Genomic DNA, 57,671 nt, shown 5'->3' with positions numbered 1-57,671 from the left:
AAGGGTATCAAGGGTTCGAATCCCTTAGTCTCCGCAATTTTGTTTCTGATAATGCAATCCCTACTGTAGCTCTGGGCTAATTTTGCCAATTCAGGGGCAAAAAGAGGAACAATTTCTGCTCTTTTAGGTTTTAAACACAATGAATTAATTTGCAAAGTCACAGCTTTTGCTTTTTCCGAGATGATAAAAGGTTTGGACCTGCCCCTCTAACTCCTGAATACCTTTTGCTGTACAAAAACCTCTTAAAAAACAACCGCATTTAATAGTACCGCAAAAGAAAAAGCATGAAAATGGTGTAAATAGTTCTGTATGGGCAGCGGCGCCATATAAAACATCAGATATCTTCCATAACAACTTTCGTTTGAATACCAAGCTGGAATACACCTTCCTTAATACCCTTTTTGAATGATATGGATGAATTGCCTGGTGAACTTTTCACTTATTGCAGATTGAATTTTTCCTTCCGGCTCGGGATAGTAATAATTCAATTCCTGATAAAACATTCGTCGCCTTGTATTCTCTCTCAAACGCAGTGTACCGTGTATCAAGTAAAAATGAAACAACCTTTTAATCTGCAGCCAGTTCTTCCAGCAGTTGTTATTGTTGTGCATAATGAAGAGGTGAAGGCTCTTCAAACAATTCCTCTTTGTTTTTAAAGTGTTTATAAACCGTTTTGGTAGAAATGCCAAGCGGTGCAACGAGCCTTTGAATAGAAATTACTCGAGTGCTGTTTGCAGAATGTCATCTTTTATACCGGCAAGTAGAAAAAAACATTAATATTATAATATTTCCCAATAAAATATACCAGATGTAACGATGTTGTATTCCTAAGTAATACAAGGCTTTGCAAGCTTTGCCGTTTTAAAAAGTAAGCTTTATTTTATCCGGTATCGAATTATTCCAACTCCTTTATTGCTATATGCCGAAAACGATGTGCCCCGCCCGGGCGCCAGGAGCCGGACATATCAAATTCTGCAACGTTTGGCTGGTAGGTAGCAGACCAATGTGCCTGTAAGCCAATCATGCCTTCCGTAGCACCGGCAATAAAGTCATTAACCGGCTCGGTCACTTCCCACATCTGCACACCGTTTATCCATAACGTAATATGGGGTGTATCACCTGTCATCCTGATACGGAAGCTATTCCAGTCATTTGGCTTCCATACTTTGGCTTTCCCGGTAGCTTCAGCTCCCTTACTAACGCGGAGCATTTCGCCCAGCAGCGCACCTGTTCCGCCCGGCTCTGCCAGTTCAATCTGGTAAGCTTGTCCGCTTTCAGTAGAACGAAGAAAGATACCACCATTGCAGAAGGAATCTATTTTAGCTTCGAGGTATAATTCAAAGTTTTTGTATTTCTTATTACTTAAAAGTATCCCACCTTGCCCATACGGATGCTCCTTGAGAACAATCATCCCGTTTTCTGCACGGCAATCGGGTGTAGTTCCCTGGTGGGAGGTACGGCTGATATGCCAGCCGCTAAGGTCTTTCTCATTGAATAACGGGGTAAATCCTTTTGGTACGCTGTCTTGAGCACCACACTGTAAAGCAGTACCGGTAAGCAGTATAATAGCAAATATTCTAATGAGCATAGATGAATGTTTTAATAACTGAAATCAAATTATTTTGTTGCTTCCATTACAACGCGGAATCCTACATCCCAGCCATTGCCGGGACCTGCAGCATGTGTCATATACGTGGCATTCTTTACATCTCCCACAAAAGAGGCACCCTTTAAAACATGCACGTTGCCCGTTGCAGGAGGAACAGCATCTGCAAATATTTTTTCATTGTAAAAATCCTGTACCCACTCCCATACATTACCCAGCATATCGTATAACCCCCAGGCATTTGCTTCCTTTTGGCCTATTTTGTTGGTAGTACGCGTGCCTAATTGTGCTGTTTTACGAATTTGCGACCAGGGTATATCACTGGTTGCTCCGGCGCGGGCTGCATATTCCCATTCAAACTCTGTGGGCAGGCGGTAGGTTCTTCCTTTTTCCATGCCAGTCAGCTTGTTCAAAAACTGCTGCGCATCCTCCCAGGTCACATTCTCTACAGGGTGATTATTAGCACTATCCAGAACTTTATCTCCCTGAAAAACGGAAGGATTTGAACCCATTACTTTTTTCCACTGGGCCTGGGTTACTTCAAATTTGCCTATATAAAATGGCTTTTTAATATTAACGGTAAAACCCGGTAGTGCATCCTGTTTTGCCAGTTTCTCAGCCAGCTTATATTCTTCGGCATTATACCCTCTTTCGGCACCTGATTGAGCACCTGCCTTTACTGTGTCGCTGGGTGGCTTTGGATAGGGAGGTTGAAACCTTCCCATTACAAAACTGCCCGGCTTTATCAGTGTAAACTCCATTCCAATGCTGTTGGTAAAAGTAGAGTCTTGTGCATGCAGTGCACTCGCAGAAAATAAAATGGAGCAAGCTGCAATAATGCTGGTAGGTTTTAATTTCATAAACAGGTATATCATTGAAATTTTTATTCTAAAAAACTATTGAAAGAGTAATAGAGTTGATGTGTGTTTCTTTTTGTCTGTTATTCTATTGCTGATGAACTAAGTACACTATTACATAAGCTTATTTCATTTTTTAGCGGGTACTGAATACCATGATTTTAAAAGTTTGATTTCTTACAATCAATTGTTGTCTTACTTTTTTCTCTTGAAAGAAAAAAGTAACAAAAAAGTATGAATGCATTGATGTTTTTTCAAGAGTATTCATGAAATCGCTTCGCTAGTTCAAGGAAAACATGATCGCTCCGCGCATTTTTCCGGGCCAGCGCCGCCGCTTACTCTGAGCTGCATCTTTGTTTTAAGTTGGTTGTTTGGCTGCAAAAAACCAACGAACACGTATAGTAATCCATTCCGCTCGTATCTTAATGCTTGTAGCCTGAAACTTGCAGCTTAGTCGGGTAACCGGCTCATTTCTTTCCGTTTTCCGCTTCTCCCCAATTCTTTTTTTCTGCTCGTCCCAGCTTGAATATTTCCAGCAACTGAAGGGTAAAAGCCTCCTTCATTTTGGGGGTTGTAGCCCGTACTTGTTTTACTTCCTCCGGAGTAACAACCGATACATTATTTCCAAATTCACCACTGTTGCGTATATAACTGAGTACCGAGGCAATCCATTCATCATTTTGACTATTCATTGCTGGCATCATATCAGGATAGGTTTTACCATCCACGGGCCCTTTTAACCCATATAGCACTAATTGTATCAGTGATGTTTTATCACCCTTTACACGCGGCGAGCCAACCAACGGCGGAGCTGGCATAGGTTTCCCACCCATGATTATTCCCTTGCCATCTGCACCGTGACAATTAGCACATAACTGTTTAAAAATAGTAGCTCCTGCAGTAACCAGCTTTTGGTCGGCAGGACTTAGGTTTTTAGTTTGTTCCTGCTCTGCCAGTAATCTTTGTTGTGCTTCTGTAAAAGCAGTGTAGGAATATTGCATCAACTGATTATCCAGGTTAGCAGCCAGCAGGTCTTTTACAATAGATTGTGCCTCCCTGGTGGTATTGGTTCTTAGTGAAAGAGATAACTGAATGCGCACATCGGGGCTGGGATCATTTTTAAGGGATGCCAGTTTGGTAATCACTTCTTCATCATTCTTTTTAATATACATTTCACTGATCCATACTGCTGCTTTTCTTACCTGCGGATCCGCATCTTTAAAGGCACCAAATAAAGTATTCTTATCAATAGCATTTAACCCTTCCAGCGTCCATAGCGCATGAATACGTGCCAGCGATCCCGGAGCTTTTGCTAAAGAAGCTTTTTCGCCCAATGCAATCTGTTTTAATGCCGGTACAACCGATTGGTCGTTGCGTACAATTATTTCTTTTTGTGCATTATCGCGCCACCAGCCGTTAGGGTGATTGAGATAGGTAACCAGTTTGCTGGCAGGTGCGGTGAGCATATCCGGACGTGTGGTATCCCGCTTATATCCGTCGTGCACAATCCGGTAAATACGTCCCATACCCCTGTTTTTATACAAGCCCTTTTGGGCAATGATCTTACCCAAATACGAGTCAGGTGTTGTCCATTCGCTCTCCTGTATAATACCGTGATACATATCTACAATGTAAAAACAACCATCCGGACCGGTATAGGTATTAATGGGTCGGAAATTCATATCGGCAGAAGCCAGCCAGTCTTGTTGTTTATACACATCTTCGATATATAATTTTCCGTTCTTATTAATTACCCTGCCTCTTTTTATAATTCTGCCTACCGGTTCGGGTATAAAATAATCGCCCTGCATATCAGCAGGTAAACGGTCACCGCGAAAGATGGATTGCCCACAACCGGAGGTAAATGAATGGAGTGTATTATCCTCCGGCCTTAGGGCTTCTCTACCACCCTGGGCATCTATGGTGCCGATGATTGGCCAAGGCTTGGTAAAATCTTCCGTGTACTGGTCATTGAAATTCAAAGCGCCATAGGCTGGCATTTGTTCAAACTGAACTGCCGGTAAACCCGGTCCTGCTTCTGAGTAAAATAATCGCCCATAATTGTCGGTAGTAAGCCCCCATTGACCAATCATATTGTCAACAAGGGTATCTGCTATCAACACGCCATTTTTGTATTTGTACCGCAGGTTATCGCGGGTGGGATATATCCAGTTATCCATATTCCATACTAAACCGCCGTTCTGGTGCTCTACATTTCGTACATCCAGCACATCGTTTCTAAACACTATTTTTTTCTCATCGGCTTTTCCATCTCCATTCGTATCCTTGTAACTCCAGACGTGTTGTATGTTGGTAATGCCCACCAATAGCTGATCACCAACAGGCAGAATGGTACGGGGCAAAAGGAGGCTATCTATAAACACGGTTGCTTTATCCATTTTTCCATCGCCATTCGTATCTTCCAGAAGCTTTATCCGGCTTGTTGGTTCATATTCGCCCGTGGCATTCGCATCTTTCATAAAAGTGTTCATCTCGGCAACATACATTCGTCCGTTACCATCCCAGGCAATGGCAACCGGCTCCTGTACCATTGGTTCGCTGGCTACCAATTCTACATGAAAACCCGGTGGTAGTTGGATCTTTTTTATACTCTCTTCCGGCGATAATGGCGTAACAGGTGGATTGGTATCTACGACTACTCTTTCGAAGCCGGTTGGCGGTATAGTTTTATTGGGCTGGCTACAACTATAAATAAACAACAGGAAAGTAATGATACCCGAAAGAATCAGTACGTTTTTTCGTTTCATTAGCGAAGAAAGCAGAGACATGGCAAGCCTTTATTTTAAAATGCAATGGTAATTTAATTTTTATTCAGGTTAATAATAATGACGAATTGAAAATGATTGAAGAAAGATAAACCTGCATAAATAACCAGGCAAATCTGAATTAATGAAAACAAACAGGAAGGGGCATTTAAGGGGCTATCTTTTATAACTGCTGGTGTATTACCAATTAATAAGTATGTTCTGCTATCAACGGATAATATCCTGTTTAAACCTATTAATAGTCAATACTTACCATTCGGCAGGCGTATAATCATGTAATCAATTTCACTTGGTAAGCACCGGACGATAAAGGAAATTTAGCAGCTTTGTGAAGGCGGAATCTTAGCCTTGAAAAAGAAAAAAGGCTCTTTGGGAAGAGCCTTTGCAAAGCGAAATCACTTAAGGTAAAAGATAACAATAAAATGTAAGTATTCAAATTCCTTCAAGAAGTTAAGGTTGTGCTGCCCACGCAAGCCCGTCGGGGCCGCCACCAACATCAATGCGATTAGTGATTTCTAACGTTTTAAGATCAATAACAGCCACATAATTATCAGGCGTACAAGCAACAAAAACACGTGTGCCATCGGGATCCATAAGAATACCGGCCGCACCATGACCAATGTTCAAGCGTTTTATCTCTTTACGCGATTGAACATCATAAATGGTTAAATCGCCCGATCGAAGGCTCGAAATGAAGGCCTGCCTGCCATCTGGTGTAAACTTCAGCCGGTTAGCGCCAAACACCTTTGCATCTATTTTCGCTGCCGGTTTCTTTGCTTCAGGATCAATAATGTAAATGGCTCCATCCTCACTTGAAGCGGTCCATAATACACTTCCATCGGGCGATACATCAAACCCTTCCGACCCTCTTGCAGTTGGTACAATTGTTTGCGTCCAATTTTCCCGTGGCTTAGCATTAGACGGTGCAGATTTTCCCGGCTGGGCCGGCGTATCTGTAAGAATGCTCACCGTACCAGAAGCCATATTTGTAGTATAAATCTTTTTCTCATCGGCAGTAACGTAAATCATGTGTGTTCCGTCCTGCCCCGTTCCCATGCTCCAGTCCAGCTTGCCCGTTGCAGGGTCGTAGCGGCCAACAGATTTTGAACCTTCTGCAGAAAACCATGCCTTACCATTAATGAACGTCAGTCCATGCGGGCCAAAAAGCGGTCTTGTGTCAACGTTGGTTAATGGCTTTTGTGCAACGAGGTCAATTATGTTTAATTCGTGTAAGCTGCCGCCGCCATAAATGGAAACGTAAGCTGTTTTTCCATCGGCAGAGGCAATTACTTCGTGGGGATCGCTGCCTACAGGAATACGAGCAATAACCTTTAAGGTAACCGGATCTACGATCGCCAGCGTATGGTCGGTTTTTGAAAGCGCAAGCAAGGACCGGCGCGGTGTAGATTGTGCATTACACGCAGTTGCAGAGTAAAGGAACATTACCAGGAAAAGATGTACTCCAATGAGTTGTAATGTATGGCTTTGTAAGTGTTTCATAGCCTGCATATTTTATTGTAATAATACGCTTTCTTATGAGCAATTCAGCGTTGGTTACGAATCTATTTCTCAGAAAGTACATTTTAAAGTCGTATAAACTGTGAAAAGTACGCTATGAACAGGAACGTTTACAAACAAAAAAGTAGCTGAATGATCAGGGCCGAATAATTTTAAAATTAAAAACCATACTGGTATATACCTGTTGCTTCTTCATCAAATTAGCTACCTTTATTCTATTAAAGTATTTGAATGAATAAAGCAGTTTCTGATATTATTCAAATTGATTCTTCACTTGTTACTCCAGTATATAAACAAATTGTTCAATCTATCATTCGCAACATAGAGAGCGGCGCTCTTACCAGAGACGATACTTTACCATCGGTAAATAAAATAGCAGAAGAATTTTCATTGGCACGTGGTTCTGTCTTTACGGCTTATAACGACTTACGTGCTTCGGGCATTATTGATTCTGTGCCGGGAAAAGGATATTATATTTCAAGCACAGAAACCAAACAAAACAAACGGATTTTTGTACTGTTCAACTCCTTTTCATTTTATAAAGAAACACTTTACCAGGCGCTGGTGAGCAACCTGCCAAAGGCATATACTATTGATGTCTTTTTTTACAACAATAGCCTACAACTATTCGAAACGCAAATAAGGCAACATGCAGGACATTACAACCTTTTTATTATTACGCCACTGGTGAATGAAAACACACCCGTTATTCTTTCGCATCTTGATCCAAAATCAGTACTAATGCTGGAAACAGGCTATAAAGAATACAAAAAATATTTTGCCGGTGTATTTCAAAATTCTGAAAAGGATATCTACTCCCTGTTAGTTTCCAGCGGGGAAGCACTTTCCAAATACAAGCGCCTCATTTTGATAGTTCCAAACAATCCATTCGCAAAAGATATTATTGCTGGTTTTAATAAATTCTCCAAAAAAGCAACTAGTACAGCAGGCATAAGAACGACGGTGAACACAGGAGATATAAAAGAAGGAGATGCTTATATTGTAACGGAGGATAATGATCTGGTAACTATTGTTAAGTACTGCAATTTGCAAAAATGGAAATTAGGAAAAGAAATTGGTGTAATTTCTTATAACGAAAGCAATCTCAAAAGTATTATTGCCGATGGCATTACTACCTTTTCCATAGATTATGAGGCGATGGGAAAAGCTATTGCAGAAATGATAACATCGCGCAGGCGGGGAACAATGGAGAATACATGTATAATGATAGACAGAAAATCCTTCTGAAGCAGCAGCAAAAATTTTTGAATACATATCATTATCAACCGTACCCGCATAGCCATTATTCGCAATATTCATGGCTGAATGGCATTCAAAGTAAAAAGCTATTAAAAAAGCAAAATATCAATACTAAACTTTCATTTTAAAATATGACGAATACAAAAAAAGCTATTCTGGAAGTCTGTGCATTTCATGTAGATTCCTGCATTATTGCAGAGCGGGCAGGAGCAGCAAGAGTAGAGCTGTGCGATAATCCAATTGAAGGTGGAACTACACCAAGCTTTGGGACCATCAAGACCGCAAGAGAAAAAATATCTATTTTATTATATCCCATTTTACGGCCAAGATCGGGCAACTATTTTTACAACGATCATGAATTTGCTATTCTGAAAGAAGATATTGCCATGTGCAAGCAACTGGGTTGCAATGGCATATCGGTAGGCGCACAAAAGAGAGATGCTACTATTGATACAGAACGGCTAAAGCGTATTGTGGAATGGGCCGGACCTATGGGTGTTACCTGCAACCGTGTGTTTGATTGTGCACCCGATCCGTTTGAAGCGCTGGAAGCCATTATTAGCTGTGGCTGCGAACGCATACTTACTTCCGGGCAAAAATCTGCAGCGCCCGATGCAGCAGTACTGCTGGCGCAATTGGTGAAACAAGCCGGTGACCGCATTATCATTATGCCTGGCGCAGGCGTTAAGTCTTCTAATATAAAAGCATTAAAAGCCATTAGCGGAGCCCATGAATTTCATTCTTCTGCACGTACCATAGCGCCTAATCCTGTTACTTATATAAACAAAGAAGTAAGCGATTACGGCAATGTATATCTAGCAGATGAAAGTGAAGTAAAAGCAATGGTAGCAGCATTGCAATAAATCAAATTAAGATGCAAAGAAACAGGAACCACGAAGACTCGAAGAGCATAAGTTAAATGAAAGATGCATTAATATTCTTTATGAAACTTTGCATTGTTTGCAGCTTCGTGATTCAAATGATGTAAACAACTTCTTTTAATAAAATTATTCCTTTTTTGGTATAATAGTCAAAAATGATTGGTAAAATCCTTTGAACGCTTGTCCTGATAAGGACTTGAAGGAAGTTTACTGAAAACTATTTCAGTAAACTTTTTGTTTTATAGCAATCCTAAATAGGAAGCCCAAAAATGAGTTTTTTGAGACATAAGGCTTACCAAAAAAAGTAAGTTATAAGCATAAATTTTGAAATAATCACAACCATTTTTGACCACATTATTCCCTTTTTCAATAAACAAAAACAGCCCGGCTATTGAGGTGACCGGGCTGTTTTATCATCAGCGGATGCTTAATTTCCTTCTCCAAAATCAGGCGCTGGTTTATCGTACCATACGCGCTGGCTGCTTAGTGTTGGCAGGTCCTGCGCATTAGGCGTAAAGCCTTGCTCCTGCATGGCTGCTTCCCAATTTTGCCGGTTGGTTTCACCGGGGTCGAGCGTCCAGAACCTTCTTGGAATAATCTCGTTCATTGGCTCTCGTGGATAATAATCAGAGTTCTTTTTAGGATAACCTGTTCTTCTGCAAAAAACAAAGGCCTCGTTAGGATTGCGGAAGAAATTAAGATGCTCCTGTATGTAAATTCTTTCAAGGTCGTTAGTCCCGTTCAGCTTTATATCTTCATCCTGTAAATAGGCATTTATTTCGTCGTCTCCGCTGCCGCTAAATGCAGTGGTAGAGCCTGCCACTTCTGCTATGTCGTTCATCGTTTGTATAGAAGCAGTGATGCCTTTGTTATACCAATCTGCAGCAGTACCATTGGTATTTACACTACCAGCATATCCTTTTTGTATAAACTCTGCAATGGTAAGGTCTATCTCGGCTGCGGTTACAGCTACTTCTTTATACAAGCCGGTGCGTATATTGTTATAATTCGGCGAGAAGAATCTTGTATTTACAGGCGAAATCAAAAAATAATTGGTTACTGTATTGCCAGCATTGTTATTGCCTACCGGAAATGGATTTTTAAGATATGCGGCAACAGTTGGTTGTGTTGTAAAATCGCAAGGACCGCCCTGGTACATGATTAAAGGATCATCAGGCTCTATAAACGATGGCAGGCTGGTATTGTATTTTGCAAGCGTATCCTTATAACTACCCTGCAGCCCATTTGCATCAAAATAAATAAACAGTCTGGGGTCCACCGCTTTCTTCATAAAGTCAACCATAGGAATGGTTGCAAAACGCTGGCTGCGGTAGGTAATTTCGCCGCCTGTTCCGAACGGAAAATAATCTTCATTTACATACGTCAACTGATCGCCAACCGATGTAATCGGTCCAATCGGATCCTGCATTACCTCTTGAAATAACTGCTTTGTTTTATCATTTTCCTGCAGCTCCAGGCGGGCAGCAATTCTTAATTTTAATGAATTTGCCAGCTTTACCCATTTTGTCCAGTCACTTTTATAATACACATCCTGCGCGTCATAACTCACCTGTGCAGTAGCATTGTCCGATAGCACAGCTATAGCATTGTCCAACTGACCAATCCATATATCAAACAATTGCTGCTGTGTATTGTATTGAGGGCTAAAAAAGTTATCCGATCTGCCTTTGATAGCCTCTTCGTAGGGAATAGAGCCGTTCATGTCGGTAACTTTTATGCCGTGTAATACCTGCAATACATACGTTACCGCACTCATCTTTTGATAGCTGGCACTATCCGGTCTGGCAGCTATTTGTTTCCGTATTTCAAACAGGTTGGGTAAAATTTGCTGATAGTACGTGTTGTATCTCAGGTTTACATTGCTCGTAAGTTCATACGGATCGGTAGTAAGGTGTTGTGTAAAGCGTAGTAATTGCTCCATGCTTTCCCATATCCACTCGGTGTATTGATACTTCATTATCTGGTCTTCTGTATAAGTAAGCAGGAATCCTACATCGGGTTTGATAACTACGCTCGGGTCGGTATTTATTTCGCCAAAGTTCTTTTTGCAGGAGCTTATGATAGTAATAATACAAAGCAGTAAAGCTCCGGTTTTATATAATTTATGATAAGTCATAATAGATTGGTTGTACTGTTAAAAAAATTGCTTTAGAATGAAGCCCTCAGGGTAAAATTGATGTTTCTTGTTTTAGGCAAAAAACCTACTTCGCCGGAGAACGCTGTATTATTGGAATTATTGGAAGCCGGATTAAAATTATGAGGCAGCGTCTGATACAGATACAACAGGTCACGTCCTATAACTGAAAGCGATAAATTATTCAGCTTTAATTTTTCAACAATTCCCTTTGGAAAACTATAACTAAGCGCTACCTGACGCAACGAAATCCAGGAATTTTCCAATACCCAAAAATCTGCTACGCCTGTTGAGGAAGAACCATAGCGATAGAAAAATTGTGGCGTATGCGTAGGCTCTACATAACCTTTTTCATACGCTTCTTCAAATGTCATTCCGCTAACATCCACCTGTGTACCATCGGGCTGCGTAACCACTATCCCCGGTTGAAACACGCCTTCTACTATTCTTCCGTCATCATACGTTTTGCCATCGTAAGCACTGGTCCAGGTGATACCGCCGGTGGCTTCATCACGACCAAAAACAGTATTAGGGAATACGCCGGAGTGCGTGCCTTGCCGGTAACTCATCAGCGCAAAGTCGCCGCCTATTTTAGCATCTATCAATACATTCAGGCTAAAGCCTTTATAGTTGAAAGTATTTTCCCAGCCGCCTCTGAACTTTGCATTCATATCTCCTACATCCTGCCATACATTGCTGCGTGCAGGAAAAGCTGCGCGCGCATCGGAGCGCCAGGTAAGCAGCGGAAGTCCATTCTTTGGGTCAGCAATATTGTTTCCGTTGGCATCCTTAGCCTGGTAAGGCGTAGAGTGAATAGTGGTTCTTAGCACACCATACGAGCCACCTACGACGGCCCACGAACTAATTTCGCCCACATCGGTATTTGGCAATTTGTATTCTGTTCTGCCCGGATATAATTCAACAATTTTATTGCGGTTGCGCGAATAGTTCAAAGCAGTGTTCCAGCTAAAGTTGGCAGTGCGTACCGGTGTTGCATCAATAGCTATCTCGATGCCTTTGTTTTGAATGTTACCTGCATTAATCAATATAGAGCTTACGCCCGATTCTACCGGTGCGGGTATTTCCAATATCTGGTCTTTTGTATTATCCTGATATAAAGTAACGTCGAAGCCGGCGCGACTCTTCAGGAAACGCATTTCCAAACCTGCTTCTCTTGCAAACTTGCGGGATGGCCGTATGTTGGGTTGGAGTACCGAGTTGCTGCTATAGGTAGAAGTGGGCACCGTAACGCCATTTGCCCTGCTAAACCCATTGAAAGCAAAGCCCGGATTTAGTGTAAATGGATCGGTATCGGAGCCAAGCCATGCAACATTGCCTCTTAATTTTCCGTAGCTGATAAAAGAAGGCAGATTTTTGAAAGCTTCTGTAAAAATCCAGGACAAGCTTACGGCAGGATAATTATAAAAATTATTGCCTGTTCCATTGGTATAAGTTAAAGCCGATGACCAGTCGCCGCGCCAGGTGGTTTGTAAAAACAACTGGTTTCTATAAGATAAGTCTAAGCTGGCGTATAAAGAATTGAACTTTTTAGAACTGCTGATTCCACCATCTACAATAGGCGGATTTTTGGAGTTGGTAATAAAATAGTTGCCCGGATAGTTGAGTCCGCCGCTCGTTTCGGAATAGGAGAAAGAGTTTTCAAACCGTTGCATTTCGGCACCTATGTAGCCAGATGCGCTAAAGTCAGAAGTAAAATCTTTGTTCAACATTAGCATTGCTTTCAAAAATTTACTTTGCTTTTGCTCATACCCTAACCCATACAAACCGCCGGCAAAATTTTTACTTTCGCCCAACTCTTTATTTTCTCTTTTGATGTAAATATTGTTGATGTTGCCTTCCAACGTAAGCTTTGCCCACGAAGTAAGATCGGCATTGATGGCTATCCTGCCACGCACCAGTTGCTCATTTTGCAAATACTTATTATTGAAAAGAGCAAACCAAAACCGCGATTCCGGTGCCTTGTTTGGCTCATTCGGATCGTTCAAATCCGGTGCGCCGCCAAAAATGCTGGTGTAATGCTCCGGCTGCATCCAGTATTTCGTATCATAATTCCTGGGCAACATCCAGGTAAACAACTTACCAAAATTGTACGATGCAAAAGCATCCAAACCGCCTAACCGTGGCGGATTCTGCCCTCTGAAGCTGCTGTAAGCCACACTGGCATCTATGCTTATCTGCTTTGTAAGCTGGTGCGTAGCCCTGAGGTCAAATGCATCTTTCTTTAATTCGTTGGTTCTTACGATGCCATTGCCTTCATTGTGGTTGTAAGAAAGCCGGAAAGTAGATTTTTCGGTGCCGCCTTCCAGTGCAATATTGGTATTGGTGCCAAAGCCTTTTTGAAAGGCATCTAAGAAATTGTTGGGCTGCGGAAGATAGCGGGTGGGCGTGCCGTCGTAGTTTATTACTTCCTGCCCCAACATTCTCGGCCCCCAGTTCTCCAGCTCGCGATAAATCTGCTGGTCTATGTATTCTTTACCGGTAGCAGGATCCACCGGAAATACTTTTGTAGTCCATGCTTCATCGGGCTTATAATTGGGGTCGCGCCTATCGGTAAAGAAAGCGCCAACAGTACCGCCGCCAAAGATATTCTGGAAGTCGGGCCCTGCATAAGGGTCGGATATATCAATCGTTTGATTAAGTGTAACACCAATGCCTTTGTGGATAGAGCCTTTTTTGGTAGTAATTAAAATAACGCCATTGATAGCCCGGCTACCATACAATGCGGCGGCAGCGGAGCCTTTTAATATAGAAACAGATTCAAAATTCTCTGGATTGAGATTTTTTAAATCGTTACCAAAATCGCGCCCGGTACCATTAAAGGTGCCGTTATCCATAATCACGCCGTCTATTACAAAAATGGGCTGATTGTTGGTGCCTAGCGTAGAATTACCGCGAATAACTATTTTTGAATTTCCAAACAATCCACCAGCACCCTGGTCTATTTGCACGCCTGCTACCTTGCCCTGCAAAGCATTAATAGGATTGATTTCGTTGGTACGGGCCACTTCAGAACCTTTCACTTCGGTAACTGAGAAGCCAAGCTGCCGTTTTTGTTTGGAGATACCCAATGCCGTTACTACTACGCCGCCTAAATCTGCAGTAGCGGGTGTTAATTGTATGGTAAGCGAGGCAGAACTACCAACAGCTACTTCTTTTGTTTCAAAGCCAACAGCCGAAATTTCGAGCACATCATTTGACGATGCGAGGATAGAAAAATTACCGGTTGCATCGGTAATGGTACCCCTGGTAGTTCCTTTAACCGTAACAGATGCGCCTGCTACAGCAACGTTTTTATCGTCTGTGAGTACGCCCCGGATTGTTTTTTGCTGGCTATAACCTACCAGCGCCGGGCACACTAACAGGCATAAAAGCAATAAGCGAATCAATTTTGATCTCATAAATAGTAAATTTGGGATTTGGAAAGGAATAAAATAATATAGCAAACGTTAGCCAAGATGTACACTAGTACACACTGGTACATGAAAATAAGGCAATAATTATTATCTTATTCTTTTTGAGATAATTATTATTTAAGAGGTGAAAAAAGTTTTGGTCTTTGATATATAACGCAAAGAACAACGACCAATAGGAATAAGGTATGGTTACACAATAAAATAAGGATAATCAAAATAAAGTTTACCACCACATTCAACCAATTATCTTCTGAAACGATTCCGGTATTCATTGGAAGCAACGCCCATTAATTTTTTAAATAATCTGGAAAAGTAATAACTATCTTCTATACCTAAATCACCTGCAATGACTTTCACACCAAGCATTTGTAAACTATAAACATTGACCAGCTTTTTGAACCTTTAAATGAATAAAAATATTCTATTGAGCGAAGCCTTTTTGTGAAAGATGGACAGAAAGTGTACTCCAGATAGATAGATATGCACGTAATGTAAGAGAACTGCGTATATTACCATGCATGGAATAGATAGCTTTACCAATAATATCGTTGTTTTTCAGGGTATATTTAGTTGTGAAGGCCTTACCTTATTTTTAACCGCAGTATCAGCTGTTGCAAAGTGTTTAACCACAATACAGACGCACCTAAATAACAGCAACTTACTTATAAAGAATTGTACAGCATATACAGCTGAAAATGACTTTAAATTTAAATACCTTTTCCATCAATCATCATCTGTCGACTACCAAAACTCGCATACTCCTTTGTTAATGATGGATGCAGCCGCACCACTTCCCCAACAACAATAATCGCCGGGTTGCTCAAACCTTCATATTGCGCTTTGAAATAAATATCACTTACTTTACCAATCACATATTTTTCTTTGCTGGTTGTACCGTTTTGGATAATAGCAACCGGCGTATCTTTTTTCCCGTTAGCTTTAAAAACATCCATAATGGATTCCAGCTTACTCATTGCCATTAATATCACTACAGTTGCAGAAGATTGAGCTGCCAGTTGTATATCCGGCGATAGCTCGCCCGATTGCAAGGTACCGGTGGTTACCCAGAAGCTTTCGCTAATGCCCCGACAGGTAAGCGGTATCATTTGGGAGGCAGGTACAGCAATAGCACTGGAAACGCCGGGTATCACTTCCACTTCAACGCCAGCAGCACAGGCAGCAGCTATTTCCTCCTGTGCCCTGCCAAATACAAACGGGTCGCCACCTTTTAGCCGTACTACATGGCCATATTTATAAGCATGATCCACAATTAGTGTGTTGATTTCCTGCTGCGAGAGCGCATGACAGCCAAATCGCTTTCCAACAAATTGTCTGATGGCTTTTGCCGGAGTATAGTTCAGCAATTCTTCATTGGCAAGCGCATCATATAATATGACGTTTGCCCTCTGTAAAACTTTTATTGCTTTTAAAGTAATCAGTTCGGGATCTCCGGGACCAGCGCCAACGAGTGATAAAAGGGGTTTTATCATGTGAATTTATTGTATTATTATAAATTATATATTTATTTTCAAAGTAAAATTCTTGGAAATAATAAGCATATTTCTATAAATTTACAAAATTAATTTTAGAAAATGCAATTTAATATAGAACAATTCAAAAAAACAAGTATATATTATTTTACATAATATATTTAATTGGATGCTAAGCAAATCAAGACACACATAAATACATCCTTATGAAAGTGGTAGTTATTGGAAACGGCATGGTAGGCTACAAATTTTGCGAAAAATTGCTGGCAAAAGAAAATGCTACAAATCTTGAAATTACTGTTTTTGGTGAAGAAATAAGACCAGCCTACGACCGCGTCCATTTAAGTGAATACTTCTCCGGCAAAACTGCGAACGACCTTACCCTTGCGCCAATTAACTGGTACGCAGCTAATAATATAATACTTTACTTAGGCGACCCGGTGCAAAGCATTGACCGGATAAACAAAACAGTACATTCCTTTCACGGTATTACTACAACATATGATTACCTGATTATAGCTACCGGCTCTGCAGCTTTTGTGCCGCCGGTGGCCGGTGTAGAAAAAGAAGGCGTATTTGTATATCGCACCATCGAAGATTTGGAGATGATGACGGCGTATGCTAAAAAAGCAAGGCGCGGTGCGGTTATCGGCGGCGGCTTGCTGGGCTTGGAGGCGGCTAAAGCCTTGCTGGACTTAGGAATAAAAGATACGCATGTAATAGAGTTTGCACCCCGCCTTATGCCGCGCCAGATAGATGATGCCGGCTCCAATATATTAAAGGCGAAACTGGAAAATTTAGGTTTAAAAATTCACACCAATAAAAACACATCACAGATTCTGGGCGATAACCGCATTGCCGGGATGCAGTTCGCTGATGATACAAGTATCGATGTGGATATGCTGGTGATTTCAGCAGGTATTAAACCGCGTGATGAGTTAGCAAAATTGTGCGGGCTGGAGGTAGGACAGCGCGGCGGTATTGTAGTAAATGAGCTTTTGCAAACGACCGATAAGAGCATTTTTGCCATTGGCGAATGTGCTCTGTTTGAGGGCATGATTTACGGTTTAGTGGCACCCGGTTACGAAATGGCAGATGTGGTAGCTACCAATATTACCGGCGGCAGCAAACATTTTACGCCTTTTGATATGAGCACCAAGCTCAAGCTGATTGGCGTGGATGTAGCATCCTTTGGAAATCCTTTTATACCTCAATCCGAATGCCGGACGGTAGTGTTTGAAGACACGATGAAAGGCATTTATAAACGCATCAATATTACTCCGGATGGCAAGTATTTATTAGGCGGCATTTTAATTGGCGAAGCCGAAGCTTACAATATGCTACTGCAGACTACCAAAAACAAAGTAGTACTGCCGCCCAACCCCGAAGACGTGATTTTAGGCGCACGCGGGGGTACAGAAGGCGATGCCGGCGCAGGGGTAGCTTCTTTGCCCGATGATGCTTTAATATGCAGTTGTGAAAACGTAACTAAAGGACAAATTTGTAATGCGGTGACCGAAGGTTGCGAAACGGTAGACAGCATAAAAAAATGTACAAAAGGGGGCACCGGTTGCGGTGGTTGCGTGCCCATGCTGAAAGACCTGATGGTACATACCATGAAGGCACAAGGTAAATACATCCGCAATGTAGTATGCGAGCATTTTAATTATTCAAGACAGGAGTTGTATGATTTAGTGAAACTGAAAGAATTGAAATCGTTTGATGCAGTACTGGATACATTGGGCAAAGGCGATGGCTGCGAAATATGCAAACCTGCTGTAAGCTCTATCCTTGCAAGTTTATGGAATGAAATGATTTTGAAAAAAGGCAACGATACGGCGCAGGATTCCAACGACCGTTATTTGGCCAACATTCAAAAAGGCGGTACTTATTCTGTGGTGCCACGCATTCCCGGCGGAGAAATTACGCCCGATAAACTGATTGTGATTGGTCAGGTAGCAAAAAAGTATCATTTATACACCAAAATAACCGGTGGCCAGCGCATAGACCTGTTTGGTGCACACTTAAACGACTTACCAGACATCTGGAAAGAACTCATTGAAGCCGGCTTTGAAAGTGGCCATGCTTACGGCAAAGCTTTGCGTACGGTGAAAAGCTGCGTGGGCTCTACCTGGTGCCGCTTTGGATTGCATGATAGTGTGAGCTATGCCATTCGCATAGAAGAAAGGTACCGCGGTTTGCGTGCACCGCATAAAATAAAATCGGCGGTATCGGGTTGCATTCGTGAATGTGCCGAAGCAAAATCAAAAGACTTTGGCATAATCGCAACCGAAAAAGGCTGGAATTTATATGTATGCGGCAACGGCGGCAGCAAGCCACAACATGCCTTGCTCTTAGCTTCTGACCTTGATTCCGACACCTGCATTAAATATATTGACCGCTTCTTAATGTTTTATATCAAAACGGCCGACCCGCTTACACGCACAGCTACCTGGCTCAACAAAATGGAAGGTGGCATAGATTATCTGCGCAATGTAGTAGTAAATGATAGCCTCGGCATTGCTGCGCAGTTAGAAGCCGAAATGCAGTTGCTGGTAGATAATTATCAATGCGAATGGAAAGAAGTAGTAGAGAATCCGGAACTCCAAAAGCGATTTACCTATTTTGTAAATGCGCCGGAAGAGAAAGATCCTACTGTGCAGTTTGAACCTTTGAGAGAGCAGAAGCGGGCTATGGAGTGGAAATAGGTTTTGGGATAAAGATATTTCCTGATGAAGTCCTTTGGATGAAGATGTTACCGGGTTTTCTGATAAAGCTGATAAAACATTTGGGTTTGGATTTTTGAAAGAAATGTAATCAATGAAATGAATGCTGATACTCAACAAAGAACAAAACGTTGAAGTGAGTGACACACCAAATGCTTCATAGCAGCACATCAGCCCGTTACCAAAATAAAAACAAAACACCAACGGTGTTTTTCTATACTGTTTAACAAAATATGCCACTAACCTATCACTGACGGAAGTTGGTGGCTACACTTCGATTTGCTTGCTCATATTAATGAAAATGAATAATTCATCATTTAAAACCATTGTATATGAGCGAAACACTTACCGAAAAAATCAACTGGTTTGTTGCCTGCACCACAGCCGATGTGCCCGAGAATGGCGGCGTATGTGTAAAGTACAAAAATGAGCAGATTGCGCTGTTCAATTTTACGCGCCGTGGCGAATGGTATGCTACGCAAAACGTTTGCCCGCACCGCATGCAAATGGCGCTGAGCCGTGGCATGATTGGCTCACAAGATGGCGAGCCCAAAGTGGCATGTCCGTTTCACAAAAAGACCTTCTCGTTGATAGATGGTCATTGTATGAATGGTGATGATTGCAGCAGCATTAAAACCTATCCTGTAAAAATTGAAAACGGCAAAGTGTACATCGGTGTACTTGCCCAAGAATATGCTCGTTTTTACTATTAAATAACACCCGGCGAGGTAACAACCTCAGCCGGGCGCTTGTTGTAAATCATTCATCAAATTGTATCAGAACCATTTTAATAAACGAACTTTTATTCATGCAACCATCATCTGTACAAGCGCTACATACATTAAAAATCTTTAGCCTTAAAGGTGTGCAAATGCGCACGTTTCATACCACCTGGTTTATGTTTTTTGTATGCTTTTTTGGCTGGTTTGGCCTGGCTCCTTTAATGCCTGCCATCCGCGAAGAATTGCATTTGACCAAAGAACAGGTTGGCAACCTCATCATTGCTTCTGTTTCTTCCACCATCATTGCCCGCTTAGTAATTGGGAAGTTGTGCGATACGTGGGGGCCGCGTAAAACAGCTATAAGACTTCTTTTAGCAGGTGCATTACCAGTAATGTTGGTAGGCCTGGCAAAAGACTATACCACATTCTTATTGTTCCGTGCTGCCATTGGTATCATCGGCGCTGCATTTGTGATTACCCAATTTCACACATCCATAATGTTTGCTGCTAACGTAAAAGGCACGGCTAATGCAGTTGCCGGCGGTTGGGGCAATTTGGGTGGCGGTGTTACCAATATGGTGATGCCATTGATATTTGCAGCCATTGTTGGGATGGGTTTTACCCAAGGCGAAGCATGGCGCTATGCAATGATTGTACCCGGTGTAATGATGCTGATTGCTGCATTCTTATATTATAAGTTCACGAAAGACACACCCGCAGGTAACTACAGCGAAATTTGCAAAGCAAAAACCACCCGCACAAAAACCGACTATACTGTATTAAAAGACCCGCGCATTTGGGCATTAACACTTGCTTATGCCATGTGCTTCGGTATGGAAATCACGTTTGATAATATAGCTTCTTTATACTTTACCGATACCTTCAAATTATCACAATTATCAGCAGGTTTTTGGGCAGGCGTGTTTGGTTTTATGAACTTGTTTGCCCGTGCGTTAGGTGGTATTATTTCAGATAAAACCGGTAAGCAATGGGGTATGCAGGGCAAAGGTATTTTCTTAGCTATAGCATTATTTTTAGAAGGTATCGGACTCCTTTTATTTGCACACGCAGACACATTGGCTTTTGCAATTATTATGATGCTTTCTTTTGCGCTGTTTCTTAAAATGGCGAATGGTGCCACGTATGGTATTGTGCCTTTTGTAAATGAAAAAAATGTAGGCTTAATCAGTGGTATTGTAGGCGCCGGCGGTAACCTCGGTGGTATGTTGATCGGCTTTTTATTTAAGTCAAACGGCATTACTTATGCAGAAGCATTTACTTACATCGGCTATGCAATTATTACCACCTCTGTTATTGTTTTTGTTACCCGTTTTTATAAAATAAAAGTAGTAAAAACCGAACTGGTTGCAGAACCGGAAATGGTATTGGCGTAGGTGGGTTGCCGGATACTGGTTACAGGTTTCCGGTTATTAAAATAGAACGCGCCATTTATTAATCACCGGATACTGGTAACTGGCGACCGGCATCCGGTAATCAGTAACAAATAAAACGCTGCTTATGTCATCATCCTTTAAAACTACCTGTTGTTATTGTGGCGTAGGCTGTGGCGTGATCGTACACAAAGAGCGCAATGGTAGCCTGCGTGTGGAAGGTGATAAAGATCATCCGGTAAATAAAGGCCTGTTGTGCAGTAAAGGCATGAACCTGCACTACACCGTGATGAATACTACCGATCGTTTGTTATACCCTGAAATGCGGTACAGTAAAACGATGCAGCGCCAGCGTGTATCATGGAATGTAGCACTGCAAAGAACGGCGGCTGTTTTTAAGACATTTATTCAAAAATATGGTCCCGATTCTGTGGCATTTTATGCTTCCGGGCAATGCCTTACCGAGGAGTATTATGTGGTGAATAAACTCATTAAAGGTTTTATTGGCAGCAATAATATTGATACCAATTCCCGCCTCTGCATGAGTAGCGCGGTAACGGCTTATAAGATGAGTTTGGGTGATGACAGCGTACCCGTTTGTTATGATGATATCGAACTGGCAGATTGCCTGTTTGTTGCCGGTGCTAACCCTGCCTGGTGCCACCCTATCATCTGGCGAAGAGTAGAAGCGGCCAGAGCTTCCAACCCCGATTTAAAAATTATTGTAAGTGACCCGCGCAACACACAAACCTGCGCGTATGCCAATGTGCATTTGCAACTAAAGCCGGGTACCGATGTAGTATTGCATCATGCCATTGGCAGATTGTTGTTGGAAGAAGGAGCAATAGATATTCATTTTATAAAAAATCACACAGAAGGCTTTGAAAGATATAAGCAAAAGGTAATGCAGCGCACTGTAGCAGAAGCGGCAGCAATATGCGATGTTCCCGAAGAAAAATTACGCGAAGCGGCTGGTTATATCGCGAGGTCAAAAGGCTTTATTACAATGTGGACGATGGGCTTAAATCAAAGTGTAATCGGGGTAAATAAGAACTTAAGTCTCATCAACTTAAATCTCATTACAGGTCATATTGGTAAGCCGGGCAGTGGCCCATTTTCATTAACGGGTCAACCCAATGCAATGGGCGGCAGAGAAGTGGGTGGCATGGCCACCATGTTATCGGCACATCGCAATTTAGCCAGTGAAGCAGACCGTACTTTTATGCAACAATTTTGGGGCGGTACTACTATTAATTCAAACCCTGGCTTAACGGCTACTGAAATGTTTGATGCGCTGAACGATGGTAGATTAAAGGCTATTTGGATAATGGGTTCCAACCCGCTCGTAAGCCTGCCTGATGTTCATAAAGTGGAAGCGGGTTTGAAAAGAGCTAAATTTGTAGTGGTACAGGAAGTAAGCAATAAGCCTGAAACCTTACAATATGCCGATGTGGTATTACCGGCTGCTGCATGGGCCGAGAAAGAAGGCACCATGACCAATGCCGAGCGCCGCATTACTTATTTGTACAAAATGGTAGATGCACCAGGGGAAGCATTGCCCGACGCTGAAATTATTTGCCGCTTTGCAAAAGCAATGGGTTACCACGGATTTGATTATAACAGCTTTGCTGAAATTTACGACGAGCATTGTCGCGCCACAAAAGGTACCAATATTGACATCAGTGGACTGAGTTATGAAATATTAAAAGATGCCCGCAGTATTCAATATCCATATAAAGAAAATGGCAAGGAAACACCACGCTTATTTACCAATAAGCAGTTTTATACACCTTCTAAAAAGGCCATTATTCATGCAGTAGATGATGAGAATGAATCGGAGCCAACAACGGCTGATCTACCACTTATTTTAACCACCGGGCGCATTCGCGACCAATGGCATACGATGACCAAAACGGGTAAGGTAAGTAAGCTCAAAAAGCATATCGCTCAATCATTCTTAGAGATACATCCGGATGATGCGGCGGAGCGAGGTATTGCAGAGAATGACTTGGTAGAAATCAGCAACAATCGTGGTCAGGTACGGGTAAAAGCAAAGCTTACTCCTGATATAAAAAGCGGTGTTGTTTTCCTGCCAATGCATTGGGGTAAAATATTGAACTCCGATTTAAACCGGGCAAATAATTTGACTAATAACTTATTGGATTCCAAAAGCAAACAACCCGATTTTAAATATGCTGCAGTAGCTGTAAAACTTTACAACAAAAAGAAACAAAAGATCGTGGTCATTGGTGCCGGTGCTGGTGCTTATGGTTTTGTAAAAAGCTACCGCACATTGAATACAATAGATGAAATTGAAATCTTCAGCAAAGAATATTTTCCCTTTTACAACCGCGTGATGTTGCCTGATTATATCAGTGGTGCACAGCATTGGCTGCAATTGGTAAAAATGAAAGATGAAGAAGAAAATAGCTTTGGCATTACCCTGCATCGCGGCATCAGTATTAAACACATTGACAGAGTAAACAAGCTACTGACAGATAGCAAAGGTAAATTGCATCATTATGATATATTGATAATAGCAACCGGCAGCCATCCAGCCGTATTGAAAGACTTGCCCAACATGCGCGGTGTATTTACGATGCGCAGCCGTGTAGATGCTGATAACTTTAAAGCGCATGTACAGCCTTCCAATGAAAAAGTAGTCATTATTGGTGCAGGTTTATTGGGTATCGAAATGGCTGCTTCGCTGCGCGAGATAGGTGTAGAAGTATGTATTATTCAGCGAAGCTCTAAACTGATGGACCGACAATTAGATGCTATTGGCAGCCAACTGCTGCAGGAAGAATTAACGGAAAAAGGAATTGACATTTTTTATAATGATGAAATTGAGCGGTTGCTGGGCTCTGATTGTGTAAAAGGTATAAGGTTGAAAAGTGGCCGCGAGATAGACTGCCAGGCAATTATTATGGCAATTGGCACCGTGCCAAATATTGAATTAGCAAAAACATGTGGGCTTGAATACAAGCGCGGCGTAGTAGTAGATGAGTACTTAATGACGAACGATTCATCCATTTATGCCATAGGTGAAGCGGCCGAATTTAAGGGCGCTATTTATGGCATCACCGCAGCGGCAGAGCAACAGGCAGAGATCGTAGCCAGACATATCAGCGGTGATATTAGTCAATATTACGAAGGTTCTTTGATAATGAATATATTGAAGATGCACGGCACCGAATTATGCTCTCTGGGCATAGCAGAAGCTCCGGCAAATGATGCTACTTATGAAGAAGTAATTTTTATAGATAAAGCCAGGCGATATTACAAAAAATGTATCATCCGTAAAGATGTAATGGTAGGCGCTATTTTGATTGGTGATAAGACCGAATTTTTAGAATTTAAAGAGCTCATTCAAAATAAAACAGAGCTATCAGAAAAGCGGTTAGAGTTATTGCGTTCGGGTAAAAAAGCAGCGTCGGTGTTGGGCAAATTAGTTTGCTCCTGTGGCAATGTAGGCGAAGGGAATATTGTAAATAAAATAAAGGAAGGTTGCACCGATTTAAAAGCATTATGTCAGGCTTCCGGTGCCGGCTTGGGTTGTGGCAGTTGCCGCCCGGAGGTGCAAAAATTATTGGAGCAAATGGAAATTATAAGCGAATTGTTGGTTGAATAGTTATGATCGCTAAGGCGCTAAGTGAAGCAACAAATCATTAAACAATAAATTTCTTTAAGTTCCGCTTCGCGCCTTCGCGGTAAAAACATTAAAAATTATGGCACTAACAAAAAGCATTGTTATCAATTTTAGAGGTGGCATTGTATCACCGGGATACCTAAAAGAAGTGCTGCTGTTAGCGGCTGATGCAAGAGTGGAAAGTGTACGTTTTGGCTTGCGCCAGCAATTGATATTGGATGTGCCGGTAAACCGCATGGATGCTTTTGCAGAAAGGTGCATAACAAACAATATCAACTTTGAATATACAAAGCAGGCACAGCCCAACATCGTAAGCTCATACCCTGCTGCAGAAATATTTTCTACTGATAGCTGGCTGCGCGAAGGTGTATATAAAGATGTGTTTGATTTATTCGATTATACGCCAAAACTACAGATCAATATTTGCGACAACACGCAACATTTTGTACCGCTTTTTACTGGTCATATCAACTGGATTGCTTCGCCTGCACCGCACTTTTGGTATTTATATATACGCCTGCCCAATATGCAATCCGCTTTTCGCTGGAGAGAGCTGATTTATACCAATGATATTGCTGCGGTGTCTAAACAATTGGAGCAGCTTATTTCAAAGGGTGTAATTAAGGAGCAGGATTTGCATACACAACTTCAACTATCATTGGTATATCATGCAAAGCCAGTTGAACATAAGTTACAACTCACCAACTTTTCATTGCCGTATTATGAAGGATTCAATAAGAGCGGCAATACCTGGTGGCTGGGCATTTACCGGCGTGGGGAAGCCTTTGCCGTAAAGTTCTTATTGGATGTTTGTGATGTATGTATGCAAACAAAAATTGGCGAGCTTTATACAACACCCTGGAAGAGCCTAATTATCAAAAGCATTGATGGTAAACACCGCGCTTTGTGGGATAAGATATTAGGCAAACACCGTATTAATGTACGCCATGCTGCCAACGAACTGAACTGGCAGGTAGAAAGCGAAGAAGGATTGATGCTTAAGCGACTGATTATCCGGCATTTTGATAAAGAAGATGTACGCACTTACGGACTTTGCTTTGCAGTGCAAACAAACACAACCAGTCATTTATTTGGCTCTATCATCATTCGAAAAGAAGAAAGAAAAAATCCAAACCGTTTACAATCGTATAACCGTTACAACATTTTATACAAAGAAGATTTTAATCCGAATGCCACAGAAGAAATTTTGTTCAGAGAGCAAATAGCGAAAGAATATTTAGGAACTTATTTGGTATCGCTTTGCAAGTTGTTTTACGAGCAGGATGATGAACATACAATAGTACAGCCTGCTGTTAGCGATTCATCTATAGAGGAAGTAAAAGTGAATGTTGTTTATCAATGTAAGTATTGCTTTACAATATATGATGAAGCAGCGGGCGATGAAGAACAAAATATTGCTGCAGGTACCCCTTTTATTGCATTGCCATTCAGTTATCATTGTTCAACATGCGAAGCTGAAAAAAAGGATTTAATACCGGTCAATACAAAAAGCTTACTATTGATTGATTAAACGCTGTACGCAATATTGCAACCATGTCAATGGGTATTTTGCAGAAAATAAACCAATCTATGACATCTGTCATACTCCCTGCAGATTGAAATCATGTACCCTATACCTCGATTTTGTATTTCCTGCCATACCTTTGCGGCATCACAAACATTGCACATTGCAAAGGCATTGAGAGTTTTAGCAACGATATTACTTTTTATCAGCATCTTTTTACAAACATTTACTTCGTTTGTTATACAGGCAGAATATCTGCTAAACAAAAGCTATATCGCCAACAATTTGTGTGTAAATAAAGATAAACCAGCAATGCACTGCAATGGCAAATGCTATTTATCTAAAAGACTAAAGGAGCAGGAAAAACAGGACCAGCAGGCACCAACGTCAAAAAAGGAAAGGCTGGAAGTTATTCCATTCTTTTTGCCTAAGCAGTTCAGTTTTGCGGTTGTTTCAATTTCAACCAGGCAGGAATATTATGTTACGGATACTCCTATTTCCTCTGCATTTCTTTGCTCCATCTTCCATCCGCCAACTTTTTAAAGCATTTTCAATAACGACTTACTGCACATCTTCGTATTCTATTAAAGAAGATGATCTTTTTATGCTTTAAATTTCAAATTATGTATAAGCATTTATGCTTTACGGCGCTGCTATGGATGGTGCTCCCAATGGCGTATGCGCAGGTAATGATGACAGGGAAAATTTTGGATGCAACCACCAGCCAGCCTATTGAGGGCGTTACGGTATCCACCTCAAATAAACAAATAAATACTATTAGCGATAAAAACGGTAATTTTTTACTAAGCACAAAATCTACCGGAGACAGCGTCTTTTTTACCGCTGTTGGCTATACTTCAAAAGGCATGGCAGCTACCGGTGCTAAATTATTAATTTCGTTAACTCCTCAGTTTGCCAATCTTAATGAAGTAGTGGTTACAGCTGGCAGGGAAGTGCAACGGCGTACAGAAGTGCCGGTAGCAATCAATGTAATATCCAAGACAACTATAAACGATACCAAGGCTACCCGGCTGGATATGCTCATGAATAAAGTACCGGGCGTTTACATGGTTGACTTAGGCAATGAGCAGCACGAAATGTCTGTTCGTCAACCCATGGGCACCAGAAATTTATTTCTTTATCTGGAAGATGGCATACCTATCAGAACAGTAGGCGATTTTAACCATAATGCACTGATAGAGATCAACCAGGCATCTATGCAACGGATAGAAGTGGTAAAAGGCCCTGCCTCATCGCTGTATGGCAGCGAAGCAGTTGGCGGCGCCATTAACTTTATTACACAATCACCAACACCGTTTCTTACAGGTAAAATACAGGGCGAAATGGGCAGCAAAGGGTATAAACGTACAGATTTTGCATTGAGCAATACCTATAAAAAACTGGGCTTTTTTGTGGGCGGTTATTATGCTAATCAGAACCAGCCTGATAATGAACACAACAATTTTAATAAAACAGCCGTAACGCTCAGGGCAGATTACCACTTTAATGATAGACTGAGACTTTCAACCGTTGCTGATTATATCAGCTACAAAACAGATCAGAAGGGTGGCTTAGACAGTGCTCATTTTTATAATAAAGAATACACCAGTTTTTACAGGTTTACCTATCGTAAAGTAAATACTTTGAGGCTTAGAAGCACGCTTACCAAAGAATGGGATGAAAATAATACCACAAGCTTTACTGTTTTTTACCGCGATGCCACTATAGGTCAAAATCCCTTTTATTACATCAGCAATATTGCGTCCAATCCGTTGAAGGCAAAAGGTCAGGTGAATGAAGATGCATTTCATAGTTACGGATCGGTGTTGCAGCACATAACCAAGCTGAAAGCCATAAATGCCAGATTTGTTTCGGGTATTAGTGTTGATTTTAGTCCTGCAACCTATATGGCACAGTTTATAGATATTGACAGAGATACCAATAAGGTGTATTACAGCTATACGGTAAAGGATAGTTTGCTCACCAATTATGGTGTTGACCTTTTGAACACAGCCGCTTACACTCAGTTTGAATACAATCCAACTGACAAATTAAAACTTGTAGCTGCAGCACGGTATGATAGGCTGGATTACCAATTCGACAATCATTTACTGCCAGATGCTTATACCGGCGCACCGGATGCAACCAACCATTTCGATCACTTTACACCCAAACTTGGCCTTACCTACGACTTTGGTAAAAATAAAGGCGCTTATCTCAATTATAGTCTAGGCTTTGCGCCACCCGATATTACCGACTTATATACAGGTGTGCAAGTGCCCACGTTAATGCCATCTTCTTACAACAATTATGAAGCCGGTGGATGGGTTTCATTTGCAGCCGGTAACGGTTATGCTGAAGTATCATTATATAATCTGGAAGGCAAAAACGAAATTGTAAGTGTAAGGCTTGCAGATGGATCTTACCAGAATCAAAATGCAGGCAGAACAAGCCACAAAGGCATAGAAGCAAATATAAAATATGCACCAACGGAAGATATAAACATTCGCCTTTCAGGCGCTTATGCAGCGCACAGGTATGTTGAATATGCCGAACAAGGCAAGGATTATGCGGGCCATACAATGGCACAGGCTCCGCCATTGATTTACAACAGCGAAATCACTTACAAACCACATTATTTTAAAGGCTTTAGAATAGCAGCGGAAGTACAGGGAATGAATAAATACTTTACCGATCCGCAAAATACTGCTACTTATAAAGGCTTTACCCTATTCAACATAAGAGCGGGCTACAACATAAAAGGTGTGGAGCTTTGGGCAAATTGCCTGAACGTTACCGATAAAGTGTTTGCTACAGTAGTAGAAAAAAGTGCTTACGGCACTTCATACCGCCCGGGTCAGTTGAGAACGCTGAATATAGGTGTAGCTTACAACTTCAGAAATCAATAACCGTTGTTAAGTACACTGTAACATTATTTTTTTAACGCTTCAAATATTCCGGATGGTGATGCAGAGCGGCTACCGGCAGGTGTCCTCACCCTCCGAAAATCTGAAATAATTTAAGGAACAACGCACTAAGGGCAATTTACATATCGTCTTTTTAAAACGAATACATGAAAAGCGCATTATTATTTATATTATTTATTATAGCAGTACTCCTTAATGCCTGTGGTACAAAAGGCAAAAATCAAGTTGTTATTGCATCAGCAGCAACCATGATAGATACAGCATCAGGCTCTTGCCCGTATCTTACTAAAGACAATAAAAACAACGTTGTTGTAAGCTGGATTAAGCAAAAAGATACCACCACTTTCATCTTTTGTTATGCAGTGTCACACGATGAAGGCAAGACCTTTGGAAAAATAATTTCAATACCAGGCAGCACCAATGTTCATCTGCATGGCGAGAATATGCCTAAAATAATCTTTAAGCCTTCAGGCGAAATCATTGCAGCATGGGGCGCAGCCAATCCAAACCCTAATAATCCATATAGCGGCTTGGTATATTACAGCCAGTCTTTTGATGATGGCAACACATGGACAAAGCCGAGCAATTTAACAGAAGATACTGCGAGTTTCGACCAGCGTTATTTTGATATGGCGTTACTACCCAATGGCGAAGTGGGCATCGTGTGGCTCGACAACAGAAAGCAATGGAATACAGAAGGTTCAGGATTGTATTATGCAGTTACAAAAGGCAACCATGGTTTTCAGAGTGAAAAATTAATCAGCGGTCCATGTTGCCAGTGTTGCAGAACAGACTTATTTATTGACCGGAACAAAAACATACATGTTTTGTACAGGGCAATTATCAATGACCGTATCAGAGATATGGTACATATTGTATCAACTGATAATGGCAATTCATTTACACAGCCACAAAGAATCAGCCAGGACAACTGGGTAATAAGCGGCTGCCCGCATACAGGCCCTGCTATGGCAGAAAATAAAGAAGGATTGCATTTTACATGGTTTACCGGTGGTGGTAGTTCGGGCATTTATTATAACCATTCAAAAGACAACGGAACAACTTTTTCCGGCAGAGATAGTGTAAGTGGCAGAGCAGCTAAACATTGCCAGATAACAGCATTACCCAACGATAATATTTTAATTGTATGGAATGAAAGTTTTCAGCATAACAATACAGTCAGCAGCAGAATAGGTATTGAAGAAAGGGATGCCAATGGAACCACTATAACGAAGAACTATATAACTCCGGAAACCAGCAATTCATCATTCCCTGTTATATGTCCTGTTGATGCCACTACGGTAGTCGTTGCTTATACAGAAAACGTAGGACAGAAAGATCAGATTTTATTTAAGCAGGTTACTTTAGAATAATAGCCTGTATTTTGTAACCAGCAGCCGGTCTCTACAGCATGGCTGTTGTGTTACCCGTTTGTATATGTTACAATTATCATTGAGTAGATTTGTACGGATATTGCTTGAATGAAGATGTAAAAACTGAAGTGAACGCTAACTCTATCTTCTAAATAATCTTTCCACCATACATTTATAACAGCACCGGGTCATTGAAAATCGCTCCGGCATTAACGTTTTTTTGTTTGTTTCTTCATTTTGTTTTATTATACTTTTGTACAATCCATTACCCCAAATGCATCCAAAACTTGTTAAATATGAAACAAGCATATTTTATCATTCTTGCACTTACCATTATCGTACTCATCTACAAAACAGTGCATTACTGGCGATATTTCTCCGGCAAAAAATTATACTGCTGGTTTTACTTTGGGCGCAACGAAATTATGCTGTCTTCTACAACCAGCCGATGCGTTGCTAAAAAATGGCAAAATGTACTAAGCCTGGCAACACTCATTGGTTTGATCCTGTCTTCATATTTGTATTTTTTGATGTATTAATACGTAAGCACAGTCCCGAAGCTAATTTACAATATTGCAACATCATCTTTACATCTCCACATACATAAGACCGCTAATAAACAGACATTAAAAAGCCAACAAAGGGCGGACTTCAAGTTTGGGCAAGCAATGTATAATCTTTGCATAGAGATAATCCATATAATTCTAGAAAGCTACCTGCACTCTTCCATCTGCTGAATGGAACAAAAACACAAAAATCATAATTAGTTATTCAGCCTTACAATAATGCCTTCGCCGCCTTCCAGCTCAATAATTTTACCAACCACTTTTCCTTCCATACTCTTAGATGTTGCCAGTGCAACAGTACCGCTCAACCGAATTTTATCCTGTACATAATAGCCCTTTACTTTGCTGATATTCAGTACAATCAAAAAACGATTAACACCTTCCTGCTGGCGTATATAAGCGAGCATTTCGCTGTTGGCAAATACCGGAAAGTATTCGCCGGTTGATAAGGAAGGTTCGCTCTGCCTCAGGCTGATTAACTGCTTATACAGCATCAGCAATGAATGATCGTCTTGCTGCGCAGCTGCTACGTTAATAGCCGCATAATTGCCACCAACGGGCAACCACGGTTCACCACTGCTAAAACCTGCCTGTTCCTCATTGCTCCACTGCATTGGTGTACGTTGCGGGTCGCGGCTAAAATTTTTTTCCGGTTCCATCAATCCCTGTGGGTCCTGCATTTCGCCAACCGGTATGTTCACATCGTGCATGCCTATTTCATCACCATAATACATGGTAGGTGTGCCGCGCAAAGTAAGCAAAAGCAAAGCCGCTACTTTTGCCAGGCTTTTCCCAACCCGGCTGATAACCCGTGACTGATCGTGGTTGCCGATAGCCCAATGCGGCCAGGCAGATTGCGGTACCAACGCCTCCGACTTAGCAAGTGTAACCGCCAGTGTTTCGGCATTCCAGGGGTCTGTAATCAACTGAAAATTGGCAGGCAACTGCACTCCTTTATTATCATAGCCATAGTAAGAAATAATGCCACTTACCGATAAGTACAGTTCGCCTATCATTACCTTGTTTTCATATTTATCCAATACCGCACGCATGGCGTGAATAACATCGTGTACCTCTGGACGGTTGGTAGAAAACAGTTGCACCAGTTGTTGCGATACCGGCATAGAAGGATTATAATAAGGATTGGAAGGATTATCGCGCAGCAGCTTATCTTTAACCAAGTGTGCTATCGAATCTACCCTGAAGCCATCAATACCCTTATCCAGCCAAAATTGCATTACCTCAAAAATAGCCTGCTGCACTTCCTTATTCCTGAAATTTAAATCGGGCTGGGCTTTGAGAAAAGAGTGCAAATAATATTGTTGTGTGCGTCCGTCCCACTCCCACGCACTGCCGCCAAATACACTGAGCCAGTTGTTGGGCGGAGTGCCATCGGGTTTAGCATCGTGCCATATATACCAATCGCGTTTGGGATTATCTTTGGATGAAGAGGATGCTTTAAACCAGGAATGTTCATCAGAAGTGTGATTGGGCACCAGATCCATAACTAATTTCATATCCCTGGCGTGCACTGCCTGCAGCAATTCATCAAAGTCGTGCATGGTGCCGTATTGCGGGTGAATGCCTTTGTAATCGTACACATCGTACCCAAAATCTTTCATCGGCGATGGATAAACCGGTGTTAGCCAGATAGCTTTTATTCCCAACCAATGCAGGTAATCCAATTTGGAAAGAACACCCTGCAAGTCGCCAATCCCATCGCCGTTGCTGTCTTTAAAAGAACGTACATACACCTCATATATAATACCTTTTTGCCACCATAGATATTCGTTGCTTATTGCCCGCATATACCAATTATTGTAATGCTATGTGTTATTACAAAAATTAAACCTTTGTAATAACAGGGCAATAGCTTTTAAGCACATGCAATCATAAGGGTTCAAAAAAGTTGCACAAAACATATGCTGCATACTTCATTGCAATGCTTAGCGTCTTGGTTTTAGTGAATTAAAATGTTTACACTTTACAATACCAGTTGCTCATACAAAATCTCTAACGTTTCAACAGCATTTACACAAAGTCCCGGATGCACCCTGGAGGTTTGCACTACCGTGCTGCGGGCAGCAGTAAGCCAGCGAAAACGCGATGCTTGTGAAAGTTGTCCAATAGGCCCGCCCTCTTTTCCACCTTTGCATATTTGCTCAAACGCCGCTAAGCGGGTTTGTATTTCCTGTATATTTATTTCACCTCTAAAAGCTTGTAAACGCTCCGTTTCCAGCCTGCACTTCACTTCCAAAAAACGTTGCGCAGCGCAAAACATAATAACGCCCGCATTCATAAATTCTTCCCGCTCCACACGCGGCACAATGCGGATAACCGCATACTCATATAAGTGCATTTCTGGCATACTTAATTTCTTGTACAAATTGGTTGGATAAGGAAAGACGTGTTTCTAAAAAATGAATATAGATCTGCCGCTTTTCTTCAGCCGATGCAGTATTGGAGATATCTGCAGTCAGCCATTCATCGGGCACTAAGGCTACAATTTCGCGTATACGCTCCGGCGTAAGAATAGCTTTGTATGCTTCATTTACCGCATCCAGTTCGCTCGCATAAGGCAGTAGCACATGGTCTTTTATTTGAACAAAAGGCCGCGCACCTTGTGTAGCCACATTTTGCCACGCATGATGAAAATACAATGCCGCACCATGATCTATCAGCCACAACTCCTGGTGCCAGATAAGCATATTGGTATTAAGAGCAGTGCGGTCAACATTTGTTATTAAATTATCAAGCCATACAATTTGCGAAGCTAATTTCTCATCAATATCATTCACCACCGGATCGTACGTAATAGCGCCGGATAAATAATGCAAAGCCAAGTTGAGACCGGCACTGGCTTTCAGTAAATCCTGTATTTCTTCGTCCGGCTCGGTGCGGCCGTAAGCGGGGTCCAGCGCTGCAAATACAATCTCCGGCACATGCAAGCCAAGCGCACGGGCTATTTCACCACATATCAGTTCTGCGATCAACGCTTTCACACCTTGCCCCGCTCCCCTAAACTTAAGCACATATAAAAAGCCATCATCTGCATCTATGATGGCGGGCAACGAGCCGCCTTCGCGCAAAGGCGTTACATAACGAATAACATTTACGGTGCGTAATTCCAGTCGGCTTTCATTCATACACAACTATTCAATTATTAAAACAGCAATGAAGCATGTGCTTGAAACTTAGGACTTTTTAAGGTTTTAAGAGGTTCGAACCACAAAGGCATAAAGAAAGTTACATAAAGTGTTCTTGTGTCTTTGTGGTTCCAAAAACTTCCGTCCCCTTGCTATGCTTATTCATAAAAGTGCTTACAAAATAAAATGATTTTATAAGCAATTGCATAAAATACTCCATTCCCCAACAACCATCAACTAAAATAGTACACCATAAATAACCATTACATCAAAATGCTCCTTTATAAATCTTTTCCATCTCCTCAAATCTCCGTCTATCTTTGCCCCATGTTGAAGCAAACATTACTCAAAGCAACAGAAGCAGGCGCCGCCGTTATCAAACAATTTTTTGAAGGTGAGTTTAAAATATCTAACAAAGAAGGCGTCAACAACCTGGTAACGGAAGCCGACCATGCAGCGGAGAAAACCATTTTCAAGGTTATCCGCGAAAGCTTTCCGGGGCATTATATCCTCAGTGAAGAAAGTGGTGAAATTATTCAGGAATCGAGCTACAAATGGATTATTGACCCGATTGATGGTACGGTCAATTTTGCCAACAATATTCCCATTTGTGCCGTCTCTATCGGGTTGGAGTATGAAGGGAAAATAATCATGGGCGCGGTGTACAACCCCATTATGAAAGAATTTTTCTTTGCAGAAAAAGGCAACGGCGCTACGTTGAATAACAAGGAGATTTTTGTAAGTCTAAAAACAGAAGTTGCCACCAGCTGCCTCGTTACCGGCTTCCCCTATACTTATCTCGATGCACCTAATGGACCATTACAGGTTTTTGACAGGCTCATTCGCAAAGGTGTACCTGTGCGGCGTTTGGGCAGTGCTGCATTGGATTTGTGCTGGGTGGCAGCGGGACGTTTTGATGGTTTTTATGAGCATAAATTGAATGCGTGGGACAGTGCTGCGGGCTACTTAATTGTAGAAGAAGCAGGTGGCAAAGTAACCGACCTCAAAGGCAACATATACAACCCCTATCAGCCGGGCATTATTGCCACCAATGGCAAAATACATGAGGAGTTGATAAAGTGGGTGAATGGGGAAGTGTGAGATACGATTTACGACTTTTAGGTTAGTATTTTTCTTATGACGAAAGAAGAATTAAAACAAAGAATCAAAAAATTTGCTATCGATTCGGCACATCTTATCCTTTTGTTGCCTTATAATGTTGTAAATAAAAATTATTCAGACCAATTGTGCCGTGCTTCATCTTCTGCAGGTGCAAATTATAGTGCTGCACTTCGGGCAAAATCAACAGCCGATTTTATAAATAAACTAAAGATTGTAGAGGAAGAATTAGATGAATCTTTGTATTTCTTTGAATTGACAGTGGAGTTCAATCCATCGTTTAAAGATAAAATTGATATCATCTACAAAGAAGGCAATGAAATATTATCCATCATTGTAGCTTCGTTAAATACACTGCACAAGCAAATGCAGAACAAATCGTAAATCGTAATTTGTAAATCGTAAATAACCGATGGAAAACACCCGTACCGAAATATCTACCTTAGGTGAGTTTGGCTTGATAGATCATCTTACCAAAAATTTTGAGATACAGAATGCCTCAACTATTGTTGGTATTGGCGATGATGCTGCTGTAATAGATCATTACGGCAAACAAACGGTGATTACTACTGATATGCTGGTGGAAGGCATTCACTTTGATCTGATGTACACACCGCTGAAGCATTTGGGTTATAAAAGTATCATTGTCAACCTGAGTGACATTTATGCGATGAATGCCACGCCTACACAGGTAACGCTGAGCATTGCCTTTAGCAACCGTTTTAGTGTAGAAGCAATGGATGAATTTTATGAAGGCGTATATGCTGCCTGCGAAAAATATGGTGTGGATTTAATTGGTGGCGATACGAGTGCTTCACAAAAAGGTTTTATTATATCGGTTACAGCTATTGGTGAAGTAACACCCGATCAGTTTGTAAAGCGCAACACCGCACAACCCGGCGATTTGATATGTGTAACCGGCTATGTAGGTGGCGCCTTTTTAGGATTGACCTTGCTGGAAAGAGAGAAAAAAATCTTCCTGGAAAACCCGCAAATACAACCCGATCTGGAAGGCGAAGATTATATTGTTGGCCGGATATTAAAGCCCGAAGCCCGGCGCGATATTATCCAGTTTTTTGAGCAAAACAATATAATGCCAACTGCTATGATGGATGTGAGTGATGGCATCAGTAGCGAGGCACTGCACCTGTGCACGCAAAGCAACACCGGCTGCAAGTTGTACGAAGAAAAATTGCCCATACACGAACTTGCAAGAGCCGCCGCTTATAAGTTTGGCTTAGACCCTACCGTTTGTGCATTAAATGGCGGAGAAGATTATGAATTGATTTTTACGCTCAAACAAAGTGATTACGATAAGATAACCCTGAATGAAGAAATAAGTGTAATTGGCTACATGACACCGCCGGAAGAAGGCAAAAAAATAATTACTAAGGGTGGCAATACTTTTGATATTACGGCTCAGGGCTGGAACGCGTTTAAGGGTTGAGCTTTGAGTTTTCGTTATGTTTTAAAGTGCAACAATCAACGTCATTGCGAGCGAAACAATCTGCGGGTAGCTATAAATCAATATAGATAATTTACTTTGGAAGTTTTAACCTGTCATGTTCAGATTACAACCTAAATGGTTTCTTTTGATTTTGCCACAACCCACAGATTGCTTCGCTTCGCTCGCAATGACGAGACAACATACACATCACTTCCCTTTAAACACCGGCTTTCTTTTTTCTAAAAAAGCAGTGGCTCCTTCCTGCATATCCGCTGTGCCAAAACATTCGCCAAATCTCTTTGCTTCGTACAAATAACCTTCCTGTGTATTATCAAAATGGTTGATGCAGTCAATAATCTTTTCTACTGCAAGCGGAGATTTTGCAATAATAGTTTGCAATATTTCTTTTGCTTTTGGCAATAGTTCTTCCGGCTCGTACACGTGATTGGCAATGCCTAATTGTAAAGCTTCGCTTGCATCTATCATTCTGCCGGTAAGGATAAGTTCTGTTGCGCGGTTTTTATTGATTAACCGCGTCAGTCGCTGCGTGCCGCCATAGCCGGGAATAATGCCTAAATTAATCTCGGGCTGTCCAAATTTGGCATTGGAAGATGCAATTATAAAATGACAAGCCATTGCCAGTTCGCATCCGCCGCCTAATGCAAAACCATTCACCGCTGCAATGATAACCTTTGAACAATGTTCCATTTTGCTGAAAAGCGTTTGTCCATATTTCGCAAGCGCCTCTCCCGCCGCATCATTTTTCTTTATAAACTCCGAAATATCAGCGCCGGCTATAAATGCTTTGTTGCCCGCCCCGGTAATGATGGCAGCTTTGATGGCATCGTTTGAATAAATTTCCTCAACAACTGTATAGAGTTCATCTATTACCGTGCTGTTTAATGCATTGAGTTTATCAGGACGGTTGATGGTGATGGTGAAAATGCCTTCTTCTAAAGTGGTGAGTAAAGTGGTGTACATGATATAATAGTTTTCATATATACGCCTACAGGGTTCTCCGTCATTACGAGCGAAGCGAAGCCCGCATGATGGCAAACAAGCAATCTGTGGATAGCATAAAATTACTATTAATGGCTTATTTGGAAGTTGATGATAAAGTTTAGCCCTATTTAGAAGATCACCACAGCTGGCTTATTGCGATTGTACTACCATTCACAGGTTGTTTCGTTTCGCCTGCAATGACGAGGCATGCACAGGCGTTGCAGTGAGCGACACACCAATAGCTAAATCTTTATTCAACAGCTCGTCCCACAAAAACAGCCCTTAAAAAACGGCAAGTGCCATTAAACCAAACACACTACTTGCCTATCATACCGTCTACGCTGATGCCGCCGGGGCCACAGAAAAGAATAGCTGCAAATGCAGTAAGAAAAAATATAGCCAGTTCCGACTCTAAGAAATCTTTACCTGCATCGGCACCATATATTATTACCAGCATGGCAATAATAAGCGGAATACAAGCCCAGCGGGTAAACAGCCCGAGCACTATCAGCAGGCTGCAGAAAATTTCTGCAAACAATATAAGTATTAAAGAAAACTTGGGACCAAGGCCCATAAAATTATAAAAAGTATGTTCAAGCGTAGCAAAGTTCATCAGCTTGGCAAAGCCGTGCTTCACCATTAAAACAGCACCGAAGCTTACCCGCAGCAGCAGCATAGCAGTATTAAATGCAGTACTGCTATAGTTGATAGAATTAAAACTATATCTTTTCATTCCACAGGTTTGTACAAAAGTAAAGGTTTATCAATCTTTATCCACAAGCGCGTGCGATTGTTTATGCACATAAGTGAGCAACTAACTTTACGCCGTTTTTTAAATTTTTTAAGAACAGTTATTAAATATTTATTCACAAATGACGTTCACCAAATAATATGAGGCTGAAACCAACACACTTTTTTCTATCCTGCTTGTTATCAGTGAGTATAGTGCAGGTGAATGCGCAGGCAACTAAAGAAAATAATGATCCTGACGCAGAGTTTAAGCTGGCAAAAGAACTGTATATGAAACAGCAGTTTAGCCTGGCTTATCCGCTGTTTGAGGAGTTGCACAACCAAAACAGTTTCAAGCAGAGCAACTATCCTACATCGGAGCAACTGGAGGCAAAATATTATGCCATTGCCTGTGGTTTGCAACTGAACGATGAAACAGCAGTTCCTAAAGCAAAAACATTCACTGAAGTAGAGCACAATGCGCCGCGCGTGCAAATGATGAGCTACCAGTTGGCGGAGTATTATTATCGAAAAAAAGATTTTGAGAATGCCATTGCCTATTACGAAAAAGCAGGCATTGACAACCTAAGCAATACCGAAATTGCCAACATGAAGTTTCATGAAGCATATGGCTATTTTACCATGAAGCGCTTCAGCGAAGCAAAGCCTTTATTTAATTCTATCCGGCAAATACCGGCCGACCCGAATTATATAGATGCCAACTATTATTATGGTTTTATTGCATTTGGCGAAAAGAATTATAAAGAAGCTTTGAATGCATTTAAAGTGGTGCAGGATAAACCTGCTTATCAAAGCATTGTGCCGTATTATGTAACTGAAATTTACTATTTCACCGGCAACCGCGATAGTGCCATTGCTTCGGGCGAAGCGGCCTTAAAACAAGGCAACCAATATTACAATATGCAACTAAAACAGTTGCTTGGCCATGCCTATTTTGATAAAAAGCAGTTTAACAAAGCGCGTCCTTACCTTGAAGATTATGTAAGTAATACACCTAAAGTGAGCCGCGAAGATTTATATGAATTGAGCTACACGTATTATGTAGCGCAGGATTGGAATAAAGCAATTACCGGCTTTAAAGAATTGGGTGGCAAGCAGGATTCGCTGGCACAGAACAGTATGTATTTGCTGGGCGATGCATATTTAAAAACAGGACAAAAACCGAATGCGCGCAGTGCTTTTTTATTTTGTGCATTGAACAGCAGTAATACTACGCAAAAAGAAATTTCCAAGTTTTTATATGCCAAGCTTTCTTATGAATTAGGCTACCAGGATGTGGCATTAACGGAACTGCAAAATTTCCTTGCTACCTACCGCAATTCTGCTTATGCGCCAGAAGCAAAAGAATTGTTGGTAAATGTATTAGCAAACACGAATAATTATAAAGAAGCATTAAGCTTGTTTGAAAGCCTGCATTCGCAAAGCGAAAGTGCTTTGCGCGTGTATCCAAGAATATTATATGGCAGAGCAACAGAATTGATTAATGAGCAGCAGATTGATGCAGCAGATGAACTATTAAACCGCATTTTTACGGCTGATTACAACGAAGCACAACTGCAGCCAACTTACTTCTGGAAAGGCGAATTATCTTTTAGATTGAATGATGCTGATTCTGCCATTTATTATTTTACAACTTACCTGCGCAACCCGGTTACATATGGCGAAGTAAACGCAACTGATGCAAGATATACACTCGGTTATGCGTATATGGATGTGGAAGATTGGGCTGCTGCTCTTAAAAACTTTGAGCAGATAACCACTACTGTTTCTACCGCATCTTCCAACGTACAGCAGGATGCATTTGTAAGGGCTGCAGATTGCAATTTCATGCAAAAAAAATACAGCAAAGCATTGCAGTCTTACGAGAATATTATTGCCTTGAATTTACCTGCTGCTGATTACGCGTATTACCAAAAAGCTATCATTGCCGGTGCTAGCAACCAAAGGACTGAAAAGCTAACCTTGCTGAAGAACTTTGTACAGCGCTATCCTTCTTCTGTATTGGTACCCGATGCAAATATGGAAATGGCAAACACTTACATGGCGAATGAAGAATTTGGGAATGCCATTGCACCGCTTAATGCAATCATTGCAAATAAAAATGCGGTTTCTTTTAAGCCGCAGGCTTACTTAAAACTTGGCGTTTGTTATTTCAATATGGATAACAATGACCAGGCATTGAACAGCTTTAAAACATTAATGTCCGCTTATCCAAGTGCGGATGAAAGTAATGAAGCAATAGAGTATGTAAGAAACATTTTTATCAGCCGCCAACAGCCTAATGAGTTTGTAACTTTTATGCGGCAGAATGGCAAAGATGTAAGCCGCAACGAGCAGGATTCTTTAACTTATACTGCTGCTTACATCAGTTATTCTAATAAGGATTTGGATAATGCGTTAAAAGGCTTTCAGTCTTACCTTTCACAGTTCCCCGATGGTCGCTACGCCATAGATGCCGGCTACTTTGCAGGCACTATTTTCAACGGCAGAAAAGACTACAATAATGCATTAACCTACTATACGGCTGTTGCCGATAAAGCACCCAATAAATATGCAGAGTTTGCAGTGTTGCAGGCTGCAAGGATTTACTATTTTGAGCTAAAGGATTACGCTAAAGCTGAGCAATATTTTGCACAGTTAAAAACCATTGCTACCGGCCAAGATACCAAACTGGAAAGCATGCGCGGCTTATTACGTTGCCAGTACAAGTTGCAGCAGTTTGCAGAGGCAGTGCCTAATGCACAGGATTTGCTTACACAAAAAGGTATAGCAACTGATGATAAAATGATGGCAAACCTGGTGATTGCAAAAAGCTATCAGGCAAACAATCAGTTGAGCGATGCCGTTGCCGCATACAAGTCGGTTGTAGCATTGGGCAAGAGTGAATATGGCGCAGAAGCACGCTACCGCATAGCCGAAATTGCACTGGAACAAGGAGAGCTTAAAAGTGCAGAAAAAGCGGGCTTTGATGTGATTAATAAAGCCGGCTCTTACGATTACTGGATTACCAAAGCTTATATTTTACTGGGCGATGTGTACTACCGCCAGGGCGACTATTTTAATGCCGAAGCTACACTGAAAAGTGTGGTGGAAAATGCCACTGATGATGCACTGAAACAGGAAGCGCAGCAGAAGCTGGACACTGTGGTAAAGGAGAAAAATAAAAACAGTAAAATAGATCAAACTTTAAATCAATAAAAGTTGAAAAAATCATTTATAGCAATAGCCTTATTAGTGTTTTTAGTACAGTTTGCCGATGCGCAGCAACGCAAAAAAACACCTGTAAAAAGGAAAGCAACAACAACCAGACAAGCAGAAAAATCGTCTGCCGATACTACTATCCCCAGCAGAACTGTAACTGTAACTTCTTCGTACAAACCAGAACTGAAACCCGCTGCAAAAGTCAACTTTAGCGCTGCTGCACCACCGGCTGATAGCGTGTTGCCCACACTGCAATATAACGTGCCTTCGCAAAATTTGTTTTTTGCTTATCAGCCTGCTGCATTAAAGCCGTTGGCAGCCGATATAGATACGGCTATGCATTGGGAAAACAGTAATTATGTGAAAGCCGGTTTTGGCAATTACGCCACTCCTTTTTTACAAGCCGGTTTATCTTTTGGAGATGGCAATAAAAGCATTGTAAATGTTCATGCCAAATACATTTCATCTAAAGGCAATATGCCCTTTCAGCAGTACAGCAATGCCGATGTAGATGCAACAGGCATTATCACCAATGGTGTAAATGAATTTACCGGCAAAATATTTTATAACAACAGAACCCGCTACCAGTACGGTTTTCAGCCCGATTCACTACTATTTCCCAAAGATGATTTGCGCAACCGCTTTAATACATTTGGCGCTAAAGTTGGCATGCGCAATAAGACCATCAACAGCATGGGCATCAATTACAATCCCAGCTTGTATATAGATGGTTTTACGGATGGTAAAAACGGTAATGAAACCAATTTGATATTAGACGCCCCGGTATCGAAAGCCTTTGGAGACAACTTCATTTTTAACTTTGGCATTACGGCTAATCTTACAGGTTATAAAAGTGATAGTGCGGGCAAAATCAACAACAACTTGGTATATCTTTCTCCTGCTGTACAATACGGCGCGAATGCCTTTAAAATTGTTGCCGGTATCACGCCATCATGGGATAATAAAGATTTTTACTTACTGCCCAACTTTACAGCCGAAGCTAAAATAAATGAAGAAAAATTTGTGCTGATGGCAGGCTGGACGGGCTATTACAATAAGAATAGTTATGAATCACTTTCGGAGTTTAACCCCTGGCTGCAGCAGCCTAAGTTCTTGAAAAGTACGCGCATTACAGAACAGTATGCAGGCTTTAAAGGTTCTGCCGGCAGCCATGTTACTTACAATGCAAAAGTGTCTTATTTACATCTACGCAACCAGCCGCTGTTTGTAAATGATACCATTACCGGCAAATCGTTTTACATGGTGAATGAAAGCGACATGAAAGATATTCGCCTGCATGGCGAACTGGGTTATACTATCCAGGAAAAATTATCGTTTTTAGCAGGTGCGTCTATCAATAAATACAGCAACTTAACAGATAATGATAAAGCATACGGCTTGCTGCCCATTGACATTAACGGCTCGTTGCGCTGGCAGGTAACGAAGGATGTTTTATTTAAAAGTGATGTGTATTTTTGGGATGGACCACGTTATTTAACCATCAGCAAGGAATTGCGCCGGCTTGACCCTGCATTCGATTTGAATGCCGGTGCGGAAGTAAAGTTAACAGGCAACTTTAGCGCATGGTTGCAGTTTAATAACCTTTTTAATAATAAATATCAGCGCTGGAACCAATATCCGGTATTAGGGTTTAATGTGTTGGGAGGTATAATTTATTCATTTGGTCAAAAAACCGGACAATAATGATTGCATACAGTTTGCGAAATTATTTGAAGCATCATAAAAAATTAAGCCTGCATGGCATTGGCAATTTTGTGCTGGAAGAAACACCGGCACAACTTGATTTCACTGCCAAACTCCTGTATCCGCCAGTAAGTGAAATAAAGTTTGAGCCCGAAAGCCAGCCCAACAACAACCAGTTCTTCAATTTTATTGCGCGCGATTTAAGGGTGGATAAAATCACTTCGGTAAAACTGTACAACGAAGAAATGCACCGTATTAAAGAAGCCCTGGTGAAAGATGGTGAATACAATTTAAGCGGCATTGGCATACTAAGCAGACAACCCGACGATGTGATTTCTTTTATAAAATATGATGCTGATAAAACACCATTACCAGTGATACCTGTAGAGCGCGTCATTCGCCGCGAAGACGTTCATACCATACGTGTGGGTGAAGACGAGCATACTAATAAACACATGGAAGAATTGCTGGCACAGCCGGAAGTGGAAAAGAAGAACTATTGGTGGGTGTATGTAATCATTGCCTTGCTGGTGATAGCCGTTGTTGTGCTGCTGTTTACGATGTAATGATTTTTATTATGACTGGGTGATAACGCTTATAGGATTCAAAGCCCTGCAAGCGTTTTTATTTACTCACAACCACCGCTCACAATTCACCGCTCACAATTAATACCCATTTTCTCTCAATTCAATCATTCATAAATACATTCTGCCCTATTTACCCCAATTAATTGCACCAACATTCGTTAATTTGAGCGTATGCAAATCAGGCGGTACAGCGGAAAAGAACCCATCATTTTTGCGTGGGTCATGGCGCCATATACCATGGCAATGAATACGCTTGTTTTCGGCTCGTGTATCTTCAGCTCTTTTAAAATTTTTGTAGAGAGTTTTATTATTTCAGCCGTTTATTTTGCTTTCATTTATGCAGTATTTGGCACCGTAGCGCTAATGATAAGAAAACGCTTTCCGCAGGATGGCGATCTGTTCAGGCGCATAGCGCTGATGCTGCCCATCTTTTACCTGATGAATATACTGACTGTACAAAGCTTGTACATTCTTTACGAAAGTATCAGTTGGCTTGGGTGCAAACCATTGAGAAGCATGGAATGGTGGACTGTTGGCTTTGGATGCCTTGCCAGTACAATGCTCACCTTTATTAACGAAGCGGCTGCCGGCTGGGACAAGTGGAAAACATCCGTTACCGAAACAGGGCGGCTTCAAAACGCCTACCAAAAAAGCAGATTGCTGAGTCTCAAGCGACAGATAAATCCGCATTTTTTGTTCAATTGTTTCAATACCTTATCAAGCCTCATCAGCGAAGACGGAGATGAGGCAGAACAGTTTTTAGATGAAATGACCAAGGTATATCGCTACCTGTTGAAAGGTGATGAAGATCCGCTGGTGAGTCTGGACGAAGAGCTGAAGTTTATCGACGCGTATTTGTACCTTAATATTACCCGCTTTGGCAGTGCACTCGATGTAGCAATCAATGTAGATGAAAGTAGCCGTTACAGAATGATTGCACCGCTGAGCTTGCAGATAATTCTGGAAAATATTATTTACCGCAATGCTTTCAGCAAAGCTAATCCAGTGCATATTCATATTTATACCAATACACATAATGCGCTGGTAATACATAATACGCTGCAGCCCAAAAACAGCAGCGATGCCATTAACTACGAAGAAGCTTTGGACGATTTGGTCAATAAATATAAGTTGCTTAGCCAAAAGGAAGTGGAGATCTACGAAACGGCAACCCAGCGTGACATTCTTATTCCATTAATTGAAAAAGAAGAGGTACTGGCATGAAATGGAAATGGTCGAAACCGCTGAAAGTACAGGTGTATAGCTTTCTTATTTCCATGCCATTTATTGATGTGGCATTTAATACCGTGCTGTATGATAAGCAACAATGGACCGACTGGAGAGTATGGGTTTTCTCGTATCCGCTCATTTATGCAATTGGTATTGGCTCATGGTACATGCACATTCAGTACGACCATTTTATCCGCCGCTTGTTTCCTTCGTTAAAGCAAACGAAAAAACGGGTGCTCTATAAAATATTTACTAATGTGCTGGTAATGACCCCTTCGGTGCTTTTTATATTCTGGGTGTACGATACTTTTCATATACTTGGCTATCAATTAAACAGCAATGATTTAAAATGGGGTTATCTTATCGGTCTTTCTATAAATGTGATTTTTGATACGCTATGGGAGGTATTATATGTGCTGGAAAAATATAAGGAAAGTCTCACCGAAAAAGAACTAGCCGAACAAACGCATACCGCACATGAGTTTGAGTTGTTAAAAAATCAGGTCAATCCGCATTTTTTGTTCAATTGCTTCAATACACTGTCATCGCTGATACAGGAAGATAAAGAAGAAGCGGAACACTTCTTGGATGAGTTGAGCAAAGTATATCGCTACCTGCTGAAGAATAATGAAGACAGTATGAGTACGCTGGAAAAAGAAGTTGCTTTCATTAGCTCATATTTTCAACTGCTCAAAACGAGGTATGGCGATGCACTGCAGTTGAACATAGATATTGACAAACGCTATTACAAATATCAGGTGCCTTCGCTTAGTTTGCAATTATTGGTAGAGAATGCCGTAAAGCACAATATTGTATCGCGCCAGCAGCCGCTGATAATAGAGATTTTTACTACCGCCGGCAACAAACTGGTAGTGAATAATAACCTTCAGAAAAAGCAGTTGAATAGAAAATCTACCCGGATTGGTTTGAATAACATCCGGTTGAAATATCAGTTGATGGGACAAAAAGGGTTTCAGGTAGTGGAAGGCAAAAGCAACTTTATGGTGGTACTGCCACTGCTATGGAACAATATGAATGATGTGGTGGAGATGAAGGTGTGAATTGTGAATTATGAATCGTAAAAAGTAAGATAATTATTTGTTTATAATGTTGTGGCAAACATAGATGCATACAACAATAATTGTCTGGTTATTTTCTATAATAATATCCAATAACGAAACTTAAAAGCTGCCGCTGCAGGCGGTAAAAGGGTATGAATATTTTAATAGTAGAAGACGAAGATTTAGCCGTAAAGAAGATAAGAAAAACATTGCAGGCAGTAGATGAGCATGCTGTGGTGGCCGGTGTAACAGATAGTATTGAAAGTACCGTATCGTGGCTGCAGCAGAACACGCCACCCGACCTGATATTGATGGACATTGAGCTGGCAGATGGACAAAGCTTTGAAATTTTTAAACTAACTGAAGTAAAAAGTCCTGTGGTATTTACTACTTCGTATGATGAATATGCATTGAAAGCTTTTAAAGTAAACAGCATCGACTACCTGCTGAAACCGGTACAAAAAGAGGAGCTACAGGCAGCCATGGATAAGTATAGAAAATTGAAAGAAACCTATACAGTGCAAGAATCATCATCCGGCAGTGTAAGTCTTGACAAATTGGTAAAAGAACTAAAGGAGAAGCTCCAACCGAAAGAATATCGCAAGCGCTTTTTAGTAAAGTTGGGGCAACGTTTGGTAAGTATCGAAGTAGAAGACATTGCTTACTTTTTTAGCGATGGCCGCCTGAACTTTTTCATGACGCATGACAATAAAAAATTTGTAGTGGACTATACGATGGATGAATTGGAAGATATGATTGATCCGCAGCAATATTTCCGCATCAGCCGCTCATTTTATGTATCGGCAGCAAGCATAGATAAAATTGATGACTACTTTGGCAACCGGCTTATCCTTGGGTTACGCCCTGCACTGGATAAAGAAGCTGTAGTAAGCCGTGAAAAAGTAAGCGATTTCAAAAAATGGATGGGAAAATAGGGGAAAGCTGAAAGCTGCAGACCGTAAGTTGTGCACTTTGAGCTAAGAACAGGTAAAATGTTTCTGCTTAGTGAAATGACAATGCCCATCGCAGCTCAAATTTAATTTGACACTATACTTATCAACTTCATCAGTACACTCTATCAGTATAATCCTTATCCAAAAACAATTCGTGCTTCAGTCCATGTCATTCCTGTTTTCCGATATAGGCAGGCGTGTGCAATAACCCCATTCGCTTACCGCTTTACCAACAGGATAATTCCTACACCTTTATCATCTGCCTGTACCTCCAAACTGCTTTTTAGCATAGCAGTTTTTGCTTTTAAACTCCTGATGGTTTCCTGTACGGTATTGCCGCTGTTCAGTTTTACGCCGGCAGCAAACATATTAAGTTGTACATGACTTTTTACAAAGCTCAACTCAACTAAGATAGTACGTGCGTGCATTTGCGCTGCCAACAGTTGCAAGGTCATTTTATATATGATCATCAGTTCGTGGCGGCGCCGCATATCAGGTTTTAGCTGTATTACTTTGTCATCGTTATTCACCTGTATAGCAGTATTGTACCGATAGCTGATAGTATGCGCAATTTCTTTCATTCGGCTAATGGTGTGCGCCATTGTATCGTTTGCCGGGTCAATGCTCCACAGCATATCGTCCATCGCTTCAATAAGGCTATTGCATTTGTGGTGTATCTCATCTATATAGTTTTTCGATTGCTCTGGTTCCTTATCTGCTTTTATGCGGGCAATTTCGCTCAGTACATTGATGTTTTGCAGTGCATTATTTATCTCTTCGTGCAGGCTGCCGGAGATGTTGCTGCGCATATTTTGCAGTACGGCTTTACGCTTCATACGCTCTCTGTCGAGCCAATATAAAAATGCGATGCCCGCCAGCAACAACAGGCTGTAAAACCACCATGTTTTCCAAAATGGCGCCTGCACCGCTATAGATAAAGTAGTTATTTCGTTGCTAAAGGTATTATTTGCATTTACAGCTTTTATGCTAAAGGTGTAGGTGCCCGGCGGCAAATAACTGTATATTGCCTCATTATTTTTGGCACTAATCCATTCTTTATCCAACCCCTCCAGCTTGTATAAAATGGCATAACTGTTTTGGTAATGTAAAGTAGAAAAAGCAATAGTTATAGAGTTTTGGCTATAAGGCAGTACAATGGCTTTTTGTTTTGCAAGGGAATCTAATGGCAGTGCCTTATTCATCAGCGCAAAACCGGTAATTTTCACGCCGGGCGGCACTGCACCGGTTTGCATTATCTCACCCGGATTAAAAACAATAAAATTATGACTGGTACCCAAAGCTATACGCCCGTCGTTAAGCACAGTTGCAGATGCAGGATTGAAAAAATTATTTTGCAGCCCGTCACTTTCCTCATAGTGTACTACAGCCTTATTTTTCAGGTTGATGCTGAACAAGCCGCTTTGTGTAGTTACCCACAGCAACCCCTGTTTATCTACAACAATATTAGACACTGTGTTGGAAAAAATATCACTATTGACGTTGAAATAACGAATAGTGCTGGTTTTAATATTTAATATATTTAAACCGCCACTTGCAATGATATACAAGCTATCGTTGTATTGCACAATATCATCAGCACCTACCCTCATCAGCCGCCTTGCAGCATCACTTTCGGCCGTGTAGTGCAAAGCAATACTGCCATCGCTTACATTTATTTTATATATACCGTTTTTTTGTGTACATGCCCATATATCGCCCTGCCAATCTATATACAGCCGGTACACGATACTTTGCAGCCGTTGCATGAGGGTAAATGTATTAGCAGCCGCGTCCCATTTTATCAATAATCCCTTTTGTGTGCCCAGCCACAAATTGCCCTTTTTATCTTCGGCTATTTGCCGGATAGTGCTGTTTTCAAAAACCGGCAGCTGCAACTTGTCTGTTTGCTGTTTTGTGTTGGTATGAATAATAAACAAGCTGCCATCTTGATGACCGCTCCAAATATCACCATTGGCACGCTGATGAGTACACCAGGTAAACAGGTTGCTTTTTTTAAACGAGGCATCCACATACAACAAGTGTTTTGGTTCGAGGCTGCTGTCGTAAGAGAAAATACCACTCCCCCAGGTGCTCACCAGTATATCACCGGTTCGTGCTTGTATAATGTCTGTAACATCGGGGGTATAAAGCGAGTCTTTGCCGGGGCGTTTAAGGCTAATGGTACGAAACAGTTGTGCCGATGGATTAAAGCGATACAAGCCTTTGTTAGTGCAAACCCAAATGTTTTTTTCACGGTCTTCATACAGTTGATATATCATATCGTAGTGAATGCTGTACTCACCCGGCAAATCGTTTTTAAATACCTTGAAATTATTTGCTTTGTTGTTGAAGGTAGCCAACAGGTTGTAGCCGGTAAACCATAAAGTGCCATCCTTTAGTTCTTGTATGCCATCTATTTCGTAATATACATAACGCAACAGCTTTCCTAAAGCCACTTCCCGGTGCTCCTGCTGCTTTGTATAAAGATTAAAGCTGTAAACAGATAAACCCGACGGTGGCCACGATACGATCCAAAACCTACCCTTGCTGTCCAAATAAGGGTACGATGTATGCGTTAGCGCAGCATACTGATTTATTACTACATCGTTATCGTTGTTATGGTTGCGGTAAGAAAGCGTTTTGGTTTTGGGATTAAATTTTACTAATCCGGAATCGCAGGCTATCCAGTAATTATGCTGTTGCTCGTCCTGAAATAACCATACGGCATGCCACTTTGAAGGTAATGGAACCAAGACATTATCAGCAGAAAAAGTATTTGCAGCTTCATCAAACTGGAGTAAAGGCTCGCCAGATAACCGCAGAAAAACATTTCCCGTATCATCTATAAATAAATGCCCCTCTGCTTTTTTAATTGCACTAGTGCTCACTGCCACATGCACCGGATGAAATGTAAAATCAATAGTATTAAAATAACCCACATCATTATCATCGCACAGGAGCCACAGCCGGTTTTTGGTATCCATTTGCATGAATAATATTTTGTTGCCGGGTATGGTTGTAGTATCATCTGCCCTGTGCCGAAAGGTAAGCAGGCGTGAACCATCGTACCGCTGCAATCCATTTAGCGTAGCTATCCAGATGAAGCCCTCTTTATCCTGCTGCACAGCTATTACATCGTTGGAGGCCACGCCCTCGCGGGTGCCAATGTGAGAAAAAAGATATTCCTGTTGTGCCACTACACCGAGGGTACAGACAAACAAAAAAAAGAATACAACCAGTTGATGTTTAAGGAAAATCATGCGCGACCAAATATAAAATACATCCACTGCATTTCACTACAATTCATACAAGCCAATCAACAGTCAGTTATATATTTTTGCCAGTTGATTTATTAAGCGTTGGGGAATAATTGGTAAATGGCAAAAAACCGCTAAAAGTTTACTGCATCAAATCCTAAGTTTTAAGCGAAGATTTGTTTTACCTGTATATTTTATACCGTTTTCTGCGGTAAAGAATATTTGGTAGTGTTTTCAAATGTATGATAATATGTGTTAAATGCTTTACAGCAGTTGGCAAAAGGAATATATCAACATCCCATCATACATTTGAAAACACTACTGAATGTTTTAACGAAGCAGTTAAGAATATAACAATTTACTGATATATTTGCCGGCAAGTACCACCATAACAGCAACAGATGGAGTGCAGGATAAAACAGCAGCCATAACTGAGCTAAAGAATAAAACCGTATGACGAAGTTTATTGTGTTTACTACCCCAAGAACAGGCTCTACTTTATTAGTAAAATCGCTCGATACGCACCCCGAAATATTTTGTGCAGGTGAAGTATTCCTGCTGGGGGGCACCAGCTTTCATGGTGAATGTAGCTTCCGTTTCTGGAAATTACCCGTATCTAACAAGCTGATTTATATGCTGAACTTCCCCAATATGTGGCTGAATCTGAAATCTTTTCTCAACAGGTTTTTTACTGCCAGGAATGGTGAACATGCAAAAGGATTCAAACTCATGCATTTTCAAACGGCTTACTTACCCGGCATTATTGATTACATTAAAAAAAATGATGTAAAGGTTATTTTGCTCCTGCGCGAAAATTTATTGAAGAATACCTTATCAGATCTTAGAGCAAGGCATACCGGCATTTATCACAACAATGGAAAAACCACGGAGAAGTTGCCTAAGTTTCATGTAGATACAACTATGCTCGGCAAAAAAATGGCAGACATAAACAGCATTAACAAGCAGCTTGAACAAACAACGGCATCTATGAACAGGCTTACAATTGCGTATGAAGATTTTGATAACTGGGATGCCACGATAAGTAAGATTCTAAACTTTATTAATGTAAAAGATATACCCTTAGCGCCGGTCTCCAAAAAATTAAACCCCAGTAAGCTGGAAGATATGATAGAAAACTATGATGAAATGAAGAACTGGTTACAGCAAAACAAGTACGCGCATTTTTTGGATTAAGAGACTGTTTAAAAATACCTCTTTATCCAAAAAGTTGCAAAGGCATAAAGAAGGGTAAAGATTACTTTGCATAACGTCCTTTCTTTGAAACTATAAATGCAAATAATTTTAAGTAAACCAGCCTTGCATTTAATGGAATAACATCAGCTACTGTAACAGTTAGCAACATTGCTATTTGCTCCAAAAATAAAGTGCCATGCCGCTCAGCGGCATGGCACTTACAATTTACCATTTAAAAACTACTTTTCAGGTTCCATTTTGGGCGGCTCCATTGCGGCTGTATCCATATCCTCCGGTTTTGGTGCACCAAAAGTATCATCATTCATACCATTCATTTCTTTCATCTCGCCTATCGTATTTGCTACCGTACCAAAATAACGGCTAAGTGCAGCCAGGCTGTTTTCTTTTTCATTTACCAGGCGCAATTCAAGGCGCCCTTTTACAGAGTTGCCATTGATGTTCTCGCTGGTAATAATGGCATCTCTAAAAGTTTGTTTTGCACTGTTCATCATTGGCTGGCCGGTAGTATCGGGCGGAATGGCATTGAGCATAGAAGTAATATCCGCATAAAAAGCCATGGCATTTCCCCTTGCTTTGTCTTCAATACCTTGCGGCAGTACTACTTTGCCGGTGCCGGCTTTGTATTGCTGTAATAAAGCTGCATCCGAAGCCACGATCAGGTTTTTAGCATCGGCATTCATTACATAACCATCGGCTGTACCTTCTGCCATTTCTTTCAGCATATACTGACCATCTTTTTGCACCATAATTCCTTTCGCCGCCAAACCTGCCACCACTTTATCGTACGATGCTTTATCGCCAATAGCTGCATTGATAAGCATCTTGACAGCTGGTTGTTTATATTTAATACCAGGATATTCCGGACTGGCTTTTTCTTCTACACCAAAGTTGGAAAAAATAATAGCAAAATCGCCCTTAAACGCTCTTATTACATCATCTACCGTAAAGCCAAACTGCTGCAACCCCTGATTGGCAGTGGTGGTAACGCCAGCTATGTTCATAACAGCAGTAAGCAGCCTGGGATCGAACGAAAACACCGCAAAGCCGTTCACTGCACCGGGATAATGATCTACCATATCCATGTTCACTTTTGAGCCGGTATATTTCTTAAGTGTATCAGCAAGCATATCATTCATATATGCTTTTGAATCCATCACCACTCTGCCATCTTCAAAATTGATAGTGCTGGCGCTGTATAAATCTTTTAGCAAATCTGAAGCTTTACTCATACCCAGCATAGGTATAGTAGCCAAAGCAGCATTGGAAGAAGTGAACAAATGCATATCGGCTTTTTCTTTTGCCGCATCTTTAAAGGCATCTACCGAAGCAATGGAAGCATCTTCCTTTTGGGTGAAATAGGTAGTGAGTGCTTTTTGCGAAGCACCAAAATCATCGCTGTTCATTTCGCCGCTTTGCATATTCATGCTGGTTGCTTTGGTTATGATAGCGGCATCATCGTTCCAGCCGGCAACAAAACCCTCCTTCAGGTTGGCATACGAGTAGCCGCTTGCTTTTTGAAATTGTACCGAAGGCATTTTTTTCTTCAAAAAAGCTTCAAAATCCGAAGTACTGCGCAAAGCGCCAACAAAACCCAATACCGAGTTTTGTCCGCTCATAATAGAGCCTGCCTGCTGTGCAAACAGGTACACATCTGCATCCATGTCAATACCCGAATTTTTAATATCTTCCATCGTCCACCGCATCGTGCTGTCATCAGAAGCAGCTTTCATAATGGAATCAATATTCACGTGATTGTTGTTCAGCTTATCAAACAACTGTTTGGGGTTGATGCTGAACACGGCACTCGCATCTTTGGGTATATATTGCGTTTGCTTAGGCGCTTTCTTAGAACAGGAAGAAATCAAAATGACTATCAGGAAAAGAAAAGTGCCGTAGCGGCAAGCTGTTTTCGTCATAAATAGTAGTTTTTTAAGTAAGCGAAAATATTGTTTTCTCTATTTGGAATAAAGTTATTGTAAAATAAACGGATGAAAGGAAAATAGAGTGGACAGATGATAGATGACCATGTACAGCGGGAGCAGTAAGTTTAAGGGCTTACGAGTTTGATAGTTTACGGATCGCATAAACTCCAAAGTCCTGAAGAAATCTGAGTCAGCCGGTAAAAGCAGGGTTACGCAAATGAATTTTATTAAATAAATGCTTTGCGTTTTCACGCCTTAACGGTTACATTTTTCCATTCAATTTACAAACTCATACACAATGGAACCTGTAAACTTTCAAACATGCTCCTTGTCATTTTGTATCTTAAAAGCTTACATCTTAATATTCCATTTTTCTCAAACTGGGCGCTTTAAACCAGGTAATAATTACTACCAATAAAGTCATACAGCCGCCAAACACTACGGATGGCACTACGCCCATCAACTTTGCCGTTACACCACTTTCAAACTGGCCTAATTCGTTGCTGCTATTGATAAACATACTGTTTACACTCAACACACGGCCACGCATATTATCCGGCGTTTTCAACTGCGAAATAGTACCACGCACCACCACGCTGACGCCATCCAGCATACCGCTTATCATTAATGCAAAAAAGGATAACCAGAACCATTTGGATACGGCAAAAACGATGATACAAATACCAAACCCTGCCACGGCATACATTAGTTTACTGCCTTGCCTGCGTTTTAGGGGAAATAAGGTAATGAGAATAACAATTGATATCGCCCCCATATCCGAAGCCCCGTTGAGAAAGCCAAAGCCTTGCGGACCAACCTTCAATATATCTCTTGCATATACCGGTACCATTGCTACCGCACCGCCAAACAATACGGCAAACAAATCGAGCGAAATAGCACCGAGCAGTTCTTTTGTTTTATATACGAATACCAGCCCTTCCCGCACGCTCTCCCAGGTGCGCTTTTCACTACGCTCGTTTAACGGTGGTTTTTTATGTAACCGAAAAAGGCATAAAAAGGAAACAATCAGCATAAAAACAATAACTGCCAGCGTACCGGTAATGCCAAAACCGGCAATTAAAAATCCGCCAATCGCATGTCCCATCACCGAGGCGGACATATATGCGCCCTGGCTCCAGGTAGTAGCATTTTGCAGCAACGCTCTGGGCACTATGATAGCTACCAGCACACTAAAAGTAGGCCCACCAAATGAGCGTACAATACCAGTACAAAAAATAACTGCATAAATACAGGCGGCAATGTTGTGATTGCTTAAATGCTGTGCCGTAAAATGCGTGGATAAAAAGAAGAAAATAGCGGCTGCCAATGCGTATAAGCCAATACAGGTAAGCAGGAGTTTCCGCTTTTCGCTCAGGTCTATAATATGCCCGGCATAGAGCGCCATGCTTACCGCCGGTATTACTTCCGAAAGACCAATGAGACCAATTGCAAACGGGTCGTTGGTGAGGTTGTAGATCCACCAGCCCATAACGGTGGTAAGCATGCGGATAGCGAAGGTAAAAGTAAACCTGCCCATCAGCAGGTTGCGATATTCGATAATATTTACAGATGCAAACGGATTGTATTTAGTAATTGGTTCAGCCATGCTGTTGGTTAAGGTTATTCAAATGCGGATGCCAGTCTGGAGTTACTGGTAGCCGGTATCTGGCAACTGGAAACATCTATTCAAACTCCAAATAAAACTGGTCTCCTGCAAAGCCATCATGCAGTACATTCAGCACTGCCTGCAGGTGCGTTTCGTCGCTCAAAAAATCGGCATTGGAAGCATCGATAAAAATGGTTTTTATCCCGCATTGCCTGATGTAATTCATATAGGTTTCTTGTATATTCAACAGGTAACTGTCGGGTATTTGTTGCTCGTACGAGCGGTTGCGCCGCTTAATGTTTGCCTGCAGCCTGCTTACCGGGCTGTGCAGATAAATAAGCAAATCCGGAAAAATGAGTTGCTGCTCCATAATATCAAACAGCTTTTGGTAGAGTTTAAACTCTTCTTCGGGCAAGTTGACTTTGGCAAAAAGCAGGCATTTGGTAAAGAGGTAATCTGACACCGTAATACTGTGAAATAAATCGGTGGTATGCAGCATATCTTTTTGCTGCTTAAACCGTTCTGCCATAAAAAACAGTTCCAGCGGAAAGGCGTACTGCTTTGGATTTTCGTAAAACTTAGGTAGAAAAGGATTATCGGCAAACTCTTCCAGTATCAGTCTTGCATTCAGTCTTTTTGCCAGCAGGTGCGCCAGCGTGGTTTTGCCGGCTCCAATGTTTCCTTCTATGGTAATGTAATGGTATTGCATTCAGGAGCATCAAAAATAGTAGCTTTTTGGGTTTGAATGGTAGAGAGAGATGGTAAAAAAGGAACAGGCTGGTAAATGGGGGTTGAATTGCCATTTAATTGTTCCGGTAAGAACAATACGATTAGCAATAGTTACGCAAATGCGCCGGCTGTCGGATGGACTTGCGCAATCCGTTAGTTAGGGTTGCGTATATTTGGGAGTTGGCTGTAAGCTGACACAGTCTTCAAAATGACACAATCACTTCAAGACATATTCACCTTAGAGGACAACGAACGGTTTGACGAGGCTTTTGATACTTACAGTAAACTTTATAATCAGAATAAAAATGACTACAAGGTCTGGAAGCACTTTTATTTCTTTTTGTGGTCAGTCATCGAAGATGCGCCGAGTAGCTTCCATGACAAAGTAAACTTGCGACACTTGCTGCAAATAATGTTTGACGAAGGCAAGAAAACTTTTGCAGGCAATGCCGATTTCAATTTCATTGCAGGGTACACGGTCTCAATATTTCCTTATGAGTATGGCGACTACGACGACTTGGAGAAAGAAGGAAAACAGATGCTTTTCAAAGCTGTACAACTTCAGCCTGACAATTTAATTTACAGAATGGTTTATTTAGGCAGCATTTCAAATGTGACCAACAATTATACAGACAAGCAGAGATTGACGCAGCACAAAAAGTGTTAGAGACATTTAGTGGGACTGGTGCTTTGAATAAATATTTCAGACAGGTATTATATCGGCTGGACAAACAAGTCTACCGCTAACAGGGGTTTGCTAATATACCGGCTCACGAACAAAGGCTAAACAATAGAACACTATCCAACTTTATTAATAAATTTAAGCTGACGGAATGCTAATGCCGGTACATCGGCAAGCCCTAATCCATTAGCGGCAATATAGTCACAACTTCAAAAAATCAAAAAATGAAACAATTCACAATTTTAATTTTGGTTTTTATCTCCTGCTTCGCCACATACGGGCAAGTAAAAATTAATCCTAACGGAAAGTTCTTTAACTATAATGGGACCAAAATTTATTATGAAGATACCGGTAACGGAGAACCTCTTTTATTACTCCATAGTTTTTTTGGAACTGCTGACCATTGGAAGCCTTATGTAGAGACCTACTCAAAACAGTTTAGAACGATTGCCGTTGACATGATGGGGCATGGACGCTCTGATATTTATAGGGAAGACGATTTCAATTTTAAGCATGGAGACTATGCGAAAATTATTCTTGCCCTGTTGGACTCGTTGAAACTAAACAAAGTGAATGCAATTGGCGCAAGCAGCGGAGGCATGACGCTACTACATCTTAGTATAATGCAGCCGGAGAGATTCAAATCTGTTATTGCAATCGGGGCACAAATTTATTTTAGTAAGTACACAAGAGAGTGGGTAACAAAAAATGGACTGAATCAATTTATGCAATGGGCCGCGCCACACGGCCCAGAAAAACAGGTGTATTTGGCAAAGGCGTTCTGGCAGAACTTAACCCTTTATGGAGACCCTTCCTTTACTCCGGATATTTTGAGTACGATAAAGGCTAAATGGTTGGTTGTACAAGGAGATAATGACGAGGCTGTTCCGTTACAGCAAGCGTTAGAAATGCATCAATACATACCCAACAGCCGGCTTTGGATTATTCCTAACGGAGGACATTTACCACACCTGAACGCCGATTTTCAATCTGAGTTTTTAAAGGTCTCACTCGAGTTTTTGAATGGAAAGTGGGACAAGAAAGATTAATTGCACTGCCGCTAACAAAAGTATCCTATGTAAAGCGGTTTTCGAGGGGTGATATGTGAATAAAGGTACTACATAAAGAGATAGATTTAGTACGCTGTGGATTTACATGATTGAATATTCTTCAGCTCATAGATGTTACTACAGC

42 protein-coding genes and 1 tRNA gene (1 of these 43 running past the window's edge) are annotated in these 57,671 nt (G+C 41.2%); 24 read left to right on the top strand and 19 right to left on the bottom strand.

Going from position 1 to position 57,671, the window contains the following annotated elements; translation table 11 throughout:
* Positions 1–34, top strand: a tRNA-Ser gene (locus FC093_RS06675) (it extends 53 nt beyond the left edge of the window).
* A gap of 355 nt (positions 35–389) precedes the next feature.
* Here FC093_RS06675 and FC093_RS06670 read toward each other — a convergent pair.
* The 6 genes from FC093_RS06670 to FC093_RS06645 all read right to left on the bottom strand — a co-directional run bounded on the left by FC093_RS06670 (position 390) and on the right by FC093_RS06645 (position 6,749).
* A complete protein-coding gene (locus FC093_RS06670) occupies positions 390–635 on the bottom strand; it encodes a hypothetical protein (protein WP_137260987.1) in 246 nt (81 codons plus the stop codon).
* Positions 598–684: a TetR family transcriptional regulator gene (locus tag FC093_RS24575; RefSeq protein WP_394347970.1), complete on the bottom strand. Its 87-nt coding sequence runs from the start codon at positions 682–684 to the stop codon at positions 598–600. The genes FC093_RS06670 and FC093_RS24575 overlap by 38 nt, the downstream gene beginning before the upstream one ends.
* A gap of 211 nt (positions 685–895) precedes the next feature.
* Positions 896–1,588: a 3-keto-disaccharide hydrolase gene (locus FC093_RS06660; protein ID WP_137260986.1), complete on the bottom strand. Its 693-nt coding sequence runs from the start codon at positions 1,586–1,588 to the stop codon at positions 896–898.
* A gap of 29 nt (positions 1,589–1,617) precedes the next feature.
* Entirely contained in the window at positions 1,618–2,466 is an 849-nt protein-coding gene (locus tag FC093_RS06655) for a formylglycine-generating enzyme family protein (RefSeq protein ID WP_137260985.1), read from the bottom strand.
* A gap of 464 nt (positions 2,467–2,930) precedes the next feature.
* Entirely contained in the window at positions 2,931–5,252 is a 2,322-nt protein-coding gene (locus tag FC093_RS06650; RefSeq protein WP_137260984.1) for a DUF7133 domain-containing protein, read from the bottom strand.
* 447 nt (positions 5,253–5,699) lie between these two features.
* Complete coding sequence (locus FC093_RS06645; RefSeq protein WP_137260983.1) at positions 5,700–6,749, bottom strand: cytochrome D1 domain-containing protein; 1,050 nt, start codon at positions 6,747–6,749, stop codon at positions 5,700–5,702.
* A 249-nt stretch (positions 6,750–6,998) separates the two neighbouring features.
* Here FC093_RS06645 and FC093_RS06640 point away from each other — a divergent pair, with 249 nt between their 5' ends.
* Positions 6,999–8,015 carry a GntR family transcriptional regulator gene (locus tag FC093_RS06640; RefSeq protein WP_137260982.1) on the top strand — a complete coding sequence of 339 codons (1,017 nt, stop codon included), beginning with the start codon at positions 6,999–7,001 and terminating at the stop codon, positions 8,013–8,015.
* Between the two features lie 143 nt (positions 8,016–8,158).
* On the top strand, positions 8,159–8,890 hold the full coding sequence (locus FC093_RS06635; protein WP_137260981.1) for a copper homeostasis protein CutC: 732 nt from the start codon (positions 8,159–8,161) through the stop codon (positions 8,888–8,890).
* Positions 8,891–9,335: 445 nt separating this feature from the next.
* On the opposite strand, the gene FC093_RS06630 is transcribed toward FC093_RS06635, so the two are convergent.
* From FC093_RS06630 to cobA, 4 genes are all read right to left on the bottom strand, one after another.
* Entirely contained in the window at positions 9,336–11,045 is a 1,710-nt protein-coding gene (locus FC093_RS06630) for a SusD/RagB family nutrient-binding outer membrane lipoprotein (protein ID WP_137260980.1), read from the bottom strand.
* A gap of 32 nt (positions 11,046–11,077) precedes the next feature.
* Positions 11,078–14,482: a SusC/RagA family TonB-linked outer membrane protein gene (locus FC093_RS06625; RefSeq protein WP_137260979.1), complete on the bottom strand. Its 3,405-nt coding sequence runs from the start codon at positions 14,480–14,482 to the stop codon at positions 11,078–11,080.
* Positions 14,483–14,740: 258 nt separating this feature from the next.
* Positions 14,741–14,863 (bottom strand): AraC family transcriptional regulator, encoded by a 123-nt coding sequence (locus FC093_RS06620; protein WP_137260978.1) that lies wholly within the window; start codon positions 14,861–14,863, stop codon positions 14,741–14,743.
* 341 nt (positions 14,864–15,204) lie between these two features.
* Positions 15,205–15,987 (bottom strand): uroporphyrinogen-III C-methyltransferase, encoded by a 783-nt coding sequence (cobA, locus tag FC093_RS06615; RefSeq protein ID WP_137260977.1) that lies wholly within the window; start codon positions 15,985–15,987, stop codon positions 15,205–15,207.
* 206 nt (positions 15,988–16,193) lie between these two features.
* Here cobA and nirB point away from each other — a divergent pair, with 206 nt between their 5' ends.
* The 9 genes from nirB to FC093_RS06570 all read left to right on the top strand — a co-directional run bounded on the left by nirB (position 16,194) and on the right by FC093_RS06570 (position 30,839).
* Positions 16,194–18,695: a nitrite reductase large subunit NirB gene (nirB, locus tag FC093_RS06610; protein WP_137260976.1), complete on the top strand. Its 2,502-nt coding sequence runs from the start codon at positions 16,194–16,196 to the stop codon at positions 18,693–18,695.
* Between the two features lie 350 nt (positions 18,696–19,045).
* Positions 19,046–19,426: a nitrite reductase small subunit NirD gene (nirD, locus tag FC093_RS06605; protein WP_137260975.1), complete on the top strand. Its 381-nt coding sequence runs from the start codon at positions 19,046–19,048 to the stop codon at positions 19,424–19,426.
* 95 nt (positions 19,427–19,521) lie between these two features.
* Positions 19,522–20,829 carry an MFS transporter gene (locus FC093_RS06600; RefSeq protein ID WP_170971010.1) on the top strand — a complete coding sequence of 436 codons (1,308 nt, stop codon included), beginning with the start codon at positions 19,522–19,524 and terminating at the stop codon, positions 20,827–20,829.
* Between the two features lie 124 nt (positions 20,830–20,953).
* Positions 20,954–24,457 (top strand): nitrate reductase, encoded by a 3,504-nt coding sequence (locus FC093_RS06595; protein WP_137260974.1) that lies wholly within the window; start codon positions 20,954–20,956, stop codon positions 24,455–24,457.
* Between the two features lie 97 nt (positions 24,458–24,554).
* Positions 24,555–26,006 carry a rubredoxin gene (locus tag FC093_RS06590; protein WP_137260973.1) on the top strand — a complete coding sequence of 484 codons (1,452 nt, stop codon included), beginning with the start codon at positions 24,555–24,557 and terminating at the stop codon, positions 26,004–26,006.
* Between the two features lie 93 nt (positions 26,007–26,099).
* Positions 26,100–26,543 (top strand): hypothetical protein, encoded by a 444-nt coding sequence (locus FC093_RS06585; protein WP_137260972.1) that lies wholly within the window; start codon positions 26,100–26,102, stop codon positions 26,541–26,543.
* A gap of 80 nt (positions 26,544–26,623) precedes the next feature.
* Positions 26,624–28,909, top strand: coding sequence for a TonB-dependent receptor (locus FC093_RS06580; RefSeq protein ID WP_240743220.1), 2,286 nt, complete (start codon positions 26,624–26,626; stop codon positions 28,907–28,909).
* Between the two features lie 164 nt (positions 28,910–29,073).
* On the top strand, positions 29,074–30,300 hold the full coding sequence (locus FC093_RS06575) for a sialidase family protein (RefSeq protein ID WP_137260971.1): 1,227 nt from the start codon (positions 29,074–29,076) through the stop codon (positions 30,298–30,300).
* A gap of 296 nt (positions 30,301–30,596) precedes the next feature.
* Complete coding sequence (locus FC093_RS06570) at positions 30,597–30,839, top strand: hypothetical protein (protein ID WP_137260970.1); 243 nt, start codon at positions 30,597–30,599, stop codon at positions 30,837–30,839.
* 224 nt (positions 30,840–31,063) lie between these two features.
* Here the strand turns inward: FC093_RS06570 and FC093_RS06565 are convergent, their stop codons facing one another.
* From FC093_RS06565 to FC093_RS06555, 3 genes are all read right to left on the bottom strand, one after another.
* The gene (locus tag FC093_RS06565; protein ID WP_137260969.1) at positions 31,064–32,674 is read right to left on the bottom strand and encodes an alpha-amylase family glycosyl hydrolase; all 1,611 of its coding nucleotides are present in this window, start codon (positions 32,672–32,674) and stop codon (positions 31,064–31,066) included.
* Between the two features lie 176 nt (positions 32,675–32,850).
* Complete coding sequence (locus FC093_RS06560) at positions 32,851–33,234, bottom strand: DUF3037 domain-containing protein (RefSeq protein ID WP_137260968.1); 384 nt, start codon at positions 33,232–33,234, stop codon at positions 32,851–32,853.
* Positions 33,212–34,012 carry a HipA family kinase gene (locus FC093_RS06555; protein WP_137260967.1) on the bottom strand — a complete coding sequence of 267 codons (801 nt, stop codon included), beginning with the start codon at positions 34,010–34,012 and terminating at the stop codon, positions 33,212–33,214. Before FC093_RS06555 ends, FC093_RS06560 begins: the two co-directional genes overlap by 23 nt.
* 273 nt (positions 34,013–34,285) lie before the next feature.
* Between FC093_RS06555 and FC093_RS06550 the strand changes: the two genes are divergently transcribed.
* From FC093_RS06550 to thiL, 3 genes are read left to right on the top strand one after another with little or no spacing between them, the layout of a single operon-like run.
* Positions 34,286–35,113 (top strand): inositol monophosphatase family protein, encoded by an 828-nt coding sequence (locus tag FC093_RS06550; RefSeq protein WP_240743219.1) that lies wholly within the window; start codon positions 34,286–34,288, stop codon positions 35,111–35,113.
* 36 nt (positions 35,114–35,149) lie between these two features.
* Positions 35,150–35,515, top strand: coding sequence for a four helix bundle protein (locus FC093_RS06545; RefSeq protein WP_137260966.1), 366 nt, complete (start codon positions 35,150–35,152; stop codon positions 35,513–35,515).
* Between the two features lie 28 nt (positions 35,516–35,543).
* On the top strand, positions 35,544–36,578 hold the full coding sequence (gene thiL, locus FC093_RS06540; protein ID WP_137260965.1) for a thiamine-phosphate kinase: 1,035 nt from the start codon (positions 35,544–35,546) through the stop codon (positions 36,576–36,578).
* Positions 36,579–36,785: 207 nt separating this feature from the next.
* On the opposite strand, the gene FC093_RS06535 is transcribed toward thiL, so the two are convergent.
* Positions 36,786–37,559: an enoyl-CoA hydratase/isomerase family protein gene (locus tag FC093_RS06535; protein WP_137260964.1), complete on the bottom strand. Its 774-nt coding sequence runs from the start codon at positions 37,557–37,559 to the stop codon at positions 36,786–36,788.
* Positions 37,560–37,896: 337 nt separating this feature from the next.
* Positions 37,897–38,313: a DoxX family protein gene (locus tag FC093_RS06530; RefSeq protein WP_137260963.1), complete on the bottom strand. Its 417-nt coding sequence runs from the start codon at positions 38,311–38,313 to the stop codon at positions 37,897–37,899.
* Between the two features lie 158 nt (positions 38,314–38,471).
* On the opposite strand from FC093_RS06530, the gene FC093_RS06525 reads away from it, so the two are divergent.
* The 6 genes from FC093_RS06525 to FC093_RS06500 all read left to right on the top strand — a co-directional run bounded on the left by FC093_RS06525 (position 38,472) and on the right by FC093_RS06500 (position 47,048).
* On the top strand, positions 38,472–41,528 hold the full coding sequence (locus tag FC093_RS06525; RefSeq protein WP_137260962.1) for a tetratricopeptide repeat protein: 3,057 nt from the start codon (positions 38,472–38,474) through the stop codon (positions 41,526–41,528).
* A 3-nt stretch (positions 41,529–41,531) separates the two neighbouring features.
* Complete coding sequence (locus tag FC093_RS06520; protein WP_137260961.1) at positions 41,532–43,235, top strand: TonB-dependent receptor; 1,704 nt, start codon at positions 41,532–41,534, stop codon at positions 43,233–43,235.
* On the top strand, positions 43,235–43,801 hold the full coding sequence (locus FC093_RS06515; RefSeq protein WP_137260960.1) for a hypothetical protein: 567 nt from the start codon (positions 43,235–43,237) through the stop codon (positions 43,799–43,801). Before FC093_RS06520 ends, FC093_RS06515 begins: the two co-directional genes overlap by 1 nt.
* Positions 43,802–43,993: 192 nt before the next feature.
* Positions 43,994–45,046 carry a sensor histidine kinase gene (locus FC093_RS06510; RefSeq protein WP_137260959.1) on the top strand — a complete coding sequence of 351 codons (1,053 nt, stop codon included), beginning with the start codon at positions 43,994–43,996 and terminating at the stop codon, positions 45,044–45,046.
* A complete protein-coding gene (locus FC093_RS06505; RefSeq protein ID WP_137260958.1) occupies positions 45,043–46,113 on the top strand; it encodes a sensor histidine kinase in 1,071 nt (356 codons plus the stop codon). Before FC093_RS06510 ends, FC093_RS06505 begins: the two co-directional genes overlap by 4 nt.
* 152 nt (positions 46,114–46,265) lie before the next feature.
* Entirely contained in the window at positions 46,266–47,048 is a 783-nt protein-coding gene (locus FC093_RS06500) for a LytR/AlgR family response regulator transcription factor (RefSeq protein ID WP_137260957.1), read from the top strand.
* A 236-nt stretch (positions 47,049–47,284) separates the two neighbouring features.
* Here FC093_RS06500 and FC093_RS06495 read toward each other — a convergent pair whose 3' ends face one another.
* A complete protein-coding gene (locus tag FC093_RS06495; RefSeq protein WP_137260956.1) occupies positions 47,285–50,326 on the bottom strand; it encodes a ligand-binding sensor domain-containing protein in 3,042 nt (1,013 codons plus the stop codon).
* Positions 50,327–50,776: 450 nt separating this feature from the next.
* Here FC093_RS06495 and FC093_RS06490 point away from each other — a divergent pair, with 450 nt between their 5' ends.
* The gene (locus FC093_RS06490) at positions 50,777–51,517 is read left to right on the top strand and encodes a sulfotransferase family protein (RefSeq protein WP_137260955.1); all 741 of its coding nucleotides are present in this window, start codon (positions 50,777–50,779) and stop codon (positions 51,515–51,517) included.
* Positions 51,518–51,756: 239 nt separating this feature from the next.
* Here the strand turns inward: FC093_RS06490 and FC093_RS06485 are convergent, their stop codons facing one another.
* From FC093_RS06485 to FC093_RS06475, 3 genes are all read right to left on the bottom strand, one after another.
* Complete coding sequence (locus FC093_RS06485; RefSeq protein ID WP_137260954.1) at positions 51,757–53,454, bottom strand: DUF4836 family protein; 1,698 nt, start codon at positions 53,452–53,454, stop codon at positions 51,757–51,759.
* A 364-nt stretch (positions 53,455–53,818) separates the two neighbouring features.
* A complete protein-coding gene (locus FC093_RS06480) occupies positions 53,819–55,066 on the bottom strand; it encodes an MFS transporter (RefSeq protein WP_137260953.1) in 1,248 nt (415 codons plus the stop codon).
* A 76-nt stretch (positions 55,067–55,142) separates the two neighbouring features.
* Complete coding sequence (locus tag FC093_RS06475) at positions 55,143–55,775, bottom strand: deoxynucleoside kinase (protein WP_137260952.1); 633 nt, start codon at positions 55,773–55,775, stop codon at positions 55,143–55,145.
* A 228-nt stretch (positions 55,776–56,003) separates the two neighbouring features.
* Between FC093_RS06475 and FC093_RS06470 the strand changes: the two genes are divergently transcribed.
* Positions 56,004–56,462, top strand: a complete 459-nt coding sequence (locus tag FC093_RS06470) for a hypothetical protein (RefSeq protein ID WP_137260951.1) — start codon at positions 56,004–56,006, stop codon at positions 56,460–56,462.
* 239 nt (positions 56,463–56,701) lie between these two features.
* Positions 56,702–57,526 carry an alpha/beta fold hydrolase gene (locus FC093_RS06465; RefSeq protein WP_137260950.1) on the top strand — a complete coding sequence of 275 codons (825 nt, stop codon included), beginning with the start codon at positions 56,702–56,704 and terminating at the stop codon, positions 57,524–57,526.
* Positions 57,527–57,671: the final 145 nt, after the last annotated feature.

Source organism: Ilyomonas limi (genome assembly GCF_005233845.1).
Taxonomy (GTDB): Bacteria; Bacteroidota; Bacteroidia; order Chitinophagales; family Chitinophagaceae; genus Ilyomonas; species Ilyomonas limi.
Note: the sequence above shows the minus strand (reverse complement) of the source record. Positions and strands in the feature narration are given on the sequence as shown.

Coding starts and splice junctions, on each gene's coding strand:
- FC093_RS06500 (WP_137260957.1), top strand. CDS start 46,266: ATGAATATTTTAATAGTAGAAGACGAAGATTTAGCCGTAAAGAAGATA.
- FC093_RS06560 (WP_137260968.1), bottom strand. CDS start 33,234: ATGCCAGAAATGCACTTATATGAGTATGCGGTTATCCGCATTGTGCCG.
- FC093_RS06580 (WP_240743220.1), top strand. CDS start 26,624: ATGTATAAGCATTTATGCTTTACGGCGCTGCTATGGATGGTGCTCCCA.
- FC093_RS06530 (WP_137260963.1), bottom strand. CDS start 38,313: ATGAAAAGATATAGTTTTAATTCTATCAACTATAGCAGTACTGCATTT.
- cobA (WP_137260977.1), bottom strand. CDS start 15,987: ATGATAAAACCCCTTTTATCACTCGTTGGCGCTGGTCCCGGAGATCCC.
- FC093_RS06660 (WP_137260986.1), bottom strand. CDS start 1,588: ATGCTCATTAGAATATTTGCTATTATACTGCTTACCGGTACTGCTTTA.
- FC093_RS06585 (WP_137260972.1), top strand. CDS start 26,100: ATGTACCCTATACCTCGATTTTGTATTTCCTGCCATACCTTTGCGGCA.
- nirB (WP_137260976.1), top strand. CDS start 16,194: ATGAAAGTGGTAGTTATTGGAAACGGCATGGTAGGCTACAAATTTTGC.
- FC093_RS06480 (WP_137260953.1), bottom strand. CDS start 55,066: ATGGCTGAACCAATTACTAAATACAATCCGTTTGCATCTGTAAATATT.
- FC093_RS06655 (WP_137260985.1), bottom strand. CDS start 2,466: ATGAAATTAAAACCTACCAGCATTATTGCAGCTTGCTCCATTTTATTT.
- FC093_RS06570 (WP_137260970.1), top strand. CDS start 30,597: ATGAAACAAGCATATTTTATCATTCTTGCACTTACCATTATCGTACTC.
- FC093_RS06525 (WP_137260962.1), top strand. CDS start 38,472: ATGAGGCTGAAACCAACACACTTTTTTCTATCCTGCTTGTTATCAGTG.
- FC093_RS06650 (WP_137260984.1), bottom strand. CDS start 5,252: ATGTCTCTGCTTTCTTCGCTAATGAAACGAAAAAACGTACTGATTCTT.
- FC093_RS06620 (WP_137260978.1), bottom strand. CDS start 14,863: ATGCTTGGTGTGAAAGTCATTGCAGGTGATTTAGGTATAGAAGATAGT.
- FC093_RS06465 (WP_137260950.1), top strand. CDS start 56,702: ATGAAACAATTCACAATTTTAATTTTGGTTTTTATCTCCTGCTTCGCC.
- FC093_RS06645 (WP_137260983.1), bottom strand. CDS start 6,749: ATGAAACACTTACAAAGCCATACATTACAACTCATTGGAGTACATCTT.
- FC093_RS06630 (WP_137260980.1), bottom strand. CDS start 11,045: ATGACTTATCATAAATTATATAAAACCGGAGCTTTACTGCTTTGTATT.
- FC093_RS06550 (WP_240743219.1), top strand. CDS start 34,286: ATGCTCCTTTATAAATCTTTTCCATCTCCTCAAATCTCCGTCTATCTT.
- FC093_RS06545 (WP_137260966.1), top strand. CDS start 35,150: ATGACGAAAGAAGAATTAAAACAAAGAATCAAAAAATTTGCTATCGAT.
- FC093_RS06555 (WP_137260967.1), bottom strand. CDS start 34,012: ATGAATGAAAGCCGACTGGAATTACGCACCGTAAATGTTATTCGTTAT.
- nirD (WP_137260975.1), top strand. CDS start 19,046: ATGAGCGAAACACTTACCGAAAAAATCAACTGGTTTGTTGCCTGCACC.
- FC093_RS06640 (WP_137260982.1), top strand. CDS start 6,999: ATGAATAAAGCAGTTTCTGATATTATTCAAATTGATTCTTCACTTGTT.
- FC093_RS06565 (WP_137260969.1), bottom strand. CDS start 32,674: ATGCGGGCAATAAGCAACGAATATCTATGGTGGCAAAAAGGTATTATA.
- FC093_RS06625 (WP_137260979.1), bottom strand. CDS start 14,482: ATGAGATCAAAATTGATTCGCTTATTGCTTTTATGCCTGTTAGTGTGC.
- FC093_RS06635 (WP_137260981.1), top strand. CDS start 8,159: ATGACGAATACAAAAAAAGCTATTCTGGAAGTCTGTGCATTTCATGTA.
- FC093_RS06595 (WP_137260974.1), top strand. CDS start 20,954: ATGTCATCATCCTTTAAAACTACCTGTTGTTATTGTGGCGTAGGCTGT.
- FC093_RS06575 (WP_137260971.1), top strand. CDS start 29,074: ATGAAAAGCGCATTATTATTTATATTATTTATTATAGCAGTACTCCTT.
- FC093_RS06475 (WP_137260952.1), bottom strand. CDS start 55,775: ATGCAATACCATTACATTACCATAGAAGGAAACATTGGAGCCGGCAAA.
- FC093_RS06590 (WP_137260973.1), top strand. CDS start 24,555: ATGGCACTAACAAAAAGCATTGTTATCAATTTTAGAGGTGGCATTGTA.
- FC093_RS06515 (WP_137260960.1), top strand. CDS start 43,235: ATGATTGCATACAGTTTGCGAAATTATTTGAAGCATCATAAAAAATTA.
- FC093_RS06510 (WP_137260959.1), top strand. CDS start 43,994: ATGCAAATCAGGCGGTACAGCGGAAAAGAACCCATCATTTTTGCGTGG.
- FC093_RS06495 (WP_137260956.1), bottom strand. CDS start 50,326: ATGATTTTCCTTAAACATCAACTGGTTGTATTCTTTTTTTTGTTTGTC.
- FC093_RS06490 (WP_137260955.1), top strand. CDS start 50,777: ATGACGAAGTTTATTGTGTTTACTACCCCAAGAACAGGCTCTACTTTA.
- FC093_RS06470 (WP_137260951.1), top strand. CDS start 56,004: ATGACACAATCACTTCAAGACATATTCACCTTAGAGGACAACGAACGG.
- thiL (WP_137260965.1), top strand. CDS start 35,544: ATGGAAAACACCCGTACCGAAATATCTACCTTAGGTGAGTTTGGCTTG.
- FC093_RS06485 (WP_137260954.1), bottom strand. CDS start 53,454: ATGACGAAAACAGCTTGCCGCTACGGCACTTTTCTTTTCCTGATAGTC.
- FC093_RS06600 (WP_170971010.1), top strand. CDS start 19,522: ATGCAACCATCATCTGTACAAGCGCTACATACATTAAAAATCTTTAGC.
- FC093_RS06505 (WP_137260958.1), top strand. CDS start 45,043: ATGAAATGGAAATGGTCGAAACCGCTGAAAGTACAGGTGTATAGCTTT.
- FC093_RS06535 (WP_137260964.1), bottom strand. CDS start 37,559: ATGTACACCACTTTACTCACCACTTTAGAAGAAGGCATTTTCACCATC.